Here is a 49,527-nt window from a genome sequence, read left to right as displayed (position 1 = left end):
AAGTTCCTATCGCTGTCATGATGACTCCAATGTCACAAGCAGCAACGCTCGATGGGATCGGCGGCGTCGCTTTCTACAGGAATACTGCGATCGCAGTTCTCACGATGCCTGAGCTCCTACCGACTGGGCTTGGTGCTCCAGCACCGGCCCAGCACGAAAGGGCCCGCCTTGCTAAGGCCGCCGTCCCTCACCGGAGATGCCGATGACCATGGAGCAAATCAGTAGGCAAGAAGCTGGAAGGTCGCGAGTGAACGGGATATCCCTATGGCGGCGAAAGCATCGCCGATACTTCCTCGAAGGCCGTTCTGCGGCGGTTCGGTGGACAGATCCTACTCCTCCATGCGCTGATACTCCCGTGGTTTACGGGCTGGCTTCGGACTGGACCGCAATCTCATTCCTGACCCTGAACCCCTAAATCCCTGGACTTCTCGGCCCTGTCCGAATACGTCGGCGCCCTATCCATCGACGTGAACTGAGCACGACCGACCGTCCGTATGCGCATCTTCCCCGTGCGTGCCGATGCTCGCGGTTAGTGGTGAGTGGGTCCTCGCTTGCCGTCGAGTGTGCCAGGGGCGGCTGGCCCCATCACGGGCAGCCAAACGATATAGAACAGCGAGGCGAAAAGGAGAACTATCACGCCAAAGAGCATCAGGAAGAACCCACCGAAATCTCCGGAGGCTCCTTCCGATGACCCGAACAAGAACAAAAAAATTCCGTTAGACAGCAGCACAGGGAGGCCAGCGACTGCTAGGAGTATCGCGCCGAATGTCAGCACATCCGGTCGGCACCTCGTTGCTCGGCCGATCAGCATGAAGGCCACCGGGATGGTCGCGCAGAGGGCGGCGGAACCGGCGTGAACGACGGTGAACATCAAGTGCGAGAACATCCAGAGATAGCCCGATAGGAGGGACAGCATCAGTGCTGACAGGCCCGGAAGGGTGCGGAGGAAGGTGGACATGGATCACAGTCCCATGGTCGCGGCGCCCTGCCAATGAACTCGGCGCAACGCGACCGCACGAGCGCATAGTGGCAGTGCAACCCGGTGTGGGAGTACCGGTTTTGGAAGCGCATCAGCACCGAGAACCCCTTTCACCGTAGGCGTTTCTGGCTTCAACCATTAAACCGACGCCGGTAGGACACTTCGCCTTCACTCCGGTTGGGGTGGCGATTCGCCCAGCGTCCACCCACGGAGGCTTCCCTGCTACCCCCGGATCTTATAGCAGGGCCACGGCAGGAGGACAGTGAGATGCATGAGCGCAGCGCGTGTGGCCCTCACCATTACCGGTCAGGTACTGGCGTTCATCGTGATTGTCTTCGGCTTGCTGGCCCTGTTGAGCATCGTGATACCCGATCCTTCGTCGGGGCGCGATGTGACGCCGCTGGAATTCGTGGCGACCGACCCGGACGACGCGGACTGCATCCTCAACCGGGAGGACGTACCGGCGGGGGTGCACGACTTCTCGTTGATCACGGAGGGCTCAGGCGCCACGGTAGAACTGCTCGACGAGACGGGCAACCCGGTGTTCCGAGGCTCCGAGGTGGTCCAGGGACCGACAAACTACAACGTCCTCGAACTCGAGGAGGGCCGGCACACATTGGTCTGCCGATACCCAGGCGGCACCGTGGGGGAGGCAACCCTGGACGTCACCGCCGAATAAGGAGTGCCGGAACCGTGACTAGAGACCACTGTCGCAAACCTGAAAGACTAACGCACTGCTCCTACTGGGATGTGAAAACTGCCGGCGCGGCTAGCGCTTGCTGCTTCCCGAGGGCGCTCAAGCCGGCTCCTGGGAAGGCTGTATTCAGGTGACCCGTCACGTTGTTAGGGGTTTGTCCGTGGCGGATCAACAACAACTTATTCGACCGACCCTACAATGTTCGCCCAGCGGTCGTACGCCTGGTTTCGTCCCGGGGGCTGTCTCGCAAGCGACTCTTCAGGCACGAATCACGGGACCTGCTTGGAAGACACGGTAGCAAGACACGGCAGGCGCAGTAACGACGGGGGAGTAGCGGTGTCTCGTCGCCGTGTGTCGCATCCAACGGTTGCGAGACCGTGAGTTCAAGTGTTCGGTGGCCGCGTACGTCTCGTTAGCTCTAGTTTTTTCGAGACCCCTGCCTCGAGCGTAAGGCGCCCTGTCATTTGGCTTGATGTCGGGATATTCAGACGGTGACGAGCGCAGCCAAGCGTCGCAGAACTGGCCAAACGTCAGGGGAGAGCCCGCTGAACATCCGTCTTACGGGCAGTGGGCGTGCAGTCCGCACCGCGGAGACGACGGCATGGATCCGCAAAGCGGTTGCGTCCTCCCGATCCGTTGCCGACGACGTATGGGTGACTCGGCGCATACCCAACCCGTCAAGGGTGGATCGAGGCTAAGTCAGTGCCGCTGGGAACGCCCGTGCCAGGTCGGAACATCACTGAAGGGACGCGACGCATCGACTCGGGTCACTTTCGCGCCCGATGCCGAGTGTCGTCACTCGGGATGCTGGCTGTGGTCTTCGACGTCTGGTTTCGCCCGCAGGACGTCGGCGATCTCTTCCTCCGGGCGCGGCGCGATGGTCTCGTTAACCTCGAGCTCTGGGACGGTCGGCTCATCCGGGCCGGGAATGTGCTCCTGAGAGAAGTGCTCGTTGTGGGGAGGCACGGGGGATTCCTTCGGTCGGCAACATCCACAGCGTATACCGATTGAGCTGCCGCCGAGCCACGCATCCTCTGCTGCGCACAGGGCGGGCTCGGCGCAACCAGGCTCGCTCGACACGCCAAATAGCGGTGCGAAAGGACGGCCACATAGCCCTGCGATTCACAGTTCGCCGTCACGGGAACAATGCTCGCATCCTCTCGAACGTTGCATTGAGGTACACCCCAACGCAACAGCGCGAATCAGCTCAGACGGTGTGGTTTTAGGGTCGCTTTCCGCCTTTCGCAACACGAACGGCGGAGGGTCTGTACCTGTTGCAACGTCGGGCTGCTGCTCGGCTCACACAGGGCTGGCTGGTGGGCCGGGCTGCAGTCCCATGTCGAACCTGTGGGTGGTGAGTAAGATCGACGAATGACTAGCGCTGAGAACGTGCCGCTGACTTACCCGGAATTCAATGATGAGGGCGATCGGAATCCAGTTCGTCTTCCACTGACGGAAGCATCGGAGCAGTGGGAGGTGGACACTGCTCAGGCTGTGGAGTCCATGGAGCCAGAGGAACCGTGGAGCTTGGGTACGCCCACATCTGAGCCGGACCAGAAGTAGCAGCTGCGCCCAAGTTGTAGGTGAACCACTCGATGCTGTAGCTGAGGGCGAGAAATATCACTAGCGCGCCGGTCACGAACGAATTCCGATGGGCACGCGTAGCGGTGACGCGATGCCACAGGTGGTGCCAAGGCGAGCGCAGCGGGCCCGCGCTGGGCGGCACTACGAGCGCGGGTCCAGGAGCAGGGTCCTGCCCGTCAGCTCCGGGCCCAGGCTGCGCGGATTCAGCCGGCGGCACACCGGTTGCGGCTGCAGCAGACTCGAGCGCGGTACCGGCGCATCCGGGTGCGGGTGTGCTGCGTGCCGCTTCCAGTTCCGCGCAGGAGTAGGAGCGCAGCGAGCTTCCGAGAGGTAGCCGTTTTCTCTATGCACCGCTTCCAGACAGGGCGAGTCGAACGCATTCACTGCGGACCAGATTTCGAGGCCGGCATAGGACCCGTAGGAACGGAGGGTCGACGTGTCGATCTCCAACAAGGGTGCGTTCAGGGCCACCAATCTGCGGAGCTGGTCGTCGGCCACAGCCCCAGTGGGACGTAGGGTGGCCTCGGGACCCGGCACTGATACGAGGAGGGTGGTCGCGGTGATTCCGCCCGCGACGGCCAGTGCGCCCACCGTCCACGCGCGGCGACTCCACCGCACCGCCCGTTGCGTGGACGACCGCGATGAGCCCGTCCCGTTCACTGGCTACGGCAGCGCGACGGACCCGCTCGGAGGCGGTGCCACGGACTCGCGGTCGGCGTCCGAAGGATGGGCGAAGCCCTCCACAGCTGAAAGGTACACCTGTGTGCCGAGCCGGGTCCACGGCACCCACGCGTGCGCAGGCGTCAGCTGGAAGCCGTCCACAAAGCCGGCCAGGGGCACTCATGCCGTAGCAGGGGCGGGCGCAGTGAGAGGGTCCGGCGCGCGGCGTCCGCGACCGTCGTCACTCACGGTCGCGAAGCCCTCGCGCGTCCAGTACTCGAAACCGCCGATGAGTTCGCGCACGTTCGTGTAGCCCAGCAACGCGAGAATCAGTGCGCCGCGGGTGCTGCCGTTGCAGCCTGGTCCCCAGCAGTAGACGACGATCTCGGCGTCCATCCCAGGTGCGACGTCCGCTATGCGTGCTTCGAGGTCTGCGTTGGGGATGTGCACGGCGCCGGGGATGCGGCCCTGGCTCCACGAAGCGGCCGAACGGGTGTCGATGATGAGTGGAGCGCGGCCGGAAGCCCGGTCTGCGGCCAGGTCTGCAGGGTCGGTTTCGTAGGCGAGTTTGGCCGCGAAGAAGTCAGCGGCGGAGAGGGAAGTAGGCATGTGCCAATCGAACCGGTTCCGGCGCCTCGGCGGAATGCCCGATCAACGGTATGAGGGCGTGCTCGGACCCGTTCCCCCGGTAGATTCTTTGGTATGCCCTCGAACCCAAGGCCGGATCTGGACACCACCGATCACGCGATCATCGAGCACCTGCAACAGGACGGCCGGACGAGCGTCGCCCAGCTCGCACGCGCCATCAACCTTTCGCCCAGCGCTACCAGCGATCGCGTGCGGCGCCTCACCGACGGCGGGGTCATCACGGGCTACTCCATCACCGTGGACCCCGAAGCCCTCGGATACAACGTCACGGCATTCGTGCGGCTGGCCTACCCCACGGGCAACTACAAGCCCTTCCACGATCTGGTCGGCTCACTGCCCGAAATCATCGAAGCGCACCACGTCACAGGCGCCGACTGCTTCATCATCAAGGTGCTCGCCCGCTCCATGCGTGACCTTGAGCGCATCACCGGAAAACTTGCCACCCTGGGCGGCATCACCACCAGCGTCGTCTACTCGAGCCCCGTTCCCGCCCGGCACATCGTCCCGGCCTGACGAAGAACCTCTCCAAAGTGCGCCGCCTGTGTGTCTAAGGTGGACACTAAGCGGTGAGGGGGCTCCACATGGCATGCAACGGCTGCACGACATCTTCAGAACTCGACTTCGATTTCAGCATGGCTTTCCAGCCGATCTATGACGCGGTGGACGATCGAGTATGGGGGTATGAGGCCCTGGTAAGAGGCATGTCGGGCGAGGGTGCCCATGAGGTGCTGTCGAACATCTCGCCACAGCAGAAGTACCGCTTCGACCAGGACTGTCGCGTCAAGGCAATCGAGTTGGCCTCGCACCTGTTTCCTGCGGGCGAGCATTTGAGGCTGTCGATCAACTTCATGCCGAACGCGGTCTACGAACCGGCTGCCTGCCTTCGAGCGACGTTGCTCGCGGCTCGGCGGTGCGACTTCCCGACGTCGTCGATCATGTTCGAGTTCACGGAGAACGAGGAGGTCACGGACACCGCCCACCTCACGAACATCATCACCGAGTACCGCAAGCACGGTTTCACCACGGCCATCGATGATTTCGGTGCCGGTCACGCGGGGCTGGGGCTTCTGGTCGACTTCCAGCCAGATCTGATCAAGATCGACATGAAACTCGTTCGAGGAGTCGACACCAGTCCAGCTCGCCGGGCCGTCGTCGCCGGCATCGTAGGCATCGCCGGCGAACTCGGCATCACGGTGCTCGCCGAAGGCATTGAGACCGAGGCCGAGTTCTTGGCGCTGAAGGCGGCCGGTATCCGCCTGTTCCAGGGGTATTGGTTTGCGAAGCCTGCCTTCGAGGAACTTCCGCCGGTTCAGCCGACCGTTCGGGCATCGGCAGGGGTGTGAAGGCCGATGAGGTGCTCGCCCAGCCTCTTGATCCTTGAGCTGCTGCCCGGGTCGATACCGACGCCGGAGACGATGGCGCCCTGCATGAGGACCAGCCAACAGTAGGAGAAGTCCTCGGGGCTCGTCAGCCCCATTGCCGTGGCGGCTTTCTCGACGCTGGAGCGGATGTCGTCCAGGTAGAGGAGAGCGGCAGCTCCGATGGCATGACGCGGTCCGGTCTCCAACAGGGCGCGGATGTAGGGGCAGCCCGCGAAGTCCGGCGCGTGGAACCATTCATCGAAGATGTCGAAGATCGACAGCAACTGCCCCTGGGGAGTATCGGCGCGGCGCTCGCATTCAGCGGAGAGATAGCCGACCGTGAAGAGTTGCTGGCGGCGTTCGAAGAACGCCAGAACCAGATCGTCCTTGGACGGGAAGTGGTGATAGAAGGTCGCTTTGGCGACGCCGGCGGTAGCGATGATCTCGTTCACTCCGACGGCCCGGACGCCCTGCTGCAGAAAGAGGTCGTAGGACGTCGCGAGGATCCGCCCCCGTGCGTCCGTGGCTGGCCCTGTCGTCTCTGTAACCATGGCTTCCTCCGCTGCTGTCCTGTTCCAATCCTAGGGGTAGACAGACTGGTCTGTCCTTCGGGTATGCTGGGGCATCCCGCTGTTCCCCCAAGCAGCCGGGGGCGGAGAGGCGTAAGACCCGATCCCCGGTGCCGGTGGTTCAGAAATGCGCCGTCGGCACCGGCACTCCCCCGGGAGAGCACGTGGCACCCAGGGACATGCGGACCAAGTCGGCGGAGGACTAGACGTGCTGGATGAGTATGTGCAGCAGTGGAGCGCGATCCATACTGCACGGGCAGCCGGCCTGAACCTGGAAGATATTTTCATGACGTTCTTCGCTCTTGCCGGGGACGCCGAGGAGTTGGAAGGTCGAGGGGTACCTTTCCGGCATCATGATGATCCCGGCGCCGCAGCGCGACCTGATGGCGCAGGCCATCAATGAACTGCTCGACAGCACCGGATCCACTGCCGATGGTGCACATTACAGTGACCAGTACGCGGCGTCCCTTTCCGGCTACAGCGATTACCTTCGCCCCCTGACCCTCTCCCCGGACCAGTACGACTTCAGCGCCCCACCCGCTGGGGACCACAGCACCAGCTCCGGAACTGATGCTTTCTCTGCCGTCCACGCCACGGATCCATCCGGGTGCGATCCTCACCTGGATGAGGTCGAGTTCTGGCGCCTGCACGCGTCGTACGAGTCACGGCTGCTCGAGTCCGGGGCGGAGGAACGCTTCGACCGGATCACCCGGCACGCCCGGGATTATTTCGGGGTCAGCTCGGCGTCGATCACATTGATGACGGAGGATCTGCAGGTCATCAAATCCGTCGTCGGGCCCCTGGGTCAGGACCTTCCCCGGGACCTCTCCCTGTGCGCGAGGACCATCGAGCAGGACCGTACCCTTTGTCATCACTGACGCCGGCACCGACCCGGAGTGGCGGGACCATCCCCTCGTGGCAGGCGGACCCGGGGTCCGCTTCTACGCGGGGCATCCTGTCTGCACCCTGGGCGGTTGGCGCATCGGCACCCTCTGCCTCATGGATGATCAACCACGGACCTTCACAAAGCGTGACGCGGAAGCACTCCGGCGCCTGGCTGCGCAGGTGCAGATGTAGGGTTCACCGCGACTCGGCACGACCAGGAAGGCCAGCCTCGATGACCAGGGCCTCGGGCTGCGCGATCCCCGAACGAATGACATGCCGCTTCGGCCCAGCGCGTGTTGTCGCGCGCCTAGAACAGCGGCCAGGGCACCGCCGACATCTCACCGCTCGGAGCCGGAAACCGCCCGGCCGAGCGCAACCGGGTGCAACGTGCGGCGAGTGCAGTGATCTCCTCAGCGGTGAGCAGATCCGCCAGGGCACGTCCCAGCTCGCCCTTCAATTCCTCACTGACACGATCGATGCCCTCGAGTTCCTCGGCGGTCAGCGAATCTCCCAGCCACCCCCACAGCACCGTACGCAGCTTGTGGTCGCTGTGGAACGTGAGCCCGTGGTCCACGCCGTGCCGGTGTCCGTCGCTCAGGGCAAGGATGTGGTCGCCCTTGCGGTCGGCGTTGTTGACGACGACGTCGAAGACCGCCATGCGCCTCAGTGTGGGGGAGTCCTCGTGAATGAGGGCAATCACCTGTCCCGTGTCGTCCCGGCCCTCGAGGACCTGTTTCCAGCCGGTCTCCGGCACGTCATCCGTGGCAACCAGATCCACCGCATGCTGGTTAGGGTCCGTCTCCTGCCAGAGCTGTACCATCCCCTTGCCGAACGGACCATCACGCAGCCAGGTCCGCGGCACGATGTTCCAGCCGAAGACCTCCGAGACGAGATAGGCGGCCACTTCCCGTTCGGCGAGCGTACCGTCAGGGAAGTCCCACAGCGGTTTCTCACCGGCTATCGGCTTGTAGACGACCGCCGCGTCGCCGATGCTCCCCAAAAAGGTGGCGTTCGATGCCGTCGTGATGCGGCCGGTGAGCGTCAGCTCGGCGGTCACCAGGTCGGGCGCCGGCATCAGACCTCGGGAAGGGTGCAGATGTGCCCGTCGGCGTCGATGGGGTAGCCGCAGAACGGGCAGATCGGACGCCCGGCGCCCACGACCTCGCGGGCGCGCTTGGCGAAGGCGCGGGCGGTGCCGACCGGCATGCGGACCCGCAGCATCTCGGGTGCGTCGTCGTCGTCGTCGTGCAGCAATTCGGCGTCGTCGTCGACCTCGGTGATCGGGTAGGCCTCGATGACGATCTGCGCCGTCGTCGGGTCCCACCCCAGGCTCATGACGCCGGTCCGGAACTGCTCCTGAACGGCCTCGAGCTGATCATTGTCGACGAGTTCGATGGGCGTGGTCGTGGGGACGCTGAAGGGGTTGCCTTCGAGGGTGATGAGCTGGTCCAGGATCTCGTCGATCTTCTCGGCGAGCTGGGCCGACTGCTGCTTCTCCATCGCGATACTCACGATCTGTTTCCCTGTGCGTACCTGCAGGTAGAACGTGCGCGCACCCGGAACGCCGATGGTGCCGACGACGACCCGGTCAGGCCAGGCGAACTCGTGAACAGTTGTAGGCATGGGTCTACTTTAGGCTCCCGAGGTCCCGCGCGCCTCGTGTCCTGCGCCACCGCCCACCGGCGCATCATCGGAGGCGGCGCTGTTCGACAACCACGACAGGTCGCCCGCGTCGGTGTTGGTCGCGTAGACGCTCGGTCGGCTCGTGCCGTAGCGCACGATCGACACGGAGGCCGGGCCCACGGTAATGCGCTGGAACAGGTCGAGGTGCATACCGAGTGCGTCGGCAAGGATGGACTTGATGATGTCGCCGTGACTCACCGCCACCCATACGGCCCCTGGCCCGTGCTCGGCTTCGAAGGCTGCATCGTGGCGCCGGATCGCGGCAACGGACCGGGCCTGCATCCCGGCCATGGATTCGCCACCGGGGAAGATGACGGCGGACGGTTGCGACTGCACCACCGGCCACAGATCCTCGGTCGCGAGATCACTGAGCATGCGGCCCTGCCACCGGCCGTAGTCGCACTCGGTGAGATCGGCGTCGAGTGGGGCGTGCGGGGTGCCGGCCTGGCGCTCGAGGATGAACCGGGCGGTCTGCCGACAGCGCTCGAGGGGGCTCGACACCACTCCGACAACGGGCACGGGCGCAAGTCGGTCGCCGGTCGCGGCCGCCTGCTCGCGCCCGATCTCGTCGAGGCTGACGCCGTCGGCCCGTCCGGCCAGCAAGCCTGAGGCATTCGCTGTGGTGCGGCCGTGCCGCACAAGAATTACTGTCGCCATCCGCCCAGCCTAGTCATCCGCTCGACGGCCCATCCTGCGACACCTCGACGGCGGACCGACGTTCATGGTCGGCCGACGCGCATGACCGGCACCTCGAGCCGAGCAGCACCACGGGAATCAATCCGTGCGTTCGTGCGTTGGGCGCTATATCAAGGGGAGTACTCCCGACTGCGATCGACCCGTCATTACGGATGCGCACCAGCATCCCGGCCGATCGGCTCCGGTTCGTCTGGGCGGAGGAGACCTTGGCGCCTATGTCCGACGCCTACCCTTGGGAGCACCCCTCATGCAGGTCACACCTCTGATCTGGTTGATCACCATCGCCGTGACGATCCTCTTCTTCGTCTACGAGTTCTTCGCGCACGTGCGCAAACCCCACGAACCGACCATCGCCGAATCGGCCCGCTGGTCCGCCTTCTACATCGGCCTCGCCCTGCTGTTCGGCGTCGGCATCGGAGTGATGTCCGGCTGGACCTTCGGCGGCGAGTACTTCGCCGGCTACCTCACGGAGAAGGCCCTGTCGATCGACAACCTCTTCGTGTTCCTCATCGTGATGACCGGCTTCGCGGTACCGAAGAAGTACCAGCAGAAGGTGCTGATGATCGGCATCATCATCGCCCTGGTCCTCCGCGGCGCGTTCATCGCCATCGGCGCCGGCCTGATCGCGAACTTCTCCTGGGTCTTCTACCTCTTCGGCGCGCTGCTGCTCGTCCTCGCCTACAAGCAGGCCTTCGGCAGCCACGAGTCGAACCCTGCCGACGGCCGGTTCATGCGGCTCGTCCGCCGCGTCCTGCCTGTCACCGACGAGTACCACCGGGACAGGCTGACCGTGAAGCAGGGCGGCACGCGCTACGTCACGCCGATGCTGCTCACCATCATCGCGATCGGCTTCGTCGACTTCATCTTCGCGGTCGATTCCATCCCCGCGATCTACGGGCTCACCAATGAGGCGTACATCGTCTTCACCGCCAACGCCTTCGCGCTGATGGGCCTGCGCCAGCTGTTCTTCCTCATCGGCGGACTGCTCGAGCGCCTCGTCTACCTGGCGCAGGGACTCGCCGTCATCCTCGCCTTCATCGGCGTGAAGCTCGTGTTCCACGCGCTGCACGTCAACGAGCTGACCTTCATCAACGGCGGTCAGCCCCTCCTCTGGGTCCCCGAGATCCCCATCTGGTTCTCCCTGCTCTTCATCGGCGCCACCATCGCCGTCGCCACGGTCGCGAGCCTGCTAAGGACCTGGGGCGACGGCGACAGGAAAGACCGCGACCAGGTTCACGGCAAGCAGGTGGCGGTGGTCTCCGAGGACCGGGCCGAAGAAGCCCAGGCCGATGAGACCACGAGCTCGACGGCGGGAATCGCCAAGTAGCTGCCGCACCGACAACGGCTCCTGGTGGCCGGGAGCCCGCTCGTTCCGGTTCAGGCAGCGGGAGGCCGCGCCACCAGGACCTCACCGACGCCGTCGAGCACCACGCTGCCGGCGCCGGCCGGCAGCAGCCAGATGCTCCCACGGGGAGCGGACCGGCCCTCGAGGTCGACCGCGCCCTCGCTCACGACCAGTACCGCGAAGCCGGGATCGAGGGATACGTGTCCCTCGACGGGTACTCGCTCGAGGCGGAAGAATGCGTCGGCATCGGGCGGGAACACCGATCCCTCGGCCGGCGCCGTCCGCACGAGGTCCGGAAGCGCTTCGCGGGCTAGCGCCGTCCGCTGAACCGCCGTCAGGGCCACGTCGAAGCCAAGGCCCAGGTGGCCGTCGGCAACGCCGTCGAGCGCGAAGTCCCGCCACTCCAGCAGGATCGAGAGGTCCTCGGGCTGCTGCAGTTCCAGCAGCAGCACGCCGGAGCCGATTGCGTGCAGCACACCCGGCGGCACCCAGACCACGTCACCCGGCGAGACGTCGACCTCGTGCAGCAGCCCGAGCAGCACGTCGACGTCCTGCGCCTCGACGAGGGATGCCAGCTCGGTGTCGCTCACATCCCGAGTGAGGCCGAGGTGGACGGTGCCGCCCTGCAGGATGTACCAGGCCTCGGCCTTGCCGTGGCTGTGCCCGAGATGCCGGGCGGCGAACGCATCGTCGGGATGCGCATGCACGGGGAGCCGTTGGCCGGCGTCGAGCAGTTTCACCAGCAACCGGACGTCGCTGCCCCAGCGAGCCACGTGCTCCGCGCCGAGCCAGTGCTCCGGATCCCCGGCAACGGCGTCCCGGAGCAGGGTGCCGTCGGCGAGCCGGGACAGGCCGAGCTCGGCCTCGCCGAAGATCGTGGTCGTCGAGCCTATCCAGTCCTCCGGCTCGAACTCCGCCGTAGCCGACTCTCCGCGGAAGGCGGTGATGCGCGCGCCGCCGCGGTAGAACCGTTCCGGCGGCCGGTTCGAGGGCAGCCGCTCGATCATGGCTGCGGCTGCCGAACCGGCGCCGTCGACGACCGGACGACCAGCTGCGTGGCCAGCTCGACACGGGTCACGTCCGGCTTCTCGCCGTCCATCTCACGGAGTAGCGCCCGGACGGCCGTCCGGCCCATCTCCCGCAGGGGCTGGGCAACGGTGGTGAGCTGCGGTGAGGTCTGTTCGCTGATGTAGGTCCCGTCGAAGCCCACCACGCTCAACTCACCGGGTACTGAAATGCCCAGTGCATGCGCCTCGGCGAGCACGCCCACGGCGATGCTGTCGGAGGCCGCGAAGATCGCGTGCGGCGGGTGGGCCAGAGCGAGGAGCTGAACCAGGCTGCGGCGCCCGGTCTCCGAGTCGAAGTTGCCCGCCAGGACGTAGTCCTCCGAGATCCGGATACCGCGTTCGAGGAGGGCGGCGACGTAGCCGTGCTCGCGGTCCTGGCTGCATTCGGCGCTGGCAGGTCCACCGATGAACGCGATGCGGGTATGGCCGAGGCCCAGCAGATGCTCCGTGGCGGCCTTCCCTCCGGCCCAGTTCGTGGCACCCACGCTCGCCACACCCGGCCCGGGAGGATTGATCGGGTCGATGAGCACCACGGCGATGCCTCGCTTCTTCACTTCCTTGATCTCCCGCGGAGACCACCGGGACGTGACGAGGAGCAGGCCGCGGCGACCGGACGCCTGCATCTTCTCGGCACGCTCGCCGGCAGGAAGGTGCGTGAGGCCCGTCTTGGACAGGACGACCTCGGCGCCGTGCTGCTCCGCGCACTCGAGGATCCCGTCCATCACCTCCGAGTAGTACGCCGTCGCCACGCTGTCCACGGCGACGTCGATCAGCGTGGACGCCGGAGGCGCAAGGGCGAGGCGTTGACCGGGTGGCTGATACTCGGACGTCCGGAGTGCTTCCAGGACCCGCTTCCTGGTGGCCGGGGCGACATCCTCCCGGCCGTTGATCACCTTCGACACCGTCGGAGTCGACACTCCGGCAAGAGCTGCGACGGACGCCAGCGTGGCCCTCGTTCGAACTTTAGTTTCCGACAATGTTTCGAGATCCTCTCCGGGGTGGGCCTGCCCCCATCCTGCCCGAGCCTGGCGGAAGAGTCGAGGGGTGGAGGAACCTCCCTGCGAAATTGGTGCACAGCAGGGCATTGACCGATGGATGTGACGCAGGTAACTTTGCGTTTGTTAGTTTTGTTGTTATCGAAAACATTTCGAATCTCTTCCGCAGCGTGGCGGTCAGCGACCGCATACCCGCGGAGTTGACCTGCCCATCTCAGCCGGCCTCGTGCCTCGAGCTGAGTCGACTTACGGAAGAACTGATGAAAATGCGAACAACCACCTCCCTGATCTCGGCGGCCTCCGCCATCACCCTGGCCCTCAGCCTCTCCGCCTGCGGATCGAGCGGCCCCGCCGACCCTGCAGCGGATTCCGCGTCACCGACGATGTGGGCGCTGACCGGCAGCAGCGAGAAGATCTTCCGCTCGTCCGTCGAGACCTGGAACGAGGAGCACGCAGACGACAAGATCAACCAGGAATTCTTCGCCAACGACGCCTACAAGACCAAGGTCCGCACCGCGGTCGGAGCAGGCGAGGGACCCACGTTCATCTACGGCTGGGGCGGTGGCGTGCTGAAGTCCTACGTCGACGCCGGCCACGTCAGCGAGCTGGACGAGTTCCTGGCCGAGAACCCCGAGGTCAAGGACCGCTACATCCCGTCCGTCCTCGAGAACGGTGTGATCGACGGCAAGACCTACGCCCTGCCCAACAACAACATGCAGCCGGTCGTCCTCTACTACAACAAGCAGGTCTTCGAGGACATGGGCGTCGAGCCCCCCGAGACCTGGGACGACCTGATGGCCCTGGTCCCCAAGTTCAACGACGCGGGTATCGCGCCCTTCTCCCTGGCGGGCCAGTCGAAGTGGCCGAACCTGATGTGGTTGTCCTACCTCGTGGACCGTATCGGCGGACCCGAGGTCTTCCAGGCGATCCTGGACGGAGAAGAGGATGCCTGGTCCGATCCGGCGGTGATCGAGGCGCTCACGAAGATCCAGGAACTGGTCGACGCCGGCGGCTTCGTCAACGGATTCTCCTCGATCGCTGCCGATGCCGGAGCCGACAGCGCCCTCCTGTACACCGACAAGGCAGCGATGATGCTCCACGGCGGCTGGGTCTACCAGAACCTGAAGAACGACGCCCCGGAGTTCGTCGAGTCGGGAGAGGTCGGTTTCGTGCCGTTCCCCGAGGTCGAGGGCGGTGCAGGCGACCCCGCCAACGTGGTGGGCAACCCCGCGAACATGTGGTCCGTCTCCTCCACGGCCTCCGATCAGCAGAAGGAATCCGCGCTGAACTACCTCAAGGACGGACTGTTCAGCGAGGAGTACACGCAGGCCATGATCGATTCCGGCGCGGTTCCCGCCGTCAACGGCATCGAGGACCAGCTCGCCGCGTCCGAGGACAAGGACTTCGTGGAGTTCGTCTACGGTCTGGCACAGGATGCGCCGAGCTTCCAGCTCTCCTGGGACCAGGCGCTGAGCCCCGCCCAGGGTGACGCCATGCTCGCGAACCTCGACCAGATCTTCATCGGCGAGATCACCCCCGAAGAGTTCGCCGAGAACATGAACGCAACCCTGGGCAAATGAGCACGCTGCTGAAGCCGAAGCCCGCGATGAAGGTGCGGGGCGCCCGGGCGGAAGGCCCCTCGGCGTGGATGGTCGTCCCGGCGCTGGTCTTCTTCCTGGTCTTTGCCGTCCTGCCCCTGCTCGGCGTGGTGTTCCTCAGTTTCACCAACTGGAACGGACTGGGTGCGATCACCTGGGCCGGCCTGGAGAGCTGGCGAACCGCCCTCATGGACTCGGTGACGATGAACGCGCTGATCGTCACGCTGAAGATCATGGTCTACTCGCTCCTGGTGCAGGTCCCGATCAGCCTCCTGCTGGGGGTCTTCACGGCGGGGAACCAGCGCTACCGGGCGGTGCTGGCCGTCCTGTACTTCGTCCCGCTGCTGCTCTCGTCCGCTGCAGTGGCGATCGCGTTCAAGGCATTGCTGGATCCCAACTTCGGCATGGGACCGGGCCTGGGCCTGCCATTCCTCGCCCAGAACTGGCTCGGCAGTGCCGACCTGGTGCTGTTCGTGGTCATCTTCGTCATCGCCTGGCAGTTCGTCCCCTTCCACACGCTCATCTACCAGGGCGGTGTGCGCCAGATCCCGGCGTCCTTCTACGAGGCGGCACAGATCGACGGCGCGGGCCGGATGCAGCAGTTCTTCCACATCACGCTGCCCCAGCTGAAGTACACCATCATCACCTCGTCCACCCTCATGGTGCTTGGTTCGCTGGCGTACTTCGACCTGATCTTCGTCCTCACGGCCGGCGGTCCGGGGTACGCCACCCGACTCCTGCCACTGCACATGTACCTCACCGGCTTCCGGGCCAATGACATGGGCGCAGCGAGCGCCCTCGGCGTCATCCTCGTGGTGATCGGCCTGGGCCTCGCCCTCGTCCTGCAACGCCTCGGCGGCAAGAACCGCAGCTCAAGCCAGTTGGAAGGAGCGTAGGTCCATGGCACTCGTCGCCGAACCCGCGCAGGACACCGCACCCCAGCCCAGGGCCCGTTCACAGGGGAAGCCGGTGGGCAGGACCTCACCGAACCTCCTCGGGGGACTCGGAGGATGGGTGTGGCTCGCGCTGATCATCCTGCCCGTCTACTACGTGATCATCACGAGCCTGAAGAACCAGGCGGGCTTCTTCGGGTCGAATCCGTTGGCTCCACCCACGGAGCCGACCCTGGCGAACTATCGGACCGTCCTGGAAGCGGACTTCGTCCGGTACTTCGTGAACAGTGTCATCGTGACGCTGGGCAGTGTCATCCCGGCCGTGATCGTCTCGTTCATGGCGGCGTATGCGGTGGTGAGGGGGAGTGGGCGCATCATCGGGTCCGCCCACACGCTGTTCCTGATGGGACTCGCCATCCCGCTGCAGGCAACCATCATCCCCATCTACTTCATGATCACGAAGGCGCAGCTCTATGACACCCTGCTCGCACTGATCCTGCCGTCGATCGCCTTCGCCATCCCCATCTCGGTGCTGATCCTGTCGAACTTCCTCCGGGACGTCCCGCGGGAGCTCTTCGAATCCATGAGGCTCGACGGCTGCTCGGAGTTCACCATGATGTGGCGCCTGGCCCTGCCGCTGGTCCGTCCTGCGGTCGTCACCATCGCCATCTACAACGCGCTCCATGTCTGGAACGGGTTCCTCTTCCCGCTGATCCTCACGCAGAGTCCCGACAAGCGGGTCCTGCCGCTCTCGCTCTGGGCGTTCCAGGACGAGTTCAGCGTGAACATCCCGGCGGTCCTCGCCGCCGTCGTGCTCTCCACACTCCCGCTGGTCGTCCTCTACGTGCTGGCCCGCCGCCAGCTCGTGAGCGGACTGACCGCCGGTTTCAACAAGTAGACCGAAAGGAATCTGCAGCCTGATGACTTCCACGCAGCAGAACGCGCTGAGGGTCGGCATGGTCGGCTACGCCTTCATGGGCGCGATGCACTCCCACGCCTGGCGCACCGCGCCACGCTTCTTCGACCTCCCGCTCCAGCCCGAACTCGCGGTCCTCGCCGGGCGCGACGAGGCGGCCGTGAAGACCGCGGCCGGGAAGCTGGGCTGGCGGGACACCGAGACGGACTGGCGGGCACTGGTGGAGCGGGACGACGTCGACCTGATCGACATCTGCACCCCCGGGAACACGCACGCCGACATCGCCATCGCGGCGCTCGAAGCCGGCAAGCACGTGCTCTGCGAGAAGCCGCTCGCCAATTCGGTCGAGGAGGCGGAACGCATGACCGCGGCCGCCCAGGCCGCCGAGGCGAACGGGGTCTTCGCGATGTGCGGGTTCTCCTACCGCCGCACGCCCGCCCTGACCTTCGCCCGACGACTCGTCGAGCAGGGGAGGCTCGGCACGATCCGGCACATCCGGGCGCAGTACCTCCAGGACTGGCTGACGGACGAGAACGCCCCGATGACCTGGCGCCTGGACAGGAGCAAGTCGGGATCGGGCGCCCTCGGGGACATCGGAGCACACAGCATCGATGCAGCGCAGTACGTGACCGGACTGCCGATCCAGGGAGTCTCCGGCCTCCTCAACACCTTCGTGCACGAACGTCCCCTCGGAGGAACCCGGGTGGGCCTCGGGGGCTCGGGTGCCAGCGACGGCGGGACCGGCACGGTCACGGTCGACGACGCCGCGATCTTCAGTGCGCGCTTCGAGGGAGGAGCGATCGGCGTCTTCGAAGCCACCCGCTTCGCGACCGGCAGGAAGAACAACATGCGTCTGGAGGTCAACGGCAGCCTCGGCTCGCTCGCCTTCGACTTCGAGAACATGAACTCCCTGGAGTTCTACGACGCCACGCAGCCTCCCGAGACCGCGGGATTCAGCACGATCAACGTCACCGATTCCGTGCACCCCTACACCGGCAACTGGTGGCCGGCTGGGCACGGCCTCGGCTACGAACATGGCTTCACGCATCAGGTCGTGGACCTGGTGCAGGCGATCGCGGACGGCACGACGCCCTCGCCGTCCTTCGACGAGGCGCTGCGGGTCCAGAAGGTCCTGCACGCCATCGAGGAGTCCGCAGCGAGTGGATCGGGGTGGCAGCATGTCTGAGGCGTCAGCAACCGGAGGTCCCACACCGCGGCCCGTGACCCTGTTCACCGGGCAGTGGGCCGACCTGCCGTTCGAGGACGTGGCGAGGATGGCCGGCGAGTGGGGCTTCGACGGCCTCGAGATCGCCTGCTGGGGAGACCACCTGGACCCGGTGCGGGCAGCGAACGACGACGACTACGTCCAGGACCGGCTCCGGATCCTCAAGGAGAACAACCTCTCCGTCCACGCGATTGCCATCCATCTCACCGGGCAGGCCGTGTGCGACGACCCGATCGACGAACGCCACCAGGACATCCTCACTCCCGAGGTCTGGGGGGACGGGAGTCCCGAAGGGGTCCGCCGGCGGGCCGCCGATGTCGTGAAGGACACCGCCCGGGCGGCAGCCCGGCTCGGAGCGTCCGTCGTCACGGGATTCACCGGTTCGTCCGTCTGGAAATACGTCGCCATGTTCCCGCCGGCGTCCGAGCAGATGATCGCCCGCGGCTACGAGGACTTCGCGGCCCGGTGGAATCCCATCATGGACGTGTTCGACGCCGAGGGGGTCCGCTTCGCACTCGAGGTGCACCCCTCCGAGGTCGCCTACGACTACTGGACCACGCAGCGCACCCTGGAGGTCATGCGGGACCGCCCCGGCTTCGGGATCAACTTCGACCCCTCGCACTTCATCTGGCAGGACCTGGATCCGGTGATGTTCCTGCAGGATTTCGCACCGCACATCTTCCACGTCCATGTGAAGGAATCCGTCCGGCAGCTGAACGGCCGCAACGGCCGCCTCGGGTCGCACCTGCCGTGGGGCGACCCGCGGAGGGGCTGGGACTTCGTCACCGCCGGGCACGGGGACGTCCCGTGGAAGCCGATCTTCCGCATGCTCAACTCGATCGGCTACCAGGGCCCCACCAGCATCGAATGGGAGGACGCCGGGATGGACCGGCTCGTCGGCGCACCGCAGGCCCTGGCCCTCGTGCGGGACCTGGCCACCATCATGCCGTCCGCGGCGTCCTTCGACGCCGCCTTCTCCCGCCAATCCACCACGAAAGAGACACCATGACCAGCAAGGAAGCACTCGTCGTCCGCGGCGGATGGGACGGACACCAGCCCGTCGAAGCCACGGACCGCTTTATCCCGTTCCTCCGGGACAACGGGTACAGCGTCCGGATCGAGGAGTCGCCGAAGATCTACGCGGACGCGGACTACATGTCGACCGTCAGCCTGATCCTCCAGTGCAACACCATGAACACCATCGAGAAGGACGAATTCGCCGGTCTCCGGGCGGCCATCGAGGCAGGGACCGGGCTCGCCGGCTGGCATGGTGGCATCGCCGACTCGTACCGCAACGAATCCGACTACCTCCACCTCATCGGCGGACAGTTCGCCTGCCACCCCGGCAAGCACCCCGACGAGAGGATCGGAGAACAGTCCGACAACTACGTGCCGTACCGAGTGAACATGCTCCCGGCCGCGGCGGACCACCCGATCACCCGCGGCATCGGGGACTTCGACCTCGTGACGGAACAGTACTGGGTGCTCGCGGACGACTACATCGACGTGCTCGCGACGACGACCCAGGCCGTCCGCGCCTGGGACCCGTGGAACCGCCCGGTGACGTCCCCCGCCATCTGGACCCGCCAGTGGGGCAAGGGCCGCATCTTCGTGGCGACCCCCGGCCACCGCGTCGAGATCCTCGACGACCCGAATGTCAGAACCATCATCGAAAGGGGTTTGCTGTGGGCGAGCCGTTGAACGTCGGAATCATCGGCTGCGGAGCGATCGTAGCCCAGTACCTGAAAACCCTGCCGTCGCTGCCGTCGGTCAACCTCCGGGCGGTCGCCGACCTGGACTTCAGCCGCGCCGAGGCCGTCGCGGCATCCCAGGAGGGCGTACGGGCTCTGACCGTCGACGAACTCCTGGCCGACCCCGAGATCGACACCATCCTCAACCTCACCATCCCTGCTGCGCACGCCGAGGTGGCCACCCGCGCGATCGCCGCCGGGAAGCACGTCTACGGCGAGAAGCCCCTGGCAGCGAACACGAGTCAGGCCCGGAAGGTCCTCGCGCTCGCGGACGAAGCCGGAGTCCGCGTCGGGTGTGCTCCCGACACGGTGCTCGGCACCGGGATCCAGACGGCGCGTCACGCCATCGACAGCGGCATGATCGGCCGGCCCATCTCGGCCACCGCCACGATGGTCACGCCCGGACACGAACGCTGGCACCCCAACCCGGACTTCTACTACGTGCCCGGGGGCGGACCTCTGCTGGACATGGGCCCGTACTACGTGACCGCGCTGGTCACCCTGCTGGGCCCCGTCACATCCGTCATCGGTGCCGCGAGCCACACCCGGAAGGAGCGCACCATCGGCGGAGGTCCGAGGGCCGGCGAGACGATTCCCGTCTCCATCGACACCCATGTCACGGGCGTGCTCGTCCACGAGTCCGGGGCGCTCTCCACACTGGTGATGAGCTTCGACGCCGTACAGACCCGTTCCTCCAACATCGAGATCCACGGTGAGCAGGCGAGCCTGACCGTCCCCGACCCGAACTATTTCGACGGCGAGGTGTCGATCTGCACTCTGGCGAACAGGGAGATCGGATGGGAGGCCATCCCCGCCAGCGCAGGCTACATCGGGGCGGGCAGGGGCTACGGGCTCGCGGACATGGCGCTGACCCCCGCCGGTGAGCAGCACCGCGCCAGCGGGCAACTCGCCTACCATGTGCTCGATGTCATGGAGTCGCTCCTGCGGTCAGCAGCGGACGGCAGTTCGGTACCGGTGCTGAGCACCGCGGCAAGGCCGGCGGCGGTCGACCTCATGTCGCTGTCAGAGCCGGTGTCGTCCCTCGCCACCTAGGACCGCCGAGGCCCGAACCTCACCGACCGGCCGCGCATCTGTGCGGCCGATCGGTGAGGTTCGGGCGGCCGTCTGAACCGCCGCCGTCCGGGAGCGGACCGGCCGGCCCGCTCGGCGGCCTCAGGTCCCGCAGTACGTGGTGTACGAGCCGAAGTCGTCCGGCGCTGCCGCGGCGTAGCGCTGCAGCCCGGGTCGCTCGTCGAAGGGCGTGCGGAGGGCGTCGACGAGCCGGTCCAGCGGGTCGAGATCGCCGGCTGTCCCGGCCGCGAGCGCCTCCTCGACGAGGTGGTTCCGCGGGATGTACACCGGGTTGACGTGGTCCATCGCGTCGGCATCGGGGGCCAGCGACAGCCAGCGGGCCGCCCAGGTATCGAAGGCGGCGACATCGAGCACCTTGTCCCGGGCGGGCCGCGCGTCACCGCGGACCACGGAGCTGAGGCCCCGGAAGAAGGACGTGTAGTCGACGTGGTTCTCCTGTAGGAGGGTGAGCACGTCGTTGGCGAGAGGCGACGCCACGTCGTCGCCGACGTCGTCGGGCAGTCCCAGCTTGGCTTTCATCCCGGCGAGCCACGCGCCACTGTACTGGGGGCGGAAGGCCTCGAGCGCGCCGACGGCGAGCGGAACCGCCTGCTCCTGGTCTTCGTGGAGAAGCGGCAGCAGGGTCTCCGCGAGGCGCGCGAGGTTCCACTCGGCAATGAGCGGCTGGTTGGCGTAGGCGTAGCGCCCGCCACGGTCGATGGAGCTGTAGACGGTGGCGTAGTCGAAGACATCCATGAACGCGCAGGGTCCGTAGTCGATGGTCTCGCCCGAGATGGTCATGTTGTCGGTGTTCATCACCCCGTGGATGAACCCGACGAGCATCCACTGCGCCACGAGCGAGGCCTGCGCGGACACGACCGACTCGAACAGGGTGAGGTACGGGCGCTCGGCGGAGGCGGCCCCGGGGTAGTGCCGGCTGATGGCGTGGTCGGCGAGGCGCCTGAGGAGGTCCTGGTTGCCGGTGGCCGCCGCGTACTGGAAGCTGCCCACGCGCAGGTGGCTGCTGGCGACGCGCGTGAGGACGGCGCCGGGCAGCATCGTCTCGCGGCGCACGGCGCGTCCGGTCGCGACGACGGCGAGCGAGCGCGTCGTCGGGATCCGGAGCGCCTGCATGGCCTCGCTGAGGATGTACTCGCGGAGCATCGGCCCGACGACGGCGAGCCCGTCACCGCCGCGTGCGAAGGGTGTGCGGCCCGAGCCCTTGAGGTGGATGTCGCGCAGGCGCCCCCCGGCGTCGGTGATCTCGCCGAGGAGGAGCGCGCGCCCGTCGCCGAGCCTCGGGTTGAAGCTCCCGAACTGGTGGCCCGAGTAGGCCTGGGCCACCGGCGTCGCGCCCTCCGGCACCGAGGTGCCGATGAGCAGGGCGAGGCCCTCAGGGGACCGGAGGAACCCGGGATCGACGCCGAGTTCCACGGCGAGCTGGTCGTTGAGGGCGAGCAGCTGCGGCTCGGGAGCCTCGTCCGCCTGCCACGCGACCGCCATCTCGGGCAGTTCCCGCGCGAAGCGACCGTCGACAGTGACCCTGGAATCTGTAGGCACGCTCATCCTTCCACCGTACGCCCGGCGGCTGCGGCGTTGTCACCGCCCCGGGCCCTGCATGACACGCTTGCGCAATGCGCGGTTGGCCGACTCACGGCGGTCACCCTACGATGGCCGACATCAGGCGCAGCTTCGCGGCTGGCACGGGTGGTCCAGGGATAAGGGTTCCGGTGGCGAACGGCGATGACGCGGCACGACTGGCCGAAAGGGTGCAGCGGGAGGCCGCAGGAGCGCGCGTCATCTGGGACTTCGACGGCGTCGTCGGGCACACCGAACCGCTGCACGAGGCGAGCTACCGGGACCTGGCGGAACGGCGGGGCTACCGTTTCGGGCCCGGCTTCTTCGGCGACCTCGTGGGCCACACCGAGCAGTGGATCTGGGAGCGAGTGATCTCCGAAGGATTCCCTGCCGCCGAGGAGGACATCGCTGCGCTCCACAGGGAACGCGGCGAGGTCGTCGCCGTCTCCGCCCTGGAGGGCCTCTCGCCGTCCTGGCTCGCCGCCCGCCTCATGCCGGCCCTGGTGGGTGTCGCCGCCGAGCAGGTGGTGGTCTCCAACGGCGACCCGGACCTCATCGCGGCGCTGCTCGGGAAGTGGGGCCTCGACCCGTTCGTGCGCGTGGCACGCCGCGACTCCGGACGGGACAAGGAAGCCCTGTTCCGCGCGCTGTGCGTGCCGCCGTGCGTGGTGCTGGAGGACAGCGACGCCTACCTGGCGCTCGGCAAGGAGCTCGGCGCGTTCACCGTGGGGGTCCGGCATTCGCACAACCCCCGCGCCGCACTGGACGCAGACCTCACCACCCACCTCTGAACCCTCCGTCTTCCGCGAACTCGTTCCGCTCCTGACCGGCGCGGACACCGCGGCCTCGTGACCGGTCGGGGCGGGCTCATCACACCAGACTGGTGAGTCCGCCCTGTGCTGCGACGGCGCGTTCCGCGACGACGGAGAACCGGCGCGTCGCGGGCGAGAGGTAGCCGTGCTTCCGCTGGACGAGGGCGATGGTGTCGTAGAGGGGTTCGGCGAATGGGAAGCTCCTGACGCCGTCGTCGCGCCGCAGGGACTCGAGGATGCCGCTGGCCATGAAGGAATCGCCGGCACCCGCCGCCACGAGGCTGTACGCCGTCTCCGCGTGTTCCACCTCCATCTCCGCCTCGATGGACAGGCCCGCGAGGTTCGCCCGGTCCAGCAGCTGGCGGCGCGTGGGATCCTTCCAGCCGGCATGGGCGTCATAGAGGACGAGTTTCGCGGCGGCCAGCTCCTGGATGGTCACCGGTCCGGCGTCCGCTGGGCGGGTGGACGAGATGAAGCACACCTCGTCCCGTGCGAGCTGCCGGACCTCGAGGTTCTCGCTGTCCACCGGCAGCACGACCAGGCCGCACTCGATCTCCCCGCTCGCCACCGACGCGGCCACGACGTGGGAGTTCAGCCCGATCATGCGGACCCGCACGCCCGGGTGCTGCTGGTGGAACTGCACCACGAGGTCCGCCAGATCGTAGTTGGCGGCGTACCGGAGCACCCCGAAGGTCGACACCCCGCCGCTGAGCGTCTGCAGGGCCTGCACGGCCTCGACGCCGCGCCGGGCCGAGTTGACGCAGTCGAGGGCGTGGGCATGAAGCTCCTCGGCCGCGGGTACGGGGGACAGGCCCCTGGACGTGCGGGTGAACAGAGGCGAGCCCAGCTCCTGCTCCAGCCGCGAAATCAGCTCGGACGCGGACGCCTGGCTGATGCCGAGCTCTTTTGCGGCAGCGCTCAGCGATCGGCAGCCGTAGGCGGCGAGGAAGGCCCGGAGCTGGTTCAGCGTCATAGGACAAACCTATATCCTTCACCGGGAAAGGGTGGGTTCCCCTATGCTGTGCCCCGTCCTAGGCTTCCACCATGGAACTGGATGCCCAGCATGCCTCCTTCATCAGGGGGTCCTACGAATGCCTGAAGAGTGCCGAGATCGGAGGAGTGCCTGCGCAGCGGCTGCCGAAGGTCGTCGAGACGGTGTCGGAGATGCTGGCGACCATCGAGAAGGGCGGGCGCGACGCCGTCGCCGAGTACTCCCGGGTCCTCGACGGCTGGGCGGGCGGCGACGTCGAGCTGGACTCCGACTCACTCCGAAGGACCGGTGACGCACTGACGCCGGAACTGCGCGCGGCCCTCGAGGCCGGAGCGGAACGGACCCGGAAGTTCGCCGGACTCCAGCTCCGGCACCTGCAGGACTTCGAGGCCGAAGTGATGCCCGGGGTGGTGGTGGGCCACCGGTACATCCCGGTCCAGCGTGTCGGGGCCTACCTGCCGGCCGGACGGTTCCCCATCCTCGCGAGCGCGTTCATGACCGTCGGCGTCGCGAAGACGGCGGGCGTGCCCACGGTGATCGCCTGCTCGCCGCCCACCTCGCCGACCGCCGGCAACCCGGCCGTGTTCTACTCCGCCTACCTCTCCGGTGTCGACCGGGCGTTCGTCGTCGGAGGCGTCCAGGCCCTGGCCGCCATGGCCTTCGGGCTGCTGGGGGAACAGCCGATGGACATGCTCGTGGGCGCCGGCAACGCCTACGTCACCGAGGCGAAGCGGCAGCTGTTCGGGCGGGTCGGCATGGATCTGCTCGCCGGCCCGTCGGAGGTCGCCGTGATCGCCGACGACACCGCCGACCCCGTTCTTGTCGCCGCGGACCTGCTCGGGCAGGCCGAGCACGGCCCCCAGTCGCCCGCCGCGCTCGTCACGACGTCGCGGGAACTCGCCGTCGCGGTGATCGCCGAGGTGGACCGCCAGCTGGTGGATCTCAGCACCCGAGACATCGCCGGCGCGGCCTGGCGGGACTACGGAACCGTGTACCTCGCGGAGGACAACGAGACCGCCGTCGAATTGATGGACGTGCTCGCGCCCGAGCACCTGGAGGTCATCACCGCCGACGACGACTACTTCCAGAAGAACCTGACCAACTACGGGTCGCTCTTCCTGGGGCCGTGGTCCACGGTGGCCTACTCCGACAAGGGGATCACCGGAACGAACCACGTGCTGCCCACCGGCGGCGGGGCCCGCTCCTCGGCCGGACTGTCGGTCTCCCGGTTCCTGAAGCCCCTGACCTTCCAGCGCATCGACCGCGCTGCGACCATGCAGCTGGCTCCCCTCGTGTCCGAGATCTCCGCCTACGAACAGATGGAGGCGCACCAGCGGACGGCCGATCTCCGCATCACCCGATTCGAGAACCACGCATCATCGACCAAGGAGCAACCATGAACAGCAGGCGCGCATTCACGTCCTTCGCAGCCGGTGCACTGGGGATCGCACTGACCCTGACAGCGTGTGGCGGCGGGGAATCCGGCGGCAGCGAGGGTGGAGGGGGCGACGGCGAGGCGATCGAGACGATCACCATCGCCACCTCGAACGACGCTCCCTTCTCCTTCACCGACGATGCCGGCAACCTACAGGGTATCGACGGCGAGATGATCAACTGGATCGCGGACAAGAAGGGCTGGGAGGTGGAGGTCTTCGTGTCCGAGTTCGCCACCCTGATCCCGGCCATTAAGGCGGGCAAGGCCGACGCCGTCGTCGACGCCATGTACATCACGGACGTCCGCAAGGAAGAGGTCAACTTCACCGACACCTGGTACCAGCAGGGCGAAGGCATGGTGGTACCGGGAGACTCGACCATGACCAGTCGCGACGACGCAAAGGGCACCGTGATCGGGGTCCAGACCGGCACCACCTTCATCGAGCTGGCGGAGTCCCTGGAGCCCAAGGAGATCAAGTACTTCGATTCGCAGGCTGCACTGCTGAAGGCCGTGGAGAACAAGCAGGTCGACGTCGTGTTCACCGACGCGGCCGTCGTCGCGTACAGCCTCGTGCAGAACCCGAACGACGCCATCAAGATCGTGGACCCGTACGAGCCCTACTTCCCCGGCCTGATCGGAGCGGCAGTACCCAAGGAGAACACGCAGCTGCTCGAGGAACTGAACTCGGGCCTCGCCGAGCTGAAGGCGTCCCCCGACTACATGGAGATCCTCACCAAGTACGGACTGACGGAGAGCAACGCCGTCGACTGACCGCGCCTTCCCCGTTTGCCCGAAGCTGAAAGGAAGGTCCGGCCATCGACTTCATCACAAGCACCCTCAGCTACTTCCCCCGGCTGCTGGCGGCCGCCCCGATCGTGATCCAGCTCGCGCTCGGGGCGATGGCCCTGGCCCTCGTCCTCGGCATGCTGCTGGCCCTCGCCCGGATCTCGAAGTCGAGGATCCTGCGGGGGATCGCCCTCGTCTACGTCGAGGTCATGAGGGGGACACCCCTCCTCGTGCAACTGGTCTACATCTTCTTCGTCCTGCCTGCCATCGGGGTGAACATCGATCCGATTCCCGCCGGGATCCTCGGCCTGGGCCTGAACTACGCGGCCTACCTGTCGGAAGTGTTCCGCTCGGCCATCCTCGCGGTCGAGGCAGGCCAGACGGAAGCGGCACTGTCGCTCGGCTACACGCCGGGTAAGGCCTTGTGGAAGGTCGTCCTGCCGCAGTCCTTCATCGTGTCGCTGGGGCCGATCGGCAACTACTTCATCGCGATGGTGAAGGACACCGCCCTGACCTCGGTCATCGCCGTGACCGAGATCCTGAAGACGGCGAACGTCATCAACGCGCAGACGTTCGAGACGACCCAGGTCTACACGGCGGCCGCACTGCTGTACCTGCTGATCAGCCTTCCGCTGTCCCGCATCGTGAGTGCCCTGGAGAAGAGAGCGAGGGTCCATGTCTGACGAAGTGATCGTGAGTGCCCGGGACGTCCACAAGACGTTCGTGGTGACCAAGACCCCGAGCCTGCTGCAGCGACTCCGCGGGCAGCGGCGGGAGGTCAACCGGATCGAGGTCCTCAAGGGCGTCGACCTGGACGTCCACAAGGGGGAGACGGTCGTCATCCTCGGCTCCAGTGGATCCGGCAAGAGCACACTGCTGCGCTGCATGAACAAGCTCGAGACGATCGACGACGGCCGGATCCTGGTCAACGGGCACCTCGTGGGCTACGAGGAGCGCGGCGGGAAGCTCGTGGACGAGAAGGCTTCCATCACTGCGAAGAAGCGGACCGACCTCGGCATGGTCTTCCAGCAGTTCAACCTCTTCCTGAACAAGACCGCCCTGGGCAACGTCATGGCGCCCCTGCAGGACATCAAGAAGATGTCCAAGGAGGAGGCCCAGCAGCACGCCCTCGAGAACCTGAAGCGGGTCGGACTGCTGGAGCGGAAGGACAACTATCCGTCGAGGCTGTCCGGCGGGCAGAAGCAGCGTGTCGCGATCGCCCGGGCCCTCGCCATGGATCCGAGCGTCATGCTGTTCGACGAGCCGACGTCGGCGCTGGATCCGGAGCTCGTGGAGGAAGTGCTCGCGGTGATCAAGTCCATCGCAGCCCAGGGCACCACCATGGTGATCGTCACGCACGAGATGCAGTTCGCCCGCGACATCGCGGACATCATCGTGGTCATGGACCAGGGCGTCATCGTCGAGAAGGGGACGCCGGACGAGGTGTTCTTCCGGCCCAAGCACCCGAAGACGTACGCGCTGCTCCGGCGGTCCGGGCTGACGGTCGAACCCCCGGGGGCGGTGTAGCCCGGCCGGGCGCCTCTGTGCGCTCTGGTCGTCACCGGACCGTCAGAGTAAGGTAATAAGCCACCTGATGTTTCGGGTGCAGAGGCGAGATCGAAGGGAATCATCATGGGCATCAGCAACATGGTCAAGAACGCGGCGGGCCGTTACCTCGGCAGGTCCGGGACCGGCACCACGCCGACCACCGGACGCACCAGGGCCGGCGGAATGGGCACGCGGGGGCGGACCACCGGAACTCCCGCAGCCGGTTCGGGCGGGGTCGGCAGGATGCTGCGCGGCCTCCTCAACCGGCGGTGAGGGCGCGGCCCGGGTCCTGCCTCTCGGGGAATAGGACCCGGGCCCGGCACGGTTGCATCAGGCATGCAGATTGAGATTTGGTCCGATGTGAAGTGCCCGTGGTGCTACGTGGGCAAGCGCCGTTTCGAGAAGGCCCTCGCGGACTTCCCCCATCGCGACAGCGTCGAGGTGACCTGGAAGAGCTACCAGCTCGACCCGGAACTGCCCGACCACTATGACGGCACCGAGCAGCAGTACCTCGCCGAGCGTAAGGGCATCGCCCCCGAGCAGGTCCGGCAGATGAGGCAGCACCTCGGCCAGCAGGCCGCTGGAGAGGGCTTGAACTTCGACTTCGACAGTATCGCCGTGGGCAACAGCTTCACGGCGCACCGTTTCCTGCACCTCGCGAAATCCCACGGCCGGGGTGACGCCGCCAAGGAATCCATCATGTCGGCCCACTTCGAGCAGGGGCTGGACACGTCCGACGTCGACGTCCTGGTCTCCCTCGGCGAAGGCATCGGCCTGGACGAGGACGAGGTCCGCGAGACCGTGGGCGGTGACCGCTTCGCCGACGACGTCCGCCGCGACATCGAAGAGGCACGGACTCTCGGCGTGCAGGGCGTGCCGTTCTTCGTCGTCGACCGCAAGTACGGGATCTCCGGCGCCCAGCCGGCCGAGCTGTTCCGGCAGGCCCTCGACCAGGCGTGGCAGGAGTCCCACCCGCTGGTGTCGCTCAGCCCCTCCACCGACGGCCCGGCCTGCGGTCCCGACGGCTGCTAGGCATCCGCTCGGAAACGGCGCCCCCTGCGCGGCAGGTCCTGGACGACGACGGCGGGCTCGAGTCCCGCCGTCGTCAGCGTCGTCCGGACCCGCGGGCCATCCGCTTCAGCTCGTCCTGGACGCGCGCGAGCTCGCGTTGACGCTGGAGCTGCAGTTCGTCAGGGCTCGGCCGGCGGTGCCGCACGGGCTCGGGTGCAGCGGGCGGGGCGTCCGCCTCGTCCTGCAGGGGATCGAAGAACAAACCGTCGCGATGCATAGAACCTCCTCCGGCTTCCGGTGTCAGCCCCGACATTAGCGCGGCTGTGTTTCCGGCTTCTTTCGTATCCCCCTCAGCCCTCGCCCTGGGTTCTCCCTCATCCGAGTCCGGACAGGCGCGCGACCGCCATCCCGCCGTCGTCGATCCGGAGAACGGCCCACCCGATGCCGCCGAGCGCGTAGAGCGAGACCGGCACGAGGAGGCACCACTCGCGGAGGGAACCGGCGTTGCCGAGGACGGGCACCGCGATGTTGCCGTTCGGCCGCCACACCTGCGCGACCACCGGCAGTTTCGCCAGGCTTCGCGGACGCCGGAGCCGGAACGGGTAGACGGGGTTGCATCCGCCGGTCGTGAGCATGTCGCCGAGGATGTGGACGATGACGCCGACGCCGACGGCGAGGGGGAACCAGAACTGCTCCTCCGGCGCGAAGGCGGTGACGAACGCACCGGCAGTCAGGCCGACCGCCCAGGGCGACCTCCGCATGCTGTCCGGGATGATCTTCAGGGCTTTGGCGGCGAAGGAGACGAGGAGAACCGTCAGCAGGCCCGCGCCCGGATAGATGGTGCCGAAACCGACGGTCTCGACCGTCCAGAGCCCCGCGACGAACGCGACGGCGACGAACGCGGCGACACCGAGCAGCGAATGGGTGCCGCGCCGGTGGCCGCCGGAGATGGCGCCCACGCCGGCGCAGAACAGGTTGGACAGCGGCGGCAGCGAGTGGGCGATCGTGGCGCTGTGGTGGTCGGCGTCGGGCAGGAGCGCGGCGCCCGCCGTGACCAGGGCTCCCGTGACGACGCCCACGGGGCTGACATCCAGGAGACCGAATCCGAGGGTGACGGATCCCGGCAGGATCGGCAGTACGGCGGCCAGGGGGCCGAGCCCCAGCTCGATCTGGGTGGTGGCAGCGACCCAGGCGGCAGCGCCGCAGGCAGCATGGTGGGCGCCCATCATGACGGGAAGTCCTTTCGGTGAGACCACGCCGGCTGCGGGTGTCCAACCGGCGGCAGAGCCTCATCCTGACGGGCGCCACTGTCATTATTCGAATGCCATCATTCGGAACGGCATCATTCGGAGCCCGGCACGCACGCTTCTCGCAGGACTGCTAGTGCGAGTCCTTCTGCCGGGTGCCCAGGCCGGAAGGGTCGGTGACGGAGCGCAACCAGGCCTCGGCGTCGTCGCCCGTGCCGGCGGGCAGCGCGACCTTCTCGAGGCGCTTCTGGAAACTGGCGGTCATCTGTCGCTGGATGCGCAGCCGGCTCTCGTCGCCGGGCCGGGCGCGGCCGTCGGCAACACGATCGGCGATCATGAGCAGGCGTGCCTGGGAGTCGGCGATGCTGGCGGCGAGGGTGTCGAGCTCGCTCACGGGCACACGGCCAGGCGCGGGTGCGGACGGTTGCTGCCTGCGACGGCGGATTCCGGTGAAGATCCTCATGATGCTCCGCTGGTGTGCTCGGCCCGCCGGACCCCGTTGTTCGGCAGACTCGGATGGCGACGCCGCCGTCCGTCCCGCAAGAGTACCCGGAATGTCGCCCGCCCCCTAGCGGTTCCACCGAGTATGTCCCTTCCTTTCGACGGCCTGTCCATCCTCGACCGCGCACAGTCCCGGCTCGGCTCCTCCGAGGCGGACACGCTGCGGCACGTCGGGCAGCGTGCGCAGCGGGCCGAGCGGCTCGGGTACCGGAGGTTCTGGGTCGCCGAGCACCACGGCGTACCCGGCATCGCGGGGTCGGTACCCGCCGTGCTGGCGGCCGCGGTCGCCGCACGCACGAGCACGATCCGCGTCGGCACGGGCGGGATCATGCTGCCGAACCACCAGCCCCTGGTCGTCGCCGAGCAGGCTGCCACGCTCGGTGCCCTGTTCGACGGCCGCTTCGACCTGGGGATCGGCCGCTCGCTCGGCTTCACGCAGGCCGTGCGGTCCGCGCTGCGGACCGGCAAGGAGGATGCCGGCCGGTTCGAGCAGGACATCGCCGAACTGCTCGCCTTCCTCGGCGGCACCGCTCCCGTTCCAGTTCGCCCCCAGGACGGCGGGCGGACGCCCGTCTTCGTCCTCGCCACCGGCCAGGGCGTGGACCTCGCGGCCCGCTCCGGTCTCGCCGTGGTGCTCGGCGGGCCCGTGCTGTTCCGGGACCGCATCCCCGTGCTCGAGCGCTACCGGGAACAGTTCCGTCCGTCACCGTGGTGGGACGAGCCGAAGGTCCTGGTGTCGGTGAACATCGCGGTCGCGGAGACGACGGCGGAGGCACGCCACCTTTTGCTGCCCGAAGCCCGCGCGCTCGCCGTCTCGCGGACCAGGGGCTACTTCCCGCCGCTGGAGGCCGTGGGGGACGAACCCCTCTCCACCCGGGAAGAAGGATTCATGCAGGAGTCGCTCGCCACCGCCGTCCACGGGACGCCCGTGGAGGTGGAGCGACAGCTCACGAAGCTCCAGGCGCGGACGGGCGCCGATGAACTGCTGGTCAGCGGCGGGGCGTTCGACCTCGAGGCGCAGGCCAGGTCGGACGGTCTGCTCGCGGAACTCGCGGCTGCCTAGCTCTCCCAAGCCTCATGACGACGACGCCGCCGGGGGGGGGGGCGGGGGTCGAGCTGTTGCGCTGCTCCGTTCCAGAGCCGCCGTGGCCCGTCCGCCCGGAGGAGATGTCCACCGCCACGCCGATTAGTAAGCATGCTTGCTATAGCGTGTGCGCCGGTCCTACCCTGAAGTTCACCCGCTCCTCGCGGCCGATACCGACGACAGGACTTCCGCATGCTCACGATGAACGACCTCGACCCGTTGCTCAGGCGCCGCAGCACGGTGGTCACCGGCGAGGGGGACAAGGTGGGCACCGTGGGCGTGGTGTACCTCGACGATGCCGATGACCGACCGTCGTGGGTAACCGTCCACACAGGCCTCTTCGGGACCCGGGAGTCATTCGTGCCCCTCGAGGGGGCATCGGTCCAGGGGCACGACCTCGTGGTGGCCTATCCGCGTGACCTCATCAGGCACGCGCCGTCCGTCGACCGCGACGGCCACCTCAGCCCCGAGGACGAGGCTGCGCTGTACCGGCACTACGGGCTGCGCGGAGTGGCTCCGGTCCCTCGGCCCGCCACCGCCGAGCAGGCACCCGAACACGACGCCTCGCGCACGATGCCGCCATCGGCTGCTTCGTCGGCTGCTTCGTCGGCCGCTCCGTCGGCTGCTCCGGGGGCCGCTCCGGGGGCCGCTCCGGAGGCGGTGACCGGGGAGACCGCAGCACCCGGGATGCACACTGCGGGATCGTCCGACGCGACACCGGCGCCCACGGCCGCGCGGACGCAGGGCGGGACTCACCTGCATGACGAGGGCGGCACCCCCTGGGTGGTCCGCTCGGAGGAGCGACTGCGCGTCGGGACCGAGCAGTACGAGGCCGCACGCGTGCGTCTCCGGAAGTACGTCGTGACCGAGGAGGCCACAATGACCGTCCCGCTGAAGCGGGAGGAGCTCCGGATCGAGGTCGAGCCCATCTCGTCGCCCGTGCGCCTGGAGGCCGAAGGCGTGCCGTTCCAGGAGGAGTCCGTGGAGCTCGTGGCACGCGAGGAACTCGCCGTCCTGAGCAAGGAGACGGTGCCCGTCGAGCGCGTGAGCATGAGGACGGTCGAGGTGACCGGCAGGACCACCGTGCGGGAGGACGTGCGCAAGGAGCGCATAGCCAGCAGCGCCGACGGGGCTGCGTCGGTCGACAGGGGCCGGGGGCTCAGTTCCTCCGACCGTGGAACCACCGCCGGTACGGATGCCGACGCGTCGACGAGGATCGCGACGAACGGCACGAACGCGCTCGTGAAGGGCAGGAAGAAGCGACGCTGACGCGCCTTCCGGTCGTCGCGGACCGTAGGGTGAGCTGTATGGGAGCCACCGAGAACGACGCCGCACTCTTCACCGCCTACCAGTCGTCCTTCTCGGAGGCTCCCGGATACCTGAACTTCGCGAGCTTCGGCCCGCCGTCGAGCGCGGTCCGCGACCATGTGGCGCACCTCCTGCAGACGGCCGGCGAGGCGGCCCTCGGCGCGAGCACCACGCTCGAGGGCGAGGACAACCGCGCGCGGGAGGCCTTCTCCCGGCTCAGCGGCTTTCCGCTCGAACAGGTGGGACTGACCGGTAGTACCTCCCTCGGCCTGTTCCAGGTGGCCTTCGGTCTGGCCGGTGGAACAGTGCTCGTCGGCGCAGGCGAGTTCCCGTCCAACACCTACCCCTGGCTGCGCACCGGGGTAGTGGGCCGCGCGCGTGTCGACCTGATCGGGGCACCCGGCACCCAGGTGACGCCCGACCTCGTCGCCCGTCACCTGACGGATGACACCGTTGCCGTGAGCGTCAGCGCCGTCGACTTCCGTACTGGCTACCGGGCCGATCTCGAGGGAATCCGTGAGGTGATCGGTGCCGGTCGCCTCCTCGTGGTCGACGGCATCCAGGGCTTCGGCGTCGTCGACCTGGAATGGACACTCGCGGACGTGCTCATTGCCGGCGCCCAGAAGTGGGTCCGCGGCGGCTGGGGCGTGGCCGGAATCGCGATGTCGCCGCAGGGAGTCGAGCGCATCGAGCCCCTGCTCACCGGCTGGACGGGAGTCGCCGATGCGCGCCGGTACGACGGCGAGGAGCACCCGCCGCTGCCGGGGGCGGCGCGTTTCTCCATCTCGAACCTGTCCCCGTACGCGAGCGGGGCGTTCGCGGAGGCCCTCGAACTGATCGAGTCGGTGGGGGTGCCGGCCATCGAGGGCATCATCGCGACGCACGCGAAGGCACTGATCGACCAGCTCGATACCGCGCGAGTGCCGGTCCTCTCGCCCCGGGAACGGAAGGACCGGGCGGGGATCGTAGTCGCGGGCCTTCCGGGACGGGCGGCCGAAGCGCACGCGGCGCTCGCTGCCGCCGGGATCTCCGTGACACTGCACGGACCGGACCGCATCAGGCTCTCCGTGCATGCGACCACCCGCTCCGAGGTCCTCGGCGAGGCGGCGGAAGTGCTGGCAGCCTTTGCCTGAGGGCGTCCCGCCCCGGTACGCACGGGCCGCTTCCAGCCCCGTCCCGGCACGCGCCGCCGTCCTTCCTGGCCTTCGCGTGCGGATGGGTGTGGCGCGGTCCGACCGGCACCAGGTCGACGACGTGTCATGCTGACACGCCGGACATGGTTCACCAGATGCAACCAATCCCCGGAACTGTCCGGGCGCGATGCTAGCGTGCCCGTCAGAACGTGTGACTCAGGCAACATGTTCGTAACCTCAGGCACCTAACCTGAGCGTGTTTTGCATTTCGCTGGGACATTTCACTAAGGAGAACCCTTGAATTCCACTCCACGCATCCGAGGGCTGCGGTGCACGATGACGCTCGCCGTGACCAGCGCCGTCGTGCTTGCTCCCATGAGCGCGCAGGCCACCACCGGCACCACCGGACCGACGGCTCCGACGTCGTCCACCTCCTCGCCCGGCGCGTACGGCGCCGCGGAGAGGCTCGATGACCGCTCCGACCCCGCGGCCGACGAGCGCCGCGAACTCAGCCAGCAGGCCGTGGAGAAGGTGATCTCCGGCGAGGCGAAGGTCGAGGACCGCAACGGTTCCAAGGCCGTGAAGGTAGCCCCCGGCCAGTGGGCGCAGTACGGGCTGCAGGACAGCGACCAGATCCTGTCCTTCCTCGTCGACTTCGGCGACACAGTGGACCCCCGCTTCCCCACCTCCACGCCCGGCCCCACGCACGGCGCCATCGAAGAACCGAACCGCGCGGTGGACAACTCCACCTACTGGTCCGACACCTTCGACCGCGAGCACTACCTCGACATGTTCTTCGGCGAGCAGGGTGAGTCGCTCAAGGGCGTCTACGAGGAGATGTCGAGCGGCCGGTACACGGTCGACGGCGACGTCAGCGACTGGGTCACCGTGCCCTACAACTCGGCCAGCTACGGCGAGACCGAGAGCCAGGCGGACATGACCCGCTTCGTCCAGGACGCGGCGAACGCCTGGTACGACTCGCAGGTCGCGGCAGGCAAGACGCCCGCGGAGATCGACGCCTACCTCGCGACCTTCGACCAGTGGGACCGCTACGACTTCGACAAGGACGGCGACTTCGACGAGGCCGACGGCTATATCGACCACTTCCAGGCGATCCACGCCGGCGAGGGAGAGGAGGCCGGAGCGGCGTCGTCGGCCATCTGGTCGCACCGCTGGGCGGTCGGCCAGGCGGGCCGCGGCACAGCCGGTCCCGCAGCCAACCCCTACGGCGGCATCAAGATCGGCGACTCCAACCTCTGGATCCGCGACTACACCACGGAGCCGGAGAACGGCGGCCTCGGCGTCTTCGCGCACGAGTACGGCCACGACCTCGGCCTGCCCGACCTGTACGACACGAGCGGCGGAGAGAACGGTACCGGCTTCTGGACGCTCATGAGCTCCGGGTCGTGGCTCGGCCACGGCGAGGGTTCCATCGGCACCACCCCCAACCACATGGGCGCCTGGGAGAAGCTGCAGCTCGGCTGGCTGGATTACGACGTCGCGACCGCCGGCGTGAAGTCGGTCCACAACATCGGCCCCTCGTTCCATGCCACGAAGGCCCCGCAGGCCGTCGTCGTGAACCTTCCCAAGGACGCCGCGGGCAACAACCGCTTCTACATCGCGGAGAACCGCGTGTACGGCGGGTACGACGCCACGCTCGCCACAGGCCCGTACAACTTCGGTTGGGGTGTCACCGCGCCCGACACCGTGGAGCACTACGCGTACCAGGACGGCCTGAGCATCACCTACTGGAACACCGCGCAGCGCAACAACAACACGCGCCAGCACCCCGGTGCCGGCCTGGCCCTGCCTGTGGACGCGCACCCGAAGGCCCTCACCTGGTCCGACGGCACCGTTGTGCGCAACCGCATCCAGAGCTTTGACGCCACCTTCGGCAAGCAGGCCACCGATGCGCTGAACCTCCACCGGGAGACTGCGGCGGGCATGGCCACGCTCGCCGCGCCGTCCCAGCCGGGCGCCGCCGTGTTCGACGACACCAACCCGAACGCCTACTACGACGCCGCGAACCCGCAGGGCTCCGTCGTCGTGGCCGGCACCGGGACGAAGATCGAGGTCGTCCAGTCCAACTCGACGGGCATGCTGACCCTGCAGGTCCGCTAGGTCCGCCAGGTTCGACAGCTGGAGACAGAAGGAGCCGGGAGGTCACTCCCGGCTCCTTCTGCGTTTCCGCTCTACTGCTTCCCGCTCTAGTGCATGCCCCGGCTCCTGCGGGGCTGCGCGACGACGGCGATCGCGATCGCCAGCCCGAGGGCCACGACGCTCAGGATGCCGGCTGCCACATAGCGCAGGGGCGGTCCGACGGCGGTACGGGTCTCTGCCTGTGCGACGACTTCGGCCTGCGGCTGCGCGGTCCCGATGGTCGCCGGCCCTGTCGGGAGGAACCCGGAGGACGGACTGGTCGACGCCGGTGCGGGAGCGGGTGCCTCCACGCCGGCGGCACCGAAGGCTCCATTGCCGGTCGAGGACCCCGCCGGCGGTGGGGCGGACGCCGCCGGGCTGCCCTCCGTCGCCGTCGCACTCGGCGACGGGGTGGCGGAGGGCGAGGCATCGGGGGCCGCGCTGGTCGCGGAGGGTGCCGGTGCTGGCTCCGCTTCGTCGGCGGGCGATTCCTCGATGGGCGGCTCCTCGATGGGCGGCTCCGAGGGGGCAGGCTCCGCCGGCGGCGTCGTCTGCTCGACGGGCGGCGGGGCGGACGGCACCGTGGGCTGCCCGGGAGCGCTGGGGTCGAGCACGGGCGGGGATGCCGGATCCGAGGCGGGCGGTGCCGGCTCGGCAGGTGGCGGAGCGATGACCACCGGATCGGGGACGACCGGGGTCACCTGGCCTGCGACCCGCAGCGACGGCGGGGACGGCAGGGCAGCGGCTGCTCCCTGGCCGGCAAGCAGGAGTCCGCTGCTGAGGGCCAGGGCTGGAAGGGCGGTGCGGACACGCATGAGGGAGTCTTTTCGAAAGGCGGGGATCGGCGGCATCGGTGACGGGGAGCCGTCGGAAGCATGCTGACTATCGCTTCTTATCCTACGGTGGAGAGCGGCCTGTTCCCACTCCCGGCTGGCGCGCCGACGCCCCTTGCCGGATGCACCGGGCATCAGGGGCGGCGGACTCCGTCCGGGTGCTCAGGCGGCGAGAGAGGGCTCGGCTGATTCCTGCAGCACGGGGCGGAAGACGAAGAACCGGTAGGCGACATAACGGAAGACGTTGCCGAGCAGGACGCCGACGACGTTCGCCGAGATGTTGTTCGCCAGGGGGCTCGTGAGCCCCAGGACGTAGTGCGACACGACGAGGCACGCCGCGGCGATGCCGAGCCCGACGAGCTTCGGCCGCAGCAGTGCCCGTCCGGTCGATCAGCAGCGGTTCTCCATCCCGCAGCGCGACTATCGGGAGACGGTGCTCCTGCGCACGATGAGCGAGGGGTCCAGGGTGATGCGGCGGTGCTCGTGGCTCCGGGGATTGTCGATCTCGTCGAGGAGGAGGCGCAGGGCTTCCTCCCCCATCTCGTGGCCCGGCTGGCTCACCGTGGACATGGGGATGGCGGCCTCGGACGCGAACTGGTTGTTGTCGTACCCGATGACGGCGACATCGCCGGGCACGGAGACGCCGGCATCCGTCAGTTCGTGGATGAGCCCCGCCGCGAGCTGGTCGGCCGGGGCGAGGATGCCGTCGGGGAGTGCTCCGTCGTCGAGCAGTTGCCGGGCGATGGAGCGGCCGCTGGCGCTCTTCAGGTTGCGGCTCGGGATGACCTCGAGGCTGACCCCGCCCCCGCGTTCCCTCACAGCACGCCGTGCACCCTCGCGGCGGGCGTTGACGGCGTGGAGGTCCTCCGGTCCGCCTGCGAACAGCAGCCGGGTGCGGCCGATGTCCATCAGATGCGTCGCGGCGAGATAGCCCCCGTGCTCCTCGTCGACCACCACGCTGCAGCAGTCCGTGCGATCGCCGGCGTAGTTGACGAGCACGATGTTCCGGCCGTGCCGCCGTACCCGGTCCACCCCGTCGAGTCCGGCGTCCAGCGGAGCGAGGATGATCCCCGCCACACGGGCCTCGTCGAAGATGTCGAGGTAGGACTCCTGCTTCTGGAACGTCACGTCGCTGTTGGCCAGGAGCAGTGACCTACCGGCGGTGCTGGCGGCACCCTCGGCGCCGCGCGCGATGTCCACGAACAGCGAGTTGCCGACGTCGGTCAGGATCAGGCCCACGGTGTTGCTCCTGCCCGCTGCCAGCGAGCGCGCCGCGTCGTTGCGGACGAATCCCAGTTCGTCGATGGCGGCCGCGACGCGGGCGATGGTCTTCGCCGACACGATCTCCGGCTTGTTGAGGACGTGCGATACCGTGCCGAGCGAGACACCTGCGCGGCGCGCGACGTCGTTCATGCTGGGAGCAACGGCGGGGTCATCGCTCGCTGGCTGGGCGGCTGTCACGGCACCTCGATCAGGGTTTCGGCATGGGGGTCCACCCCCGGGTGGGGCGGCACGTTTTCCCTTATGTTAAGCGACCCCTACAAAGCGGCAGCCATGTGCGTGAACGTGTGCGTTCCGGAGCCCACGGACACGGGGGCCTGGTTCGGGAGGTCGACGACGGCGGTGGAGCCGGTGGGAACGGTGACCTCCACGGACAGGTTGCCGGCATCGAGCGACCACGAGATCGAGGCCGTTCCGTACGGGGTCTCGTGCCGAGCACTCGCCGAGGTGAGGCCGCCCCCGGGCCGCGGGCGGAACAGGATGGTCCGGTATCCGGGGGCAGCGGGAGCGAGGCCGGCGACCACGCGGTGCAGCCAGTCGGCCACGGCGCCGAGCGCGTAGTGGTTGAACGAGGTCATGTTGCCGGGATTGATGGAACCGTCGGGCAGCATGCTGTCCCACCGTTCCCAGATCGTAGTGGCTCCCTGCCCCACGGCGTAGAGCCAGGAGGGGCACTCCTCCTCGAGCAGCAGGGCATAGGCGGTCTCGACGTCGCCCACGCTCGTGAGGGCGTCGGTGACGAGCGGTGTCCCGGCGAACCCGGTGGCGATCCGGTTCCCGGCATGGCTCACGAGTTCCGCCAGCCGCTCGCCGCCGCGGCGCCGCTGTTCCTCGGTGGGTGCGAGCCCGAACGCCAGGACGAGTGCATACGCCGTCTGAGCGTCACTGACAACGCGGCCGGACGGGGAGATGAACTCGCGGGCGAAGGCATCGCGGACCTTGCGGGCCAGTTCGCGGTAGTGGAGCTCGTCAGCGGTGTTCCCGAGGACGCTCGCCATCTCGGCGAGGTGCTGGGTGGACCACGCGAAGTACGCGGTCGAGACGAGGTAGCGGTCCGTCGTGGCGTCAGCAGGATCGTGGGGTGGTGCGGCAGGATCGAGCCAGTCGCCGAGCTGCATCCCGGTGTTCCAGAGATAGGACGTCCCCGCGCGCTCGGCCATCAGGTCCACCCACGCCTTGGCGCTCGCGTACTGGGTGGCGAGGATGCCCGTGTCGCCGAAGCGCTCGTACAGTTTCCAGGGAGTCAGGACGGCGACGTCGCCCCAGACCGCGCCCGGCTGGATGGGGGTCCACTCGTCCCCGCCGGGGATCACGGGGACGTACCAGGGCACGGTGCCGTCCTCAAGCTGTTCGGCCGCCACGTCCTTGAGCCAGGAACCGAGCATGCCGGAGCAGTCGTAGAGGAAGGTGGCGGTCGGAGCGAAGACCTGCAGGTCGCCCGTCCAGCCCAGCCGCTCGTCGCGCTGCGGGCAGTCCGTGGGGATGTCCACGAAGTTGCCGCGCATGCTCCAGCGCACGTTCTCGTGCAGGCGGTTGACCCCGTCGTGCGAGCTCTCGAACCAGCCTGTCCGCTCCATGTCCGTGTGGTAGACGCGGGCGGTGATGGCTGCCATCGGATCGTCACCGGTCCAGCCCGTGAGCTCCGCGTAGCGGAAGCCGTGGATGGTGAAGCGGGGCTCCCACTCGACGTCGTCACCCGATGCGATGTAGACGTCGGTCGCCGCAGCACCGCGCAGCGGACGCGTGCCCAGCTCGCCGTTCTCCAGGACCTCGGCATGGCGCAGGCGGATCTCCTGCCCGCCGGCGAGACCCGACAGGCGCAGCCGGAGCCGGCCCACGAGGTTCTGCCCGAAGTCGAGGAGGGTCCTGCCCGACGGCGAGGTGGTCACCGCGATCGGCGACAGTTCCTCGGTGCAGCGGACGGGCGGACCATCGGGGGCCACGAGTGTCGCGGGGTCGCGCGGGACGATCCGCACGGGGGACCAGGCGGAGTCGTCGAACCCGGGCGAGGACCAGTCCGCCGGCTCCTGCCGGGCGTCGTAGTGCTCGCCTTCGTACAGTCCGGTGCTGAGGATCGGTCCGAAGCCCGCACGCCAGGTCTCGTCCGTGCCGAGCACGCTGGTGGAACCGTCGTCGTGCGTGATGTGCAGCTGGGCCAGAAGGGCGACGTCGCTGCCGTACAGGTTCGGGTACCCGCCGTGGAAACCGAGGCGGCCGCGGTACCAGCCGTCGGCGAGCCAGGCGCCGATCGCGTTGCTGCCGGGGACCAGCGCGTCCGTCACGTCATAGGTGGAGTACCGCAGGCGCTGGCCGTACACGGTCCAACCGGGCGCGAGCGCCTCCCTGCCGATCCGCTGCCCGTTGATCTCGACCTCGTAGAGCCCGTGTGCCGTGACATACAGGCGCGCCTCGCGGACGGTCTTCTCCAGGGGGAAGGCTCGGCGGACGAGGGGCGGGCGCCGCAGCGCCTCCGGGTCCTCGTCCCACGCCGGTGCCACGGCATGCGCCGTCCAGTCGGTCGGCTCGAGCAGCCCGGTCTCCGCGATGGAGGCAGGGCTCCAGGCGCTCGGTGCGACGTCGTCCGCCCCCCACACCCGGACGCGCACTGTGACCGATGTGCGCGACGGGAGGTCGGCCGCCGGCCAGGGCACCAGGACCGAGTCGGGGGAGGTGACGACCAGCGACGACCAGGTGTCACTGCCGTGGACCACCTCGATCTCATAGCGCTGCTGTACCCAGCCGGGCTCCGCCGTGGTCTTCCAACTCAGGCGGGGCCGTCGCTCTCCGATCCCCAGGGGCTCGCGGTGGTGCTCGAACGAGACGGGACTGACGGTGATCGGCATGGAGGTTCCTTCGGAGGTGACGTGCCACCAGGGGTGGCAGAAAGCGGGTGCGGCGCAGCGGGAGGGGAGGGCATCAGCCCTTGACGGAGCCGGCGGCCAGGCCCTTCATGACGCGCTGGTTGAGGAAGAGGTAGATGGCCAGGGTCCCGAAGACGTTGATGCAGATGGCCGCGAACAGCGGGCCGTACTGCACCGCCCCGAACTGCCCGGTGAAGTTGAGCAGGCCGACCTGGATGGTGCTGAGGTCGCTGTTGTTCGCGAATGTCAGGGCGATCAGGAGGTCGTTCCAGATGAAGAAGAACTGGACGAGCGCCACGGTGAACACCGCATTGCGGACCATCGGGAACCCGATCGAGACGAAGGAGCGGATGATGCTCGCGCCGTCCAGCGTCGAGGCCTCGAACACCTCGCGGGGCACGGCGCGGAAGTACGTGGCCATCATGAACACCGTGAGCGGGAGGCCGGTGGCGGTGTAGGTGATGATGAGCGGCCACAGCGTCCCGGTCAGCCCGGTCTTGAAGTAGGCCGAGAAGAGGGGGAGAAGGATCATCTGGCCCGGCACCATGATGCCGGTCAGGAAGATCAGCAGGACGCCATTGCGCCCCTTCCAGACCATGACCTCGAGTGCGAACCCGGCGGCCACCCCGAGGACGATGATCAGGGCCAGCGACGGCAGGGTGGCCATGAGCGAGTTGGCCACGAAGACCGCGATGTTGCCGGTGGTCCAGGCCTCGATGTAGTTGTCGAAGTTCAGGGACCCGGGCAGGGCCCAGACGGGATCGTTGAGGAACTCCTGCTGCGTCTTGAACGAACCGAGCACCAGCCACAGCAGTGGGTAGAGCTCGACGACGAGCAGGAGGCCGATCAGCAGTGCGACGGGCAGTTTCGCGAGGCGCTTGCCGGCGCGGGAACGGGAGCGACGGGGCTCCTGGCGCTGCATCGCCTGGAGCGGGGCCTTGCGGGCGGGTACCTGGGTGCTCATGGCTCAGTCCTTGGTGAGGTCGCGGCGCGAGGACCGGAAGATGAAGATGGTGACGATGAGGCACAGCAGCGTCAGCAGCAGGGCGATCGAACTGCCGTACCCGTAGTCACCGAAGGCGAAGGAGGTGCGGAACATGTACAGCGTCAGGGGGGTGGTCGAGGAGCCCGGGCCGCCGTTGGTCAGGGCCACGATGGAATCGAAGACCTTGAGGGTGCCGTTGATGCTGAAGATGATCGAGGACAGCAGGACGGGCATTGACAGCGGCAGCACGATGCTCCGAATGAGCCGCCAGCCGGTGGCGCCGTCGAGCCGGGCCGATTCGAGCATGTCCTCCGGGATGTCCACGAGGCCCGCGTAGAGAAGGACGGCGTAGAAGCCCATGGAGCGCCAGATGTCCATGAGGACGATGACCCAGAAGGCGCTGGATGCGTTGCCGAACCAGTCCACCGATTCGACGCCCACCCCGTTGAGCAGGCTGTTCACGAGCCCGTTCTGCGGGGCGACCTCGAACATCTTCTGGAAGAGCAGCGCGACGGCGACCGTCGGCAGGACCACGGGGAAGAACACGAGGGTGCGGATGATGTTCGAGGACTTCTTCAGGATGAACACGTACATCAGAGAGAGCAGGTAGCCCATGACGATCTGGCCGACCGTGATGACGATGGCGTACCGGACCGTGAAGGAGAGGGCCGTGCGGACCTCGGGGTCGGTGAAGAGCCGGGCGAGATTGTCCGTGCCGGCAAAGGTGAAGCCGGAGATCGCGTTGCCGCTGAAGAACGTGTAGCCCATCGACCAGATGATGGGGACGAGCATCACCAGGGAATACACCAGCAGTGCTGGGCCCAGGAGGATGGCAAGGGCTTTCTTGTCGCCCAGTACTGACTGCATGGTGGTCCTTTGTCTACGTCTTGTGCCCGCGTCGCGAGGGATGCGGTGGGGGGTGCACCGGGGAGGAGGCCGTCTCCTCCTCCCCGGCGCGGACGGCCCTACTTGAGGGCGGACTGCACGGTTTCCATGAACTGCTCGGGGCTCATGCTCCCGGTCACCAGGGGTGCGGCGTTGGTCTGGCTCGCCGTCGTCGCCTGGGTGCCGAAGAGGGCCTCAAACCAGAGGACGCTCTCGCTGGTGCCGGCGATGGTCTCCTGGACCGTCTGCGTGAGCGGGTCGACGTCGACCTCCTCGTTCACCTTGAAGCCCGAGATCGAGCCCTGGTTCTCGAGGGCGGAGCTGCCGTAGTTCTCGGTGATGCACTTCAGCCACTCACCGGTTCCCTCGTTGTAGGCCTTCTGCGAGATGGCCATGGGCAGGCCGACGTTGGCTGCGTACTGGTTGTCGATCCCGGCTCCGCCCTCGACCTCGGGGAACGGCATGAAGCCGATATTCTCGGTGCCGATCTGGTTGGCTGCCTCGTCGTTGAAGTTGGCGAGCACCCAGCTGCCCATGTAGAGCATGCCGGCCTTGCCGTTGAGGAACTGGTTGATGGCGGTGTCGTAGTCGATCGACCCGACACCCTCCCCGAAGTAGCCCTTCTGGCCGAGGTCCGCGACGGCGGCCGCGGCTTCGACGTACTCGGGGTCGGTGAGCTTGGCGTCGCCGTCGGCGACCTTCTGCAGTGCGTCCTTGCCGAGGTTGCTGAAGAGATAGCCGCTGATGAGGCGGGTGAGCGGCCAGCCCTGCTCGCCCGAGGCGGAAAGAGGCGTGACGCCGGAGGTGTTCAGCGTGTCCGCAGCCGCGGTGAAGTCGTCCCAGGTCTGCGGGACCTCGATGCCGTTGTCCGCGAAGAGCTGCTTGTTGTACCAGATGCCCTCGACGTTGTACTGGTAGGGCAGCACGTTGAAGCCTCCGTACAGCGCCTTGATCGTGTCGATCGCCGCGGGCTCCACTTGGTCGAGAACGTCGAGGTCGGTCAGTGTTGCTTCCAGGTCGAGGACGTTGCCCGACGCTGCCAGTTCCTTCGTCAGCGCGGGGGCGTTGCCGGCCGCGAACTGCACCGGGAGGGCACCCTGTCCTGCGAGCAGCTGGAGCTGCTGGTCCAGGTTCGTCTGGGGGACGGTGTCCACCTTGAGGGGCATCGCGTCGGCGGCGGTCTTGCACTGGTCGCCGGCCAGGGTCTCCAGCTCCGTGGAGATCGTGGTGTTCTCGACGTTCGTGAGGAAGGAGAACTCTCCGGCCCCTGCCTCACCGCCGCCCCCGCCGTTGTCCGAGCTGCCTGCGCCGCAAGCGGTCAGCAGGAGCGATGCGGTGCTGAGTCCTACGCCCAGGAGCAGCATCCGGTTCTTCGTCCGCATGGTGGCCACGTTTTCCTCCTTGAAAGTGTGCGCCCCGTTATTGAAGCGTTTCAATAATCGAGAGTAGGGCCGCTGGGCGAGTGTGTCAACTGTCACAATCACCGCTGCGGCACCGCTTCCGGAGGTGGCCTCTCCGGGCGGTTGAGGCACCGCGCACGGCGAGGACCCGCCCGTCGCCGGCGACGGGCGGGTCCTCACCCGGGTCGGTCAGCCGAGGGTCAGCGCGGAGTGCAGCGGCAGCTCCTGCGAGGAACCTCCCACCTTGACGGTGAACGTCCCGCCGGGCACGGTCCACGTGTCCCCGGCCGGGTTCCAGATCGAGAGCGGGTGGTCAGGACCCGTGGCATCCACGACGACGTGCACCTGCGTCGTTTGATGAGGCTTGAGGGTCACCTTCTCGAATCCCACCAGGCGCTTGCCGGGTTCGCCGGAGGCTTCCGGCAGTGTCAGGTAGACCTGACCCACCTCGGAGCCTGCCACGGATCCGGTGTTCGTGATCTGGAACGTGATGTCCAGCGTCGTGGTCCCGGTCTTCCGGTCCACCACGGGCCTGACCCGCAGGTTCCGGTAGTCGAAGTCCGTGTAGGACAGCCCGTGCCCGAAGGCGAAGAGCGGATCGATGCCCTGCGCGTCGTACCACTTGTGCCCGATGGCCAGGCCCTCCGTGTAGTTCACCTGGCGGATCTCCCGCGAGCCGGCAGGCGCCGTCGTCGTGCCGTTCGAGTAGACGCCCGGGTACTGCTCCGCGGTGCGGGTCGGGGTGTCGGCGAGCGACGCCGGGAACGTCATCGGCAGTTTCCCGGACGGGTTGACGTCCCCCCAGAGCAGGTTGGCGAGCGCGGGTCCCTGCTGCTCGCCGGCGTACCAGGTCTCCAGGACGGCTTCCGCGTCGTCCAGCCACGGCATCTCCACGGCGCTGCCCGTCTGGAGGACGGCGACAGTGGCGGGGCTGGCCGCAGCGACGGCCTGGATGAGTGCGTTGCCGTTGCCGTCGAGCCGGAGATCCGCCAGGTCGTTGAACTCGCCGGAGGTGTAGTACCCGACGACGACGGCGACATCCGCCTGCGCGGCCACCGCTGCGGCTGCGACGGGGTCCGACCCGTCATGAAAGACGACGGTCGATCCTTCGGCCGCCGCCCGCTCGCGGAGAGCGTCCTCGATCGTCACGACCTGCGAGCAGTCGAGCGTGTTCGGCGAGCCGAAGGGCCACGTCATGCTGCAGGTCGTCTGGGCGCTGACGCCGTTGGTCGTGGTGCGGGAGGCGGTGGGGCCGATGACGGCGATGCTCTTCGGGGATGCCGAGAGCGGCAGGACGCCGTCGTTCTTCAGGAGCACTGTGCCCTCCTCGACGGCCCGGCGGGCGATGTCCTTGTGCTCGGCCGAGGACACCGACGTGGTCGTAGGGGTCGGCAACGGCGTGTCGAACAGGCCTCCCCGGATGTACGACCGGACGACGTTGAACGCGGCACCGTCGATCTGCTCCTCCGTGATCTCGCCGCTGGCCAGCGCCTCATCCAGGAGCTTCGGGGTGAAGTAGATGGGCCGGTTCAACTCCTGGTCCAGCCCCGCGTCGATGGACGCGCCGGTGGAGTGCACCGCCCCGAAGTCCGACATGACGTACCCGTCGAAGCCGAGCTTCGCGCGGAGGGTGTCCTTGAGCAGCGGGTTCTCGCACCCGTACACGCCGTTGATCTGGTTGTAGGAGCACATGATGCTCTCAGGGCCGCCCTCGGCGATCGCGATCTCGAAGGGCAGGTCGTAGGCCTCGCGCAGCGTCCGTTCGTCGATGTTCGAGGAGCTCGCGTTCCTCGAGAGCTCCTGCTCGTTCGCCACGAAGTGTTTCAGGTTGGACAATACGGGCTTGCCGGGATTGCCCTCCTCGATCCCGCGGATGGCAGCACCGGCGAGCGAGCCGCTGAGGAGCGAGTCCTCCCCGAAGTACTCCGCGGTCCGGCCGGACAGGGGTGTCCGTCCGCTGGCGATCCCGGGGCCGAGGACCACGTTCTTGCCCTTGTCGAAGGCCTCGGCGCCCTGCGCCGCGCTCTTCTCGTACACGAGGTCCCGGTTCCAGGTGGCACCGAGGGCGATGGGGGCCGGGAAGGCCGTGACTCCCTGCGTGAACCGCACGCCGTCCGGGCCGTCGGTGTAGACGACCCGCGGAGTGCACGGCAGTTGCGGCTCGTAGGCCACGCCGCTGAAGGAGGTGGCTGCGGGATCATTGGCAGGCTGCTCGACGAGCCACCGGTATTTCTGGCCGAGCGAGCTCGCGTCCAGCAGGATCCGGGCCCGCTCGTCGGGGGACCGGGTGGTATCCATCCACGGGCAGTCGGCGGGGTACGGGGAGCCGGTCGCGTCCGCGGCGGGCAGGGCGGCCGCCGCGAGGGGTGCCGACGCGAGCAGGCTCGTGACGGCGATGACGGAGAGGACTCTCCGTCGGGCTGGGTTCTTCATGTGTCCTCCTTGACATTTTTGAAGCGCTTCAATTTTTGGCCGCCGCATGGTCTCCTGGGTGGGATGAGAGGGATCGGCATCGATGGGCGCGGAGTGTGGTCTGCGCCTCACGTATCGATCAACCTAGGGGCGGGATGCCGACCGGGTCAAGCACCGCCGCAGGGGCACCGATCTTTCCTCCCGGCACTCCGGTTCCCGCGCAGCGGTCCGAAGCCCGTCGCGCGGGTCATCCGCGCCGGGTCCCGTGCGGTCGGGTCAGCCCAGCAGCGACCGGCCGTCCAGCCGATGGTAGGAGCGGTTGTGGTAGACCAGTGGCGCGACGTCGTCCCGTGTGCCCTGCTCGATGGACAGGACCTCGGCGGCGAGGATCATCGATCCGCCGACGGGCAGGCGGTGCAGGGTGCGGCAGCGCAGAGCCCAGGGTGCGTCGGTCAGGAGGGGCTCGCCCGAGGGGAGCGGGCGCCACTCGACGGCGCCCCCGAAGCGGTCGGTGCCCCGCGCGGCGAACAGGCGGGCGATGGCGAGCTGGTCCGCGCCGAGGAGGTGCACCACCAGGGTGTCCGCCCGGACGAGGGCGGCGGCTGACGACGAAGCCGTCGACACGAAGAAGGCGAGGACGGGCGGCTCCGCCGAGACCGACGACACGGATGAGGCCGTCAGTCCCACCGGGCCGTCCGGGCCCTGGGCGGTGATGACGGCGATGCCGGCCGGGTGGGCGCGGAAAGCATCCTTGAAGAGTTCCGCAGGAGGGGCGGCGTGGCCGGTGGGGGCTGTCATGCAGTCAACGCTAGAACCTCAACAAAGGTTGAGGTCAAATCGGCACTCATGGGTCGAGGAGGGTCGATGGGATGCCCCTGGAGCCGGCGGCGTCGTTCGGATTGACGAAGCCGCAGGTCGCCAGCGACAGGCAGCCGCAGCCGATGCATCCGCCCAGCCGGTCCCGCAGGTGCTCCAGCTGGGCGATGCGTGCCTGGATCTCCTGCTGCCATGCGGCCGAGAGCCGCTGCCAGTCCTCCTGGTCGGGCACGCCGTCGCTGGGGAGTTCCGCGAAGGCCCGTGCGACGGTGGCGAGCGGGATTCCGGCGCGCTGGGCCGCTCCGATGACGGCGACCCTGCGCAGGACCGACCTGTCGTACCGCCGCTGGTTGCCCGAGGTCCTGCGGCTACGGATCAGGCCCTGGCGCTCGTAGAAGTGCAGGGCCGAGACGCTCATGCCGCTCCGCGCGGCGAGTTGCCCCACGGAGAGGTCCTGGTCGCCGGCCACCGTGCTCCTTCCTGCTGCAGTCTGCGCTTCCCCCCCGCCGTCGTGCCGGCGTAGCCGCCGTGGGTCGGCGGCGGGTCTGGCCTGCGGCGTCGTGCACGGCTTGTGCGGCCCGGTGGCCCGATCCGTCGGCGTGTTGCCCTGCGACACGCACTTTGCGCACGAAACCCGTGCACGACGCCGCACGTGCGAGCGGCGCCCACTCGCTACGCGCCGATTCGCTACGCGCCGAGGAGCTCGCGGACGTACTGCTTCAGCGGAGTCGTGGGCCGGCCGATGATGCGCGAGAGGGTGCCGTCGCTCTCGGCGAGCAACCCGGCGGCGATGTTCGCGTCGAGCGCTGCGACGAAGCTTGCCGTGCCCTCGTCGAGCCCGAGACCTTTCAGGGCGGCGACGTGCTCGTCGGTGGAGACCTGGTTCACCGTGACGGAGGTGCCGGCGACCTCGGAGACGGTGGCGGCGAGTTCGTCGAAGGTCCAGGGCTCGTCCCCTCCGAGTTCGAGGATCTCGCCTGCGTACTCGTCGGACAGCAGCACCGCGGCCGCGGCCTCGGCATAGTCCCGGCGGGTCGCGCTCGCGATCCTGCCGCTGCCGGTACTGGTGAGGATGCTGCCGGTCGAGGCTGCCTGGCGGATCGTGTCGTCGTAGTTCTCGGTGTACCAGTTGTTGCGCAGCACGGTGTAGGTGAGGCCGGAACCCTTCAGGAGCCCTTCGGTCGCCTTGTGCTCGGGAGCCAGGACGAGGTCCGACGTCGTGGCCTTCGGCGCGCTCGTGTACACCAGTTCCGCGCCCACCTTGCGGGCGGCGTCGATGACGGCCTTGTGCTGCACGGAGCGCTGTCCCACCTCGTTGCCGGAGATGAGGAGGATCTTCCCGGCACCCACGAAGGCGGCATCGAGGGTCGACGGGTCCGCGTAGTCGATCCGTGCCGCGCGGACGCCGGACGCGGCGAGCTTGGCCAGCGCATCCTCGTTGCGGCCGCCCGCCACGACGGTCGACGGGTCGACGCCGCGCGCCAGCAGCTCCTCGACGACCTGGCGGCCGAGGTGTCCGGTGGCTCCGGTGATGACGATGGTCATGGATGTCCTCCTGTTCGGCACCCGTTCGGTGCGTGTACAGGCGCTAACGAGGCGGGCGCCGAAACCCTTCCCGGGACGTACGTCCGGGCACGTTCCCTCCTGACCCTCGGCACGGCTCACGCACCTCGCGCCACTGCCGACCGGCTCCAGGGGCTCGTGGACAACACCCGCGGCCGGGCGGTAGGACTACTGGAGGGGCTCACGCCGCAGCCCCGAGAGCGAAGGACCGCATCCGTGGACGAGCATGCACCGCACGGGCAACGCCGCCTCAGGGTAGGCGTGGTGGGTATCGGCTGGGCCGGGCGCCAGCACC

Annotated in this window: 52 protein-coding genes (1 of these 52 running past the window's edge); 26 read left to right on the top strand and 26 right to left on the bottom strand. The window is 67.8% G+C overall.

Translation table 11 applies throughout. The features are described 5' to 3' along the window. Positions 1 to 529: 529 nt before the first annotated feature. Entirely contained in the window at positions 530 to 958 is a 429-nt protein-coding gene (locus ACX80H_RS14560) for a hypothetical protein (protein WP_459314106.1), read from the bottom strand. Positions 959 to 1,250: 292 nt separating this feature from the next. Here ACX80H_RS14560 and ACX80H_RS14555 point away from each other — a divergent pair, with 292 nt between their 5' ends. Continuing rightward, the gene (locus ACX80H_RS14555; protein ID WP_459314105.1) at positions 1,251 to 1,658 is read left to right on the top strand and encodes a hypothetical protein; all 408 of its coding nucleotides are present in this window, start codon (positions 1,251 to 1,253) and stop codon (positions 1,656 to 1,658) included. A gap of 61 nt (positions 1,659 to 1,719) precedes the next feature. Here ACX80H_RS14555 and ACX80H_RS14550 read toward each other — a convergent pair whose 3' ends face one another. The 3 genes from ACX80H_RS14550 to ACX80H_RS14540 all read right to left on the bottom strand — a co-directional run bounded on the left by ACX80H_RS14550 (position 1,720) and on the right by ACX80H_RS14540 (position 4,529). Then, positions 1,720 to 1,848: a histidine phosphatase family protein gene (locus ACX80H_RS14550; protein WP_459314104.1), complete on the bottom strand. Its 129-nt coding sequence runs from the start codon at positions 1,846 to 1,848 to the stop codon at positions 1,720 to 1,722. A gap of 623 nt (positions 1,849 to 2,471) precedes the next feature. After that, the gene (locus tag ACX80H_RS14545) at positions 2,472 to 2,642 is read right to left on the bottom strand and encodes a hypothetical protein (protein WP_459314103.1); all 171 of its coding nucleotides are present in this window, start codon (positions 2,640 to 2,642) and stop codon (positions 2,472 to 2,474) included. A 1,458-nt stretch (positions 2,643 to 4,100) separates the two neighbouring features. Next, entirely contained in the window at positions 4,101 to 4,529 is a 429-nt protein-coding gene (locus tag ACX80H_RS14540) for a rhodanese-like domain-containing protein (protein ID WP_459314102.1), read from the bottom strand. A 93-nt stretch (positions 4,530 to 4,622) separates the two neighbouring features. On the opposite strand from ACX80H_RS14540, the gene ACX80H_RS14535 reads away from it, so the two are divergent. Both ACX80H_RS14535 and ACX80H_RS14530 read left to right on the top strand, forming a co-directional pair. After that, the gene (locus ACX80H_RS14535) at positions 4,623 to 5,081 is read left to right on the top strand and encodes an Lrp/AsnC family transcriptional regulator (protein ID WP_459314101.1); all 459 of its coding nucleotides are present in this window, start codon (positions 4,623 to 4,625) and stop codon (positions 5,079 to 5,081) included. 68 nt (positions 5,082 to 5,149) lie between these two features. Then, a complete protein-coding gene (locus ACX80H_RS14530) occupies positions 5,150 to 5,911 on the top strand; it encodes an EAL domain-containing protein (protein ID WP_459314100.1) in 762 nt (253 codons plus the stop codon). Here ACX80H_RS14530 and ACX80H_RS14525 read toward each other — a convergent pair. Beyond that, positions 5,878 to 6,480: a TetR/AcrR family transcriptional regulator gene (locus tag ACX80H_RS14525; RefSeq protein ID WP_459314099.1), complete on the bottom strand. Its 603-nt coding sequence runs from the start codon at positions 6,478 to 6,480 to the stop codon at positions 5,878 to 5,880. The genes ACX80H_RS14530 and ACX80H_RS14525 overlap by 34 nt on opposite strands. 226 nt (positions 6,481 to 6,706) lie before the next feature. Between ACX80H_RS14525 and ACX80H_RS14520 the strand changes: the two genes are divergently transcribed. The 3 genes from ACX80H_RS14520 to ACX80H_RS14510 are packed head-to-tail and all read left to right on the top strand — an operon-like array spanning position 6,707 to position 7,575. Continuing rightward, positions 6,707 to 6,901: a hypothetical protein gene (locus ACX80H_RS14520; RefSeq protein WP_459314098.1), complete on the top strand. Its 195-nt coding sequence runs from the start codon at positions 6,707 to 6,709 to the stop codon at positions 6,899 to 6,901. Beyond that, entirely contained in the window at positions 6,882 to 7,376 is a 495-nt protein-coding gene (locus ACX80H_RS14515) for a hypothetical protein (RefSeq protein WP_459314097.1), read from the top strand. Before ACX80H_RS14520 ends, ACX80H_RS14515 begins: the two co-directional genes overlap by 20 nt. Beyond that, complete coding sequence (locus tag ACX80H_RS14510) at positions 7,267 to 7,575, top strand: GAF domain-containing protein (protein ID WP_459314120.1); 309 nt, start codon at positions 7,267 to 7,269, stop codon at positions 7,573 to 7,575. The genes ACX80H_RS14515 and ACX80H_RS14510 overlap by 110 nt, the downstream gene beginning before the upstream one ends. A gap of 115 nt (positions 7,576 to 7,690) precedes the next feature. On the opposite strand, the gene ACX80H_RS14505 is transcribed toward ACX80H_RS14510, so the two are convergent. The 3 genes from ACX80H_RS14505 to ACX80H_RS14495 are packed head-to-tail and all read right to left on the bottom strand — an operon-like array spanning position 7,691 to position 9,723. Beyond that, positions 7,691 to 8,458, bottom strand: a complete 768-nt coding sequence (locus tag ACX80H_RS14505; RefSeq protein ID WP_459314096.1) for an Rv2133c family protein — start codon at positions 8,456 to 8,458, stop codon at positions 7,691 to 7,693. Continuing rightward, positions 8,458 to 9,006, bottom strand: coding sequence for an Rv2134c family protein (locus ACX80H_RS14500; RefSeq protein WP_459314095.1), 549 nt, complete (start codon positions 9,004 to 9,006; stop codon positions 8,458 to 8,460). The genes ACX80H_RS14505 and ACX80H_RS14500 overlap by 1 nt, the downstream gene beginning before the upstream one ends. 9 nt (positions 9,007 to 9,015) lie before the next feature. Further along, positions 9,016 to 9,723, bottom strand: a complete 708-nt coding sequence (locus tag ACX80H_RS14495) for a histidine phosphatase family protein (RefSeq protein ID WP_459314094.1) — start codon at positions 9,721 to 9,723, stop codon at positions 9,016 to 9,018. Between the two features lie 286 nt (positions 9,724 to 10,009). On the opposite strand from ACX80H_RS14495, the gene ACX80H_RS14490 reads away from it, so the two are divergent. Continuing rightward, complete coding sequence (locus tag ACX80H_RS14490; RefSeq protein WP_459314093.1) at positions 10,010 to 11,089, top strand: TerC family protein; 1,080 nt, start codon at positions 10,010 to 10,012, stop codon at positions 11,087 to 11,089. A 50-nt stretch (positions 11,090 to 11,139) separates the two neighbouring features. On the opposite strand, the gene ACX80H_RS14485 is transcribed toward ACX80H_RS14490, so the two are convergent. Both ACX80H_RS14485 and ACX80H_RS14480 read right to left on the bottom strand, forming a co-directional pair. Beyond that, on the bottom strand, positions 11,140 to 12,114 hold the full coding sequence (locus ACX80H_RS14485) for a class I mannose-6-phosphate isomerase (protein ID WP_459314091.1): 975 nt from the start codon (positions 12,112 to 12,114) through the stop codon (positions 11,140 to 11,142). Next, entirely contained in the window at positions 12,111 to 13,151 is a 1,041-nt protein-coding gene (locus tag ACX80H_RS14480; protein ID WP_459314090.1) for a LacI family DNA-binding transcriptional regulator, read from the bottom strand. Before ACX80H_RS14480 ends, ACX80H_RS14485 begins: the two co-directional genes overlap by 4 nt. 278 nt (positions 13,152 to 13,429) lie before the next feature. On the opposite strand from ACX80H_RS14480, the gene ACX80H_RS14475 reads away from it, so the two are divergent. The 7 genes from ACX80H_RS14475 to ACX80H_RS14445 are packed head-to-tail and all read left to right on the top strand — an operon-like array spanning position 13,430 to position 20,605. Continuing rightward, on the top strand, positions 13,430 to 14,749 hold the full coding sequence (locus ACX80H_RS14475) for an extracellular solute-binding protein (protein WP_459314089.1): 1,320 nt from the start codon (positions 13,430 to 13,432) through the stop codon (positions 14,747 to 14,749). A gap of 26 nt (positions 14,750 to 14,775) precedes the next feature. Next, the gene (locus ACX80H_RS14470) at positions 14,776 to 15,663 is read left to right on the top strand and encodes a carbohydrate ABC transporter permease (RefSeq protein WP_459314119.1); all 888 of its coding nucleotides are present in this window, start codon (positions 14,776 to 14,778) and stop codon (positions 15,661 to 15,663) included. 4 nt (positions 15,664 to 15,667) lie between these two features. Further along, positions 15,668 to 16,558, top strand: a complete 891-nt coding sequence (locus ACX80H_RS14465) for a carbohydrate ABC transporter permease (RefSeq protein ID WP_459314088.1) — start codon at positions 15,668 to 15,670, stop codon at positions 16,556 to 16,558. Positions 16,559 to 16,580: 22 nt separating this feature from the next. Then, the gene (locus ACX80H_RS14460) at positions 16,581 to 17,762 is read left to right on the top strand and encodes a Gfo/Idh/MocA family protein (RefSeq protein WP_459314087.1); all 1,182 of its coding nucleotides are present in this window, start codon (positions 16,581 to 16,583) and stop codon (positions 17,760 to 17,762) included. Next, on the top strand, positions 17,755 to 18,810 hold the full coding sequence (locus ACX80H_RS14455) for a sugar phosphate isomerase/epimerase family protein (RefSeq protein ID WP_459314086.1): 1,056 nt from the start codon (positions 17,755 to 17,757) through the stop codon (positions 18,808 to 18,810). The genes ACX80H_RS14460 and ACX80H_RS14455 overlap by 8 nt, the downstream gene beginning before the upstream one ends. Beyond that, complete coding sequence (locus ACX80H_RS14450) at positions 18,807 to 19,502, top strand: ThuA domain-containing protein (RefSeq protein WP_459314085.1); 696 nt, start codon at positions 18,807 to 18,809, stop codon at positions 19,500 to 19,502. Before ACX80H_RS14455 ends, ACX80H_RS14450 begins: the two co-directional genes overlap by 4 nt. Further along, positions 19,487 to 20,605: a Gfo/Idh/MocA family protein gene (locus tag ACX80H_RS14445; protein ID WP_459314084.1), complete on the top strand. Its 1,119-nt coding sequence runs from the start codon at positions 19,487 to 19,489 to the stop codon at positions 20,603 to 20,605. The genes ACX80H_RS14450 and ACX80H_RS14445 overlap by 16 nt, the downstream gene beginning before the upstream one ends. 120 nt (positions 20,606 to 20,725) lie before the next feature. On the opposite strand, the gene ACX80H_RS14440 is transcribed toward ACX80H_RS14445, so the two are convergent. Further along, entirely contained in the window at positions 20,726 to 22,189 is a 1,464-nt protein-coding gene (locus ACX80H_RS14440; protein WP_459314083.1) for a protein adenylyltransferase SelO, read from the bottom strand. A 164-nt stretch (positions 22,190 to 22,353) separates the two neighbouring features. Between ACX80H_RS14440 and ACX80H_RS14435 the strand changes: the two genes are divergently transcribed. Continuing rightward, positions 22,354 to 22,992, top strand: a complete 639-nt coding sequence (locus tag ACX80H_RS14435; RefSeq protein ID WP_459314082.1) for an HAD family hydrolase — start codon at positions 22,354 to 22,356, stop codon at positions 22,990 to 22,992. A 79-nt stretch (positions 22,993 to 23,071) separates the two neighbouring features. Here ACX80H_RS14435 and ACX80H_RS14430 read toward each other — a convergent pair whose 3' ends face one another. After that, on the bottom strand, positions 23,072 to 23,986 hold the full coding sequence (locus ACX80H_RS14430) for a LysR family transcriptional regulator (RefSeq protein WP_459314081.1): 915 nt from the start codon (positions 23,984 to 23,986) through the stop codon (positions 23,072 to 23,074). A gap of 71 nt (positions 23,987 to 24,057) precedes the next feature. Between ACX80H_RS14430 and hisD the strand changes: the two genes are divergently transcribed. The 6 genes from hisD to ACX80H_RS14400 all read left to right on the top strand — a co-directional run bounded on the left by hisD (position 24,058) and on the right by ACX80H_RS14400 (position 28,805). Further along, the gene (hisD, locus tag ACX80H_RS14425) at positions 24,058 to 25,404 is read left to right on the top strand and encodes a histidinol dehydrogenase (RefSeq protein ID WP_459314080.1); all 1,347 of its coding nucleotides are present in this window, start codon (positions 24,058 to 24,060) and stop codon (positions 25,402 to 25,404) included. Next, complete coding sequence (locus ACX80H_RS14420) at positions 25,401 to 26,210, top strand: ABC transporter substrate-binding protein (RefSeq protein ID WP_459314079.1); 810 nt, start codon at positions 25,401 to 25,403, stop codon at positions 26,208 to 26,210. Before hisD ends, ACX80H_RS14420 begins: the two co-directional genes overlap by 4 nt. A gap of 44 nt (positions 26,211 to 26,254) precedes the next feature. Further along, positions 26,255 to 26,908 (top strand): amino acid ABC transporter permease, encoded by a 654-nt coding sequence (locus ACX80H_RS14415; protein WP_459314118.1) that lies wholly within the window; start codon positions 26,255 to 26,257, stop codon positions 26,906 to 26,908. Next, a complete protein-coding gene (locus tag ACX80H_RS14410; protein WP_459314078.1) occupies positions 26,901 to 27,752 on the top strand; it encodes an amino acid ABC transporter ATP-binding protein in 852 nt (283 codons plus the stop codon). The genes ACX80H_RS14415 and ACX80H_RS14410 overlap by 8 nt, the downstream gene beginning before the upstream one ends. A 105-nt stretch (positions 27,753 to 27,857) precedes the next feature. After that, entirely contained in the window at positions 27,858 to 28,046 is a 189-nt protein-coding gene (locus ACX80H_RS14405) for a hypothetical protein (RefSeq protein WP_459314077.1), read from the top strand. Between the two features lie 63 nt (positions 28,047 to 28,109). Then, a complete protein-coding gene (locus tag ACX80H_RS14400) occupies positions 28,110 to 28,805 on the top strand; it encodes a DsbA family oxidoreductase (protein WP_459314076.1) in 696 nt (231 codons plus the stop codon). A gap of 73 nt (positions 28,806 to 28,878) precedes the next feature. On the opposite strand, the gene ACX80H_RS14395 is transcribed toward ACX80H_RS14400, so the two are convergent. The 3 genes from ACX80H_RS14395 to ACX80H_RS14385 all read right to left on the bottom strand — a co-directional run bounded on the left by ACX80H_RS14395 (position 28,879) and on the right by ACX80H_RS14385 (position 30,494). Continuing rightward, on the bottom strand, positions 28,879 to 29,061 hold the full coding sequence (locus ACX80H_RS14395) for a hypothetical protein (RefSeq protein ID WP_459314075.1): 183 nt from the start codon (positions 29,059 to 29,061) through the stop codon (positions 28,879 to 28,881). A 97-nt stretch (positions 29,062 to 29,158) separates the two neighbouring features. Further along, the gene (locus ACX80H_RS14390; RefSeq protein ID WP_459314074.1) at positions 29,159 to 30,013 is read right to left on the bottom strand and encodes a metal-dependent hydrolase; all 855 of its coding nucleotides are present in this window, start codon (positions 30,011 to 30,013) and stop codon (positions 29,159 to 29,161) included. 151 nt (positions 30,014 to 30,164) lie between these two features. After that, on the bottom strand, positions 30,165 to 30,494 hold the full coding sequence (locus tag ACX80H_RS14385) for a hypothetical protein (RefSeq protein WP_459314073.1): 330 nt from the start codon (positions 30,492 to 30,494) through the stop codon (positions 30,165 to 30,167). A 123-nt stretch (positions 30,495 to 30,617) separates the two neighbouring features. Here ACX80H_RS14385 and ACX80H_RS14380 point away from each other — a divergent pair, with 123 nt between their 5' ends. From ACX80H_RS14380 to ACX80H_RS14365, 4 genes are all read left to right on the top strand, one after another. Next, positions 30,618 to 31,595, top strand: coding sequence for an MsnO8 family LLM class oxidoreductase (locus tag ACX80H_RS14380; protein WP_459314072.1), 978 nt, complete (start codon positions 30,618 to 30,620; stop codon positions 31,593 to 31,595). Positions 31,596 to 31,808: 213 nt separating this feature from the next. Continuing rightward, positions 31,809 to 32,885: a PRC and DUF2382 domain-containing protein gene (locus tag ACX80H_RS14375; RefSeq protein WP_459314071.1), complete on the top strand. Its 1,077-nt coding sequence runs from the start codon at positions 31,809 to 31,811 to the stop codon at positions 32,883 to 32,885. Between the two features lie 38 nt (positions 32,886 to 32,923). Further along, complete coding sequence (locus ACX80H_RS14370) at positions 32,924 to 34,057, top strand: aminotransferase class V-fold PLP-dependent enzyme (RefSeq protein WP_459314070.1); 1,134 nt, start codon at positions 32,924 to 32,926, stop codon at positions 34,055 to 34,057. 297 nt (positions 34,058 to 34,354) lie between these two features. Continuing rightward, positions 34,355 to 36,178 (top strand): immune inhibitor A domain-containing protein, encoded by a 1,824-nt coding sequence (locus ACX80H_RS14365; protein ID WP_459314069.1) that lies wholly within the window; start codon positions 34,355 to 34,357, stop codon positions 36,176 to 36,178. Between the two features lie 86 nt (positions 36,179 to 36,264). Here ACX80H_RS14365 and ACX80H_RS14360 read toward each other — a convergent pair whose 3' ends face one another. The 11 genes from ACX80H_RS14360 to ACX80H_RS14310 all read right to left on the bottom strand — a co-directional run bounded on the left by ACX80H_RS14360 (position 36,265) and on the right by ACX80H_RS14310 (position 49,214). Then, positions 36,265 to 37,011, bottom strand: a complete 747-nt coding sequence (locus tag ACX80H_RS14360; RefSeq protein WP_459314068.1) for a hypothetical protein — start codon at positions 37,009 to 37,011, stop codon at positions 36,265 to 36,267. A gap of 180 nt (positions 37,012 to 37,191) precedes the next feature. Continuing rightward, positions 37,192 to 37,353 carry a GtrA domain-containing protein gene (locus tag ACX80H_RS14355; RefSeq protein ID WP_459314067.1) on the bottom strand — a complete coding sequence of 54 codons (162 nt, stop codon included), beginning with the start codon at positions 37,351 to 37,353 and terminating at the stop codon, positions 37,192 to 37,194. Between the two features lie 96 nt (positions 37,354 to 37,449). Further along, positions 37,450 to 38,490, bottom strand: a complete 1,041-nt coding sequence (locus ACX80H_RS14350; protein WP_459314066.1) for a LacI family DNA-binding transcriptional regulator — start codon at positions 38,488 to 38,490, stop codon at positions 37,450 to 37,452. Between the two features lie 77 nt (positions 38,491 to 38,567). Then, a complete protein-coding gene (locus ACX80H_RS14345) occupies positions 38,568 to 41,153 on the bottom strand; it encodes a family 78 glycoside hydrolase catalytic domain (protein WP_459314065.1) in 2,586 nt (861 codons plus the stop codon). Between the two features lie 73 nt (positions 41,154 to 41,226). Next, on the bottom strand, positions 41,227 to 42,135 hold the full coding sequence (locus tag ACX80H_RS14340) for a carbohydrate ABC transporter permease (RefSeq protein ID WP_459314064.1): 909 nt from the start codon (positions 42,133 to 42,135) through the stop codon (positions 41,227 to 41,229). 3 nt (positions 42,136 to 42,138) lie between these two features. After that, entirely contained in the window at positions 42,139 to 43,023 is an 885-nt protein-coding gene (locus tag ACX80H_RS14335; RefSeq protein WP_459314063.1) for a carbohydrate ABC transporter permease, read from the bottom strand. A 98-nt stretch (positions 43,024 to 43,121) separates the two neighbouring features. Next, entirely contained in the window at positions 43,122 to 44,423 is a 1,302-nt protein-coding gene (locus tag ACX80H_RS14330) for an ABC transporter substrate-binding protein (protein ID WP_459314117.1), read from the bottom strand. Positions 44,424 to 44,630: 207 nt separating this feature from the next. Then, positions 44,631 to 46,874, bottom strand: coding sequence for a beta-glucosidase (locus ACX80H_RS14325; RefSeq protein WP_459314062.1), 2,244 nt, complete (start codon positions 46,872 to 46,874; stop codon positions 44,631 to 44,633). A 255-nt stretch (positions 46,875 to 47,129) separates the two neighbouring features. Beyond that, complete coding sequence (locus ACX80H_RS14320; protein WP_459314061.1) at positions 47,130 to 47,651, bottom strand: flavin reductase family protein; 522 nt, start codon at positions 47,649 to 47,651, stop codon at positions 47,130 to 47,132. A 46-nt stretch (positions 47,652 to 47,697) separates the two neighbouring features. Next, positions 47,698 to 48,138: a redox-sensitive transcriptional activator SoxR gene (soxR, locus tag ACX80H_RS14315; protein WP_459314060.1), complete on the bottom strand. Its 441-nt coding sequence runs from the start codon at positions 48,136 to 48,138 to the stop codon at positions 47,698 to 47,700. 218 nt (positions 48,139 to 48,356) lie between these two features. Continuing rightward, on the bottom strand, positions 48,357 to 49,214 hold the full coding sequence (locus ACX80H_RS14310) for an SDR family oxidoreductase (protein ID WP_459314059.1): 858 nt from the start codon (positions 49,212 to 49,214) through the stop codon (positions 48,357 to 48,359). A gap of 279 nt (positions 49,215 to 49,493) precedes the next feature. On the opposite strand from ACX80H_RS14310, the gene ACX80H_RS14305 reads away from it, so the two are divergent. Beyond that, positions 49,494 to 49,527 carry the beginning of a Gfo/Idh/MocA family protein gene (locus tag ACX80H_RS14305; RefSeq protein ID WP_459314116.1) on the top strand. Its footprint extends 1,010 nt past the window's final position, so 34 of the gene's 1,044 nt are visible here — the first part of the coding sequence; it begins with the start codon at positions 49,494 to 49,496; its stop codon lies beyond the right edge, outside the window.

This window comes from Arthrobacter pasteuri (genome assembly GCF_054510955.1).
This window is presented reverse-complemented; position numbering and strand designations above follow the sequence as displayed.

Bases quoted from the DNA above. Each gene is read 5' to 3' on its own strand.
- ACX80H_RS14380 (WP_459314072.1), top strand. From the start codon at position 30,618: ATGTCCCTTCCTTTCGACGGCCTGTCCATCCTCGACCGCGCACAGTCC.
- ACX80H_RS14460 (WP_459314087.1), top strand. From the start codon at position 16,581: ATGACTTCCACGCAGCAGAACGCGCTGAGGGTCGGCATGGTCGGCTAC.
- ACX80H_RS14525 (WP_459314099.1), bottom strand. From the start codon at position 6,480: ATGGTTACAGAGACGACAGGGCCAGCCACGGACGCACGGGGGCGGATC.
- hisD (WP_459314080.1), top strand. From the start codon at position 24,058: ATGGAACTGGATGCCCAGCATGCCTCCTTCATCAGGGGGTCCTACGAA.
- ACX80H_RS14325 (WP_459314062.1), bottom strand. From the start codon at position 46,874: ATGAAGAACCCAGCCCGACGGAGAGTCCTCTCCGTCATCGCCGTCACG.
- ACX80H_RS14490 (WP_459314093.1), top strand. From the start codon at position 10,010: ATGCAGGTCACACCTCTGATCTGGTTGATCACCATCGCCGTGACGATC.
- ACX80H_RS14475 (WP_459314089.1), top strand. From the start codon at position 13,430: ATGAAAATGCGAACAACCACCTCCCTGATCTCGGCGGCCTCCGCCATC.
- ACX80H_RS14530 (WP_459314100.1), top strand. From the start codon at position 5,150: ATGGCATGCAACGGCTGCACGACATCTTCAGAACTCGACTTCGATTTC.
- ACX80H_RS14335 (WP_459314063.1), bottom strand. From the start codon at position 43,023: ATGCAGTCAGTACTGGGCGACAAGAAAGCCCTTGCCATCCTCCTGGGC.
- ACX80H_RS14470 (WP_459314119.1), top strand. From the start codon at position 14,776: ATGAAGGTGCGGGGCGCCCGGGCGGAAGGCCCCTCGGCGTGGATGGTC.
- ACX80H_RS14345 (WP_459314065.1), bottom strand. From the start codon at position 41,153: ATGCCGATCACCGTCAGTCCCGTCTCGTTCGAGCACCACCGCGAGCCC.
- ACX80H_RS14555 (WP_459314105.1), top strand. From the start codon at position 1,251: ATGAGCGCAGCGCGTGTGGCCCTCACCATTACCGGTCAGGTACTGGCG.
- ACX80H_RS14400 (WP_459314076.1), top strand. From the start codon at position 28,110: ATGCAGATTGAGATTTGGTCCGATGTGAAGTGCCCGTGGTGCTACGTG.
- ACX80H_RS14420 (WP_459314079.1), top strand. From the start codon at position 25,401: ATGAACAGCAGGCGCGCATTCACGTCCTTCGCAGCCGGTGCACTGGGG.
- ACX80H_RS14430 (WP_459314081.1), bottom strand. From the start codon at position 23,986: ATGACGCTGAACCAGCTCCGGGCCTTCCTCGCCGCCTACGGCTGCCGA.
- ACX80H_RS14540 (WP_459314102.1), bottom strand. From the start codon at position 4,529: ATGCCTACTTCCCTCTCCGCCGCTGACTTCTTCGCGGCCAAACTCGCC.
- ACX80H_RS14535 (WP_459314101.1), top strand. From the start codon at position 4,623: ATGCCCTCGAACCCAAGGCCGGATCTGGACACCACCGATCACGCGATC.
- ACX80H_RS14370 (WP_459314070.1), top strand. From the start codon at position 32,924: ATGGGAGCCACCGAGAACGACGCCGCACTCTTCACCGCCTACCAGTCG.
- ACX80H_RS14375 (WP_459314071.1), top strand. From the start codon at position 31,809: ATGCTCACGATGAACGACCTCGACCCGTTGCTCAGGCGCCGCAGCACG.
- ACX80H_RS14495 (WP_459314094.1), bottom strand. From the start codon at position 9,723: ATGGCGACAGTAATTCTTGTGCGGCACGGCCGCACCACAGCGAATGCC.
- ACX80H_RS14560 (WP_459314106.1), bottom strand. From the start codon at position 958: ATGTCCACCTTCCTCCGCACCCTTCCGGGCCTGTCAGCACTGATGCTG.
- ACX80H_RS14440 (WP_459314083.1), bottom strand. From the start codon at position 22,189: ATGAGCGTGCCTACAGATTCCAGGGTCACTGTCGACGGTCGCTTCGCG.
- ACX80H_RS14310 (WP_459314059.1), bottom strand. From the start codon at position 49,214: ATGACCATCGTCATCACCGGAGCCACCGGACACCTCGGCCGCCAGGTC.
- ACX80H_RS14390 (WP_459314074.1), bottom strand. From the start codon at position 30,013: ATGATGGGCGCCCACCATGCTGCCTGCGGCGCTGCCGCCTGGGTCGCT.
- ACX80H_RS14395 (WP_459314075.1), bottom strand. From the start codon at position 29,061: ATGCATCGCGACGGTTTGTTCTTCGATCCCCTGCAGGACGAGGCGGAC.
- ACX80H_RS14455 (WP_459314086.1), top strand. From the start codon at position 17,755: ATGTCTGAGGCGTCAGCAACCGGAGGTCCCACACCGCGGCCCGTGACC.
- ACX80H_RS14485 (WP_459314091.1), bottom strand. From the start codon at position 12,114: ATGATCGAGCGGCTGCCCTCGAACCGGCCGCCGGAACGGTTCTACCGC.
- ACX80H_RS14505 (WP_459314096.1), bottom strand. From the start codon at position 8,458: ATGCCGGCGCCCGACCTGGTGACCGCCGAGCTGACGCTCACCGGCCGC.
- ACX80H_RS14465 (WP_459314088.1), top strand. From the start codon at position 15,668: ATGGCACTCGTCGCCGAACCCGCGCAGGACACCGCACCCCAGCCCAGG.
- ACX80H_RS14515 (WP_459314097.1), top strand. From the start codon at position 6,882: ATGGCGCAGGCCATCAATGAACTGCTCGACAGCACCGGATCCACTGCC.
- ACX80H_RS14405 (WP_459314077.1), top strand. From the start codon at position 27,858: ATGGGCATCAGCAACATGGTCAAGAACGCGGCGGGCCGTTACCTCGGC.
- ACX80H_RS14410 (WP_459314078.1), top strand. From the start codon at position 26,901: ATGTCTGACGAAGTGATCGTGAGTGCCCGGGACGTCCACAAGACGTTC.
- ACX80H_RS14500 (WP_459314095.1), bottom strand. From the start codon at position 9,006: ATGCCTACAACTGTTCACGAGTTCGCCTGGCCTGACCGGGTCGTCGTC.
- ACX80H_RS14330 (WP_459314117.1), bottom strand. From the start codon at position 44,423: ATGCGGACGAAGAACCGGATGCTGCTCCTGGGCGTAGGACTCAGCACC.
- ACX80H_RS14450 (WP_459314085.1), top strand. From the start codon at position 18,807: ATGACCAGCAAGGAAGCACTCGTCGTCCGCGGCGGATGGGACGGACAC.
- ACX80H_RS14340 (WP_459314064.1), bottom strand. From the start codon at position 42,135: ATGAGCACCCAGGTACCCGCCCGCAAGGCCCCGCTCCAGGCGATGCAG.
- ACX80H_RS14360 (WP_459314068.1), bottom strand. From the start codon at position 37,011: ATGCGTGTCCGCACCGCCCTTCCAGCCCTGGCCCTCAGCAGCGGACTC.
- ACX80H_RS14385 (WP_459314073.1), bottom strand. From the start codon at position 30,494: ATGAGGATCTTCACCGGAATCCGCCGTCGCAGGCAGCAACCGTCCGCA.
- ACX80H_RS14320 (WP_459314061.1), bottom strand. From the start codon at position 47,651: ATGACAGCCCCCACCGGCCACGCCGCCCCTCCTGCGGAACTCTTCAAG.